The following is a 57,671-nucleotide window of genomic DNA, read 5'->3' on the forward strand; positions in this document are numbered from 1 at the left end:
CACGCAGCCGATCGCGGCTCGGTGGCGCGGGGGGCTTGACGGCCGTCGCGCCGATGCGGCCGCGCAACGTGATTTGGCGCCCAGCGCCGGCAAGGCGGCGCACGATCTCGACCAGCGTGCCGTCAGCCTGCCACTCATCGAAGCGCCGGCGACAGGTCGGCGGTGACGGATAACGACCGGGCAGCTTGGACCATCCTTCCCCGGTCGCTAAGACCCAGAGCACGGCATTGACCACGGCGCGCGGCTCGACGCGCGGCCGGCCGCGACGTTCGACGCGCGCTGGCTCCTCGCAGAACAGCGCCTCGACCAGCGCCCACTCGTGATCTTTTAAATCGTCGAACAGCATCATCGTTTCACCTCAACGAAGCAAACCCCGGTGTACCGCCCCGCACCGCGCACCTTGATCGCAACCCTGGCAGCGGGGCGCTGGTCCCCTTAAAAGCGGGCGTCGCTTGGTTCGCCGCCTTGGCTAGGCTGGTGCGCATGGCAAATGCAGAAACCGTGCCATTGGACCGGCATGCAGACGCTGCAGCGCCAGCCACGGTGGCCGGCCGCGACGGCAGCTGGAATGCATGTCCGGCTAGTTGTGTATCTCAATACGGAATGGCCTGATAAGGAATCGGGACAATCACCAATCACAGGCACGCGGCGCCACGTCGGTGCGCATCGACGTCCGATAGTGCACCGATGTACAGCGCGTGGCACAGCAGATTCGCTGCGCCGCCGTCATGGCGGCACAACTCGCGCAGCGCAGCGGCACGCAAGTTCGGCGTATGATTTGCATCATTGCGCGCATTTATGAATTCAATAAATGAATGTAACGCTCAGGCAACTCCGGGTCTTCATCGAAGTCGCGCGTCTGCAAAGTTTCAGCCGGGCAGGTGATGAAATCGGTTTGACGCAATCGGCCGTCAGCCGCTGCGTGCGCGAGTTGGAGATTGAACTGGGATTGAAGCTGGTCGATCGCACGACGCGCGAGGTACGCCCGACGGACGCGGGCGCGAATCTGCTGGGCGGCGTGTCGCGGCTGCTGTCCGACCTAGACCAAGTGCTGCAGGAGATACGGGAGATCAGCGAGCAGCGGCGCGGCCGGGTGATCGTGGCCGCAAGTCCGACCATTGCGTGCCGGCTGATGCCTCGCGTCGTTGCTCGCTGCCAACAACAATTCCCGTATATCCAGCTTGGCCTGCGTGACGATGTGCAAAGCGACGTGGTGCGCAAAGTGAAATCCGGCGAAGTGGACTTTGGGGTGATCGTCGGCGGTCTGGCGGCCGACGAACTGGTTGGCGAGCCGTTGATGACCGACTCGTTTTGCGTCGTCTGCCCAGCCAATCACCGGCTGGCCGCCGGCACGCAGGTGCAATGGGGCGCTTTGGCCGGCGAGTCGCTGGTGCTGCTCGGCCCAGAGTCGGGCAGCCGGCCGATCATCGACCGGGTGCTGCGCGAGCATGGCGTCGTCTCGCCGGTCGTGCAGGAGTTGGGACACTCGGCGACGGTGTTCGGATTGGTTAAGGCTGGCGTGGGCATCAGTGTGCTGCCGTGGCTGTCGCTGCCGTTGCCGGCCAATTCCGGGCTTGTCGCGCGTGCGTTGGTGCCGCGCGCGCAGCGCACGGTGGAACTCGTGCGCCGTCGCGATCGCTCACTATCGCCGGCCGCTCAGGCGGTATGGGAACTGGTGCGCACGCTGCCCGCCCGGGCCGAGGATCTGACATGAGTGTCCTCGCGATGCGCTGGGCGGGATGCACGACACCGGCACACGACGCATGGCACATGGCACATAGCGCGCGCCCTGATCTTTACGCTTTGTGTTTTTTTGCGTACTATAACGTTCAGTCACGCGGTTCCTTACGGAATTCCTCTGGCTTCCCGGCTCGGTATGGCCCGTGGTCATTCTGCCAACCTCCGGGCGTGCTCCCATCAATATGATCGACCAGAAGCGGGCGAGCGCGGTCTTTCATCATGCGCGTTGTTCAGGCGCTTTTGATCCGGTTCATTGACCAAACAGGTCTGGTCCAGCTGAATGAATACCCAAGAGGCGAAAATCGTCCTCGAGACTGCTTTGATTTGCGCGCAGGAGCCGCTCAGGGTCAGCGACATGCGCCGGCTGTTTGCCGACGCGATCTCGGCTGATACGATCCGGGCGCTGCTCGAAGAGCTGCGCACGGACTGGCGCGATCGGGGTGTCGAGTTGGTATCGGTGGCAACGGGAATGGCGATTCCAGAGCCGTCCGGCAATGCGCGCATTTCTGGATCGGCTCAATCCGGAGAAGCCGCCAAAGTATTCGCGTGCAGTGCTCGAGACGCTCGCGATCATTGCGTATCGTCAGCCGGTCACGCGTGGCGATATTGAGGAGATTCGCGGTGTCACGGTCAATACGCAGGTCATCAAGCAACTGGAGGACCGAGGATGGGTCGAGGTGATCGGGCATCGTGATGTGCCCGGGCGGCCGGCGCTGTACGCGACGACTAAGCAGTTCCTGGACGATCTCGGTATGGCCACGCTGGACGAGTTGCCGCCGCTGTCCGACCCGAGACCGCAGGGGCAGGCCGATCTGCTGGCGCAGCGCGCCATCGAGTTTGCCGAGGGCGACGCGGAACCGCGTCGCGCTGCGGTGATCGGTGAGGCAGCCGGGTTAGCGCGCGACGCCGCAGGCGATGATTCGGCGGCGTCGCCCCAGCCAGAGCCTGTGACGGGCGAGAGCGCCGAAGCGGCGCCCACCGTCGCGGAGCTCGCGACCCCGGTCCCGGCCGTGGGTGGCCACCGTGATGCTGCCCAGAGGTGCGCGGTTCCGCCCGTGCACGATCTGGTAGTTGACCCAGCAGCGCACAGCCATACCGACGGGGGTGACGAGCATGCCAGACACGCGCATCCAGTAGCGGCGACCGCACCTGGCAACGTCGAGAAGATTAACGAGCAGGCGCCGAGCGACCCGATATCGCGCGACGTTTGACGTGACATGTACACCGACCCCGGCGCAGCCAAATGGCGCATGCCGGCATTCTGACACTCAGAGGTTGTTTTGAACGAGAACCACGATCCCGATTCTCCCGAGTCCGGTCCTGCCCGCGTGGCGGCCGTGGACGATCGCGATGCGGGCCAGCGCGCCTTGCCGGTGCTGCCGGCCGCGGAAGGCGGCGAAGGCGAAGAGCGGCCACGGCGCGGTTTGCGCCGCGGACCGCGCAGCCTGATCGCTCGCCGTCGTGCGGTGGCCAAGTCGAAGGCGACCGATGCCATCGGTGCTGCGCCGGCCACAGTGACTGAGGCGCCGCCCGACGGCGAGGTGGTCGCGCATGTACGCATGCCCCGTAAGGACCCCGCCAACAAGCGTCAGGGCAAGGGCGCCAAGCGTGACCCTGAGGCGCGCCGCGATGCCGACGCGCCCCGTCGCGAGCCGCGCGCGAGGCGTGACGCCAGCGCGGCGCCGGCCGGCGGTTCCCCGAAAGCCGGAGGGCGTGACGACGACGTATTTGCCTACGTCACGTCGCCGGCGTTCGATGCCGACAACACCGGTGCGGGTAGTGTGCGCGCGCCAATGCTGCGGCGCGGCCGCAAGGGTGGCGTGCCCGCTGGCAAGCGCGCGTTGTCGGCCGACGACGATGCGCCGAAGCTGCACAAGGTGCTTGCCGAGGCCGGCATGGGCTCGCGTCGTGAAATGGAAGAATTGATTATTGCTGGGCGCGTGTCGGTCAATGGCGAGCCGGCGCACATCGGCCAGCGGATCATGCCAACCGACCAGGTGCGCATCAATGGCAAGCCGGTCAAGCGCAAGCTGCCGAACAAGCCGCCGCGCGTGCTGATCTATCACAAGCCGGCAGGCGAGATCGTCAGCCACGCGGATCCGGAAGGTCGCCCGTCGGTGTTCGACAAGCTGCCGCCGATGAAGACGGCGAAATGGCTGGCCGTCGGTCGGCTGGATTTCAATACCGAAGGCTTGTTGTTGCTGACCACGTCTGGTGACCTCGCAAACCGCTTCATGCATCCGCGCTACCAGGTTGAGCGCGAATATGCGGTGCGGGTCATCGGCGAATTGGCCGAGAGCGCGCGGCAAAAGCTGCTCAACGGCGTCGAGCTCGATGACGGTCCGGCGAGCTTCCTGCGCATTCAGGATGGGGGTGGCGAAGGCACCAATCGCTGGTACCACGTGGCGCTTGCAGAAGGGCGCAACCGCGAGGTGCGTCGCATGTTCGAAGCCGTGGGCCTGACCGTCAGCCGATTGATCCGCACGCGCCATGGCCCGATCGTGCTGCCGCGTGGCCTCAAGCGTGGCCGCTGGGAAGAACTCGAGGACAACCAGGTGCGCGCGTTGATGTCAGCCGTCGGGCTGAAAGGGCCGGGCGAGGACAAGGCGGAGCGCAGTAAGGCGACGCCGCGTCGCCAACCCGATCCGATGCAAACGGCGCTCGGCTATATTAGCTACGATGCGCCAGGTCCGCAGCGACGATTTGGCCGCGGTGCGCGCGGCGGCGCGAACTGGACTTCGTCCACGCCGCCGGTGCCTGGGTATACCGGCTTTGCCGCTGCGCACGGGCACGGCAATATGACGGGTGGCAAACACGATAACCGTGACGTCAACGGCAACCAGGCATCCGGCAAGGGCGGCAACCGTGCGCAAAAGGGCAAGCCGCGTGGCGGTCGCGGTGCGCAGACGGCGCTGCGGCAAGATGGCGTGCGTCAGGGCGGTGCACCGCGGGGGCGCCCGCGCGGTCGTTAAGCGTGCGCTTGCCGAAGGCGTCCCTCGTGCGCGGCATGGCGTGCCGACGCGCCGCGCGCGTGTCGTCGCGTGGCCACGTTTCGGTTTCGATATGCGGCGTAGATTGCGGGTCGCGGCGAAAAACGCTATAATTTCGCAGTCGCTGGGCACACGTCTTATTAGTTAAGGTGCGGCTCGAGGCGCGACCACCGGTAAAAAGAAGATGGGCGTGTTGGCGCCCATTTTTTTTTGCCGTTGCCGCAGTGCGTCGTTATCGTGGCGGGGATGGCCCGATGACGCTGCTTCGCAGTACTGCCGCTTGCGTGCGCCGCGTTGCACGAGCGTGCCCGGTACCGCGAAACAGGAAACCGGTACGCGCGTTGCGCGCGGTCCGTGCTGCATGAGGTCAAACAACGTGCAATTGTCGGAACTGATTGAAAATACCGTTACCGGGCTCGGATACGAGCTTGTCGATTTGGAGCGCTCCGGCCGCGGCATGCTGCGCGTGTTTATCGACCAGCCGGCGGGCATCGCGATAGACGATTGTGAGAAGGTGACGCGCCAGCTTCAGCACGTGCTGACCGTCGAGAATATCGACTATGAACGTCTCGAGGTTTCGTCGCCGGGGCTAGACCGGCCGCTGAAGAAACGGGCAGATTTCGAACGTTTCGCTGGCAGCGAAGTGATGGTGACGCTGAAGCAGCCGCTGGGCGGCCGAAAATCGTTCCGCGGCATCCTGCACGCGCCCAATGGCGACACGATAGGTTTGGAATTTGAAGGAAAAGACGGCCCGGCGAGGCTCGATTTTACGCTCGCCGACATGGACCGTGCTCGTCTTGTTCCGCAAGTCGATTTTAGGAGCCGCAAACAATGAGTCGCGAAGTGTTGATGCTGGTGGATGCGCTGGCGCGCGAGAAAAACGTCAACAAGGATGTGGTATTCGCCGCGCTCGAGGCCGCGCTCGCTTCCGCCACGAAGAAGCTTTTCGACGAGGATGTCGACATACGCGTGTCGATCGACCGCGAGTCTGGCGAGCATGAGACTTTTCGCCGCTGGCGCATCGTGCCGGACGAGGCGGGCTTGCAACAGCCGGACCAGGAAATTTTGCTGTTTGAGGCGCGCGAGCAGGATCCGGATGCGCAATTGGACGGTTATATCGAAGAGCCGATTCCGTCGATCGAATTCGGTCGCATTGGGGCGCAAGCGGCCAAGCAAGTGATTCTGCAGAAGGTGCGCGATGCGGAGCGGGAACAGATTCTGAATGATTTCCTCGAGCGCGGCGAGAAGATCATGACCGGCTCGGTAAAGCGGCTCGACAAGGGCAACCTAGTCGTCGAATCGGGGCGGGTTGAGGCGTTGCTGCGCCGCGACCAACTAATCCCGAAAGAGAATCTGCGCATCGGCGATCGCGTGCGTGCATATATCGCCAAGGTCGATCGCACGGCGCGGGGGCCGCAGATCGAGCTATCGCGCACCGCGCCCGAATTTCTGATGAAGCTGTTCGAATTCGAGGTACCGGAGATCGAGCAGGGCTTGCTCGAAATCAAGTCGGCAGCGCGTGACCCCGGCGTGCGGGCGAAGATCGCGGTGGTCGCCTATGACAAGCGCATCGACCCGATCGGCACGTGCGTCGGCATTCGCGGTTCGCGCGTGCAGGCAGTGCGCAACGAGTTGGGTGGCGAGAACGTCGATATCGTGCTATGGTCAGAAGATCCTGCCCAGTTCGTGATCGGCGCCCTTGCGCCGGCTGCCGTGCAATCAATCGTCGTTGACGAGGAAAAGCACGCGATGGATGTTGTCGTTGACGAGAACGAGCTGGCTGTCGCGATTGGCCGAAGTGGCCAGAACGTGCGGCTCGCCAGCGAGCTGACCGGCTGGCAGATCAATATCATGACGCCGGACGAGTCCGCCGAGAAACAGTCGCAAGAGCGCAAGGTGCTGCGCGACCTGTTCATGGAGCGGCTGGACGTCGATGAGGAGGTCGCTGACATCTTGATCGACGAAGGCTTCACGAGCCTCGAGGAGATCGCGTACGTGCCGCTCAACGAGATGCTCGAGATCGAGGCGTTCGACGAAGACACGGTGCACGAGTTGCGCAATCGCGCGCGCGATGCGCTGCTGACGATGGCGATTGCGAATGAGGAAAAGGTCGAAAACGCGTCGCTCGAGCTGAAGAGCCTCGAGGGGATGGATCGGGAGTTGCTTGCTAAGCTCGCCGAGCACGAGATACACACGCGTGATGATCTGGCCGAGTTGGCCGTCGACGAGTTGGTCGAGATGACCGGCATCGACGAGGAGGCCGCGAAGGCGCTGATCATGAAGGCGCGCGAGCACTGGTTCCAGTGACGGGCGCGAAGCGAGATTATGATGGCGCATTGAAATGACGCGGCCCGATAGGCCGCACCGGGATGTCAACTGCAAGGACCGCTGTCCTTGCCTCAAGAGGGATGAATGGCGAGCAACAACGTAGCCCAATTTGCCGCGGAACTGAAAATGCCTGCAGGCCTTCTGCTCGAACAGCTTCAAGCTGCGGGTGTGCAGAAAGCTAGCGCTGACGACGTGCTGTCCGAAGCGGACAAAGCGCGTTTGCTGGATCACTTGCGCAAGTCGCACGGCAGCGCTGACGGCGACAAGCGCAAGATCACGCTGACGCGCCGGCAGACGTCAGAAATTAAGCAGGCCGACGCAACCGGCAAGGCTCGCACGATCCAGGTCGAAGTCCGCAAGAAGCGGGTGTTCGTCAAGCGCGACGAGCCAGGTACCGAAGTGCCGAACGGCGAGGACCAGGACAGTGCAACTGCCGAGCTTGCGCGTCGCGAGGAGCAGGCGCGTCTCGAAGCCGAGGCACTGGCCCAGCAAGCGCGCGAATTGCGGGAGCGGCAGGAGCGCCTTGAGCGCGAGGAAGCGCAGCGGCGTGCCCGCGAAGAGGCGGCCCAGGCGGAACGGCGTCGCGCCGAGGAGGAAGCGGCGCGACGCGCGGCGCAGGCGGCCCAGGAGCAGGCCCAGGCGCAGGCGCAAGCGCAAGCGCGTGCGGCTGCCCAGCAAGTGGCCGAGCAACAGCGCAATCACGATGTGCCGCAACCGGCCGGCCAACAAGCTGCCGCTGACGACGCTCGTGCGGCGGCCGAGCGCGCCGCCGAGCGGGAGGCAGCGAAGAAGGCCGCCGACGATGCCCGCGCCGCCGCCGACAAGGCACGCCTGGAGCAGGAAGCCATCCGCAAGCGACGGGAAGCGGCGGAAGCCGAGGCGCGGGCGATCCGCGAAATGATGGCGACGCCGCGCAAGGCAATGGTCAAGGTGCCTGAACCGCCAAAGCCGGTTGAACCGGCCAAGACCGCTGAGGCAAAGGGCACGCTGCACAAGCCGGCCAGGCCGGCGGGCGCGGCAGCGCCGGCCCGACCGGCCGCCGGTGCGAAGAAACCGGTGTCGGCGCCGACGGCTGCGCCGTCCGGCGACAAGAAGAAAGTTCCGGGCAAGAGTGGTTGGCAAGACGATGCGGCGAAGCGGCGCGGCATCAAGACGCGCGGTGATTCAAGCGGTGGTGTGGACCGTGGCTGGCGGGGTGGTCCGCGCGGCCGTGGCAAGCATCAAGATGCGCAGACGAATTTCCAGGTGCCGACTGAGCCGATCGTGCGTGAAGTACACGTGCCGGAGACGATCACCGTGGCCGACCTCGCGCATAAGATGGCCGTCAAGGCCTCCGAGGTCATCAAGGTGATGATGAAACTCGGCCAGATGGTGACGATTAACCAGGTGCTGGACCAGGAAACCGCGATGATCGTCGTCGAGGAACTGGGTCATCATGCGCTCGCCGCGAAGCTTGACGACCCGGAAGCGTTGCTGATCGAAGGCGAGGTGGCCGATGCCGAGGCGCTACCGCGCCCGCCGGTCGTCACGGTGATGGGCCACGTCGACCATGGCAAGACGTCGCTGCTCGACTATATCCGTACCGCGAAGGTTGCTGCGGGCGAGGCGGGGGGCATCACGCAGCATATCGGCGCATACCACGTCGAGACGCCGCGTGGTGTGATTACGTTCCTCGATACACCGGGCCACGAGGCATTTACCGCGATGCGGGCGCGGGGCGCGAAATCGACCGACATCGTGATCCTGGTGGTTGCGGCCGATGATGGCGTGATGCCACAGACGAAGGAGGCGATTTCGCATGCAAAGGCAGGCGGTGTGCCGATCGTCGTGGCGATCAACAAGATCGACAAGCCCGACGCGAATCCGGATCGGGTGAAGCAGGAATTGGTCGCGGAAGGCGTGGTGCCGGAAGAGTACGGTGGTGACGCGCCGTTCATTGAGGTATCCGCAAAGACCGGACAAGGCATTGACGACCTGCTCGAGAACGTGTTGTTGCAGGCCGAGGTGCTCGAATTGAAGGCGCCCATTGAGGCGCCTGCCAAGGGTATCGTGATCGAGGCGAAGCTGGACAAGGGCAAGGGCCCGGTCGCAACGATCCTGGTGCAGTCCGGCACGCTGTCGCGTGGCGACGTCGTACTGGCGGGCTCCGCCTATGGCCGCGTGCGGGCGATGACCGATGAGTTCGGCAAGGCGGCGAAGTCGGCGGGGCCATCGATTCCGGTCGAGATCCAAGGGCTGTCCGAGGTGCCGAACGCCGGCGAGGAAGTCATCGTGCTGCCGGACGAGCGCAAGGCGCGTGAAATCGCGCTGTTCCGGCAAGGCAAGTTCCGCGACGTGAAGCTGGCGAAGCAGCAGGCCGCGAAGCTCGAAAGCATGCTGGAGCAGATGGGTGCTGGCGAAGTGCAGAACCTGCCGCTGATCGTGAAGGCCGATGTGCAAGGCTCGCAGGAAGCGTTGGTGCATGCGTTGCAGAAGCTGTCGACTGACGAGGTGCGCGTGCAAATCGTGCACAGCGCAGTGGGCGGCATCAGCGAAACGGACGTCAACCTGGCGACCGCGTCCAAGGCCGTTATCATTGGCTTCAACACGCGTGCCGACGCCCAGACGCGCAGGCTGGCCGAGTCGAACGGTGTCGACCTCCGATACTACAACATCATCTATGATGCGGTAGACGAAGTGAAGGCTGCGATGTCCGGCATGCTGGCGCCGGAAAAACGCGAGGCGGTGATCGGCACGGTTGAAGTACGACAGGTGTTCAAGGTGCCGAAGGTCGGTGCGGTCGCCGGCTGTATGGTGACCGACGGCGTTGTCAAGCGCAACGCATCAGTACGGGTGCTGCGCGACAACGTGGTGATCCATACCGGCGAGCTTGATTCGCTCAAGCGCTTCAAGGACGACGTGAAGGAAGTGAAGCAGGGCTTCGAGTGCGGCCTGTCGCTGAAGAACTTCAACGACATCCAGGAAGGTGATCAATTCGAGGTGTTCGAAGTCACCGAGGTGGCGCGCACGCTGTAATTCGATGCACCAGTGCTAGGGGCGGGGCCGTCGGGCTCCGCCTTTTTTGTTGGCAGGAATGGACTATGCGGAAAAAACGCAGCAGTGGCGATCGCAATGTGCGGATCGCTGACCAAATCCAGCGGGATTTGTCGGAGTTGATCGCGCGTGAAGTCAAGGATCCGCGGATTGGACTGGTGACGATTCAGGCGGTCGAGTTGACTCCGGATTACGCGCACGCGAAGGTTTTTTTCACGACGCTGACTGCAGACCCTCGGCAGACGCAAGAAGCACTGAATCACGCGGCTGGCCACTTGCACAACTTGTTATTCAAGCGCTTGCACATTCATACGGTGCCAACGTTGCACTTTATGTTCGATGAGTCGATCGAGAAGGCCGTACAGATGTCGCGACTGATCGACGAGGCGAACGCGACGCGTGCCAAGGACGACTGAGCGCCGGAACATGGCATCGATATGACGCAACGATTCGATCCGACGCGACCACGCATCGCCCGGCGTGCCGTGGACGGCGTGTTGCTGCTGGACAAGCCGGTCGGACTGTCCAGCAATGACGCGCTGATGCGCGCTAAGCTGCTTGTTTAACGCGAAGAAGGCAGGGCACACCGGAACGCTGGACCCGCTTGCGTCTGGGCTGTTGCCGCTGTGTTTTGGTGAGGCGACCAAGTTTTCGCAGGATCTGCTCGATGCGGACAAGACCTATGACGCGACGCTGAAGCTTGGTGTGCGCACGACGACTGGCGACGCCGAGGGTGAGGTGCTACAGACGCGGCCTGTTACGTGCGACCGGGCGGCGATTGACGCGGCGCTCACCGCGTTCCGGGGCCCAATCATGCAGGTGCCGCCCATGTACTCGGCACTTAAGCGCGACGGCAAGCCCCTTTACGAATACGCGCGGGCAGGCCAGACGCTCGAGCGTGAAGCGCGGGCGGTGACGATCCATGCGTTGGCGTGCATCACGTGCGCGCTGGACGCTGCGGCGTCCGTGACGATTCGGGTTACATGCAGCAAGGGCACCTATATTCGCGTGCTGGCCGAGGACATTGGTGAAGCGCTGGGTTGCGGTGCGCATTTGACGATGCTGCGCCGCACCGGTGTCGGAGCATTGACATTGAACGATGCCGTGACGCTGGACGAACTGTCTGATGCGGATGAGCCGCGACGTTTAGCCTGTCTGCAACCGGTCGACGCGTTATTGTCAACGTTTGAGCCAATTGAGCTGGATGCCGAGATGGCCCGGCGCTTCACGCACGGTCAGCGGTTGCGGTTGGTGCGTGCGTCGAACGTGGGTGACGACGTCAGGGTCAGGGTATATGACGCTGACGGGCGTCGGCTGCTTGGACTCGGTCGGTGCCAGCACGGTGTGCTATGTCCAGAACGCCTGATCGCCCCTCGCAGTTAGCGCCGGTTCGTTGTGCTATTTCGTTGAATTGACTCTCGAGCCACGCCGCAGTCCTTTGTCGCTGTTCGGCGGGCAGTATTTCCGAGATCGATTCGAGCAGCGAAAGCGCGTCATTGAACTGCTCGATCGTCATTTTGCCCGAGCGCCACAACGTGTGACTTAGTGCTAGCACTTGGTCCCATCGATTCTGCTGCTCTGCCGCCGACGGCGGCGCGGTGGCATCGGATCGTGCTGTGTCGGCATCGGTAGCGTGGTGCATCGCCGCGGTGGCGGTGATCAGCGGCTCGACCGCGTCCGCGTCGCTATACTGAGTTGCAATCGATATCAAGGTATCCAAACGGTCTTGCTGTTCGGTGCTTTCCAGCCATCGTAGGCATGGCACGAGATCCGCTATTGAAGTGGGCGAGACAGCTATCGCGGCATGCACCAATGCGTCGAAACTGGCTGCGCGTTCATCATCGGGCAAACGCTCCAACAGCGATACCATGACCTCAATGGCGTCCACTTTGTCCGGTCCATGCAACTGGCCGATTGCGTCGAGCCCTACATTGAATGCCGCTCGCTGCGCAGAGTGCTCCGGCACGATGGCATCGCGGGGGCTGTCGAAACGGTGACACACGTGATTAAAGATTTTGGGTAGCACGTTGATCAATGCGCGGTACGGGGTGGCATTTGCATGTGTCGGTTGCTTCGCAAGCTCGGACAGTGTCCACTGAATTGCGTCCAGGTGCCCGTCCTGCATCCACTCGATTTGTTCGATTACATATGCTTGAAGCTTCGCCTTACCCAGGGGCAACTGGCGAGCGGCGTTGAAGATGTCTTTGAACTCCTGCAGCGGTGCTTGCTGGTCATCGCTGCCCAGGTCCATCGCACGCGCGTGAACCTGCGCTGCTGGTATTTGCCGCTGCGAAGCGTGCCACGTTTGGCGCGACGCGGTCGCGAACGACCACAGGTGACGATAAGCGGTGGTTTGATTGATGTTTGTCGTAGGTTCAGCGACTCGACAGGCGATGATCTCCAGCACTTCTAGTGGCAGCTTCGTTAGCGTCCGCGTGCGCACTGGCTGTTTGATTGTGGGATGGCGCGTCGGCGGGACTTCCGAGGCCGCGCTGCGCGGCAGTGACGCTGACACGTCCAAACGATAGTCGCGTGACTTTACCGGCATTTGATTGGGCTCAGCCAATGCAGTGTCGGCGTCCGGGGACTCAGAGGCGCCACATGCGCCTGTCATGCAAGGTAAATAAGCGAACCAGTTTCTTGACATCACGTATTTTCATTTTTAAGCCGTTTAACCCAGGAGCTGGCGGGCACGCTTCCTACTACCAGCTAACGCTGTGTCGATCATGCCACTCAGCATTGGTCATGGCGCCCAATGCGACGGGCTGTATCGCATTGGGCAATGTTTCATGATCATGGTAAGTTGCCATGTGCTGCGCAGCATAGTCATGACGTCAGCGCTGGGGCTGGTAAGGTAGATGTCATCGACAGGAAAACGAAATTTTCCAGTGCTCGATGTAGCCTACATGGTGCCGGTACCTTTGGGTGCCTTTTGGTGCGGCCAGCGGATATCGTGGCACTGATGGATCAGTGCGTTACCGATTGTTCCTGCTCTGTGATGCTATCCGCAGGAGAATGCAATGCGTGCCAGACGCGACTGGGTGGGATCCGTGCACCGCTTGCTCCATTGTTCTATCCAAGGTTGCGAGGATGGCGAAAAATTGGCGGGTCTGCCTCGGAGTCGAAATGGGTCTTCAAGCGCAGTCTGCGCGTCGCGACTATTGTGTGGCGTGGCGCAATCTAGCATACGGGTCAGCATGTCGAAAACTTCGCGCTTTTTGTCATCTGGCGAACGGTGTATTTCCGTCACGAGGCAGGATAGCAGTTCAACACGTGAGCGTAATGCCGACCGTTCTAAAACCTGCTCTTGTGTTGGAAACTTGTTGACTTGACGAAGCAGCCATTCGTACATCGGCTGTTGCTCTGCCTGCGGAATGGCACTTAGTTTGCCAGCAACAGCGGCCAATATGACATTGGCGTCCCGATCCTTGGATGGGTTCAGCGATTGGTCTGCAAGGTGGCGAACTGCTGCACACGCCGCGCCAGCATCTTCGCCGGGAAGATAGACTGCGGCATTTAGCAAAGGCTGGATCATGCCTGCGATGCGGTGTTGTATTGCCACTTGCAGCAGCGCGTGCCAGCGTGCAGGCTGGTCGTTATCGGAAAGGACATAGAGTTGAGCCGCGAGCGTTGGCGCCGACGCACCGTCATGCTTCTGTACAATGGACAGTAAGTTATCGAACTTCGCAGCACGCTCTTCTGCTGGAAGTAGTAAAAGTGTTGGCAGTCGTGACGCAAGCACTGCCACCAGCTTGGGACTGATGGTGTGTGCTATGTTCACCAGCGCATCAAAACGGGGCACCAAGTCTTGCGCAGAGAGCATGGGCAGCACGGCCGCTAGCATAGCTTCAGTCGCTCTCTTCTTGGTGATTTTCTCGTTGGCACTATTCGAGTGCGGCGGCAGCTGGGACGCGGCGTCGACCAGTTGGAGCAGCAATGCGTTCAGGTTGGCACGAGTGTCCGGAGGGGATCGCCAGTCGCCAATGATGCGTGGTGTCGCCTTAACGACGCGCGGTATTTCTCTAGATAACGCAATATACTGTGCGTGGCACTCGTGGGGGGCGGACTGCTTGAGTTTGGCGGTGACGTGTTGTGCTGCAAGATACGCGTCGTATGTCGGCAGGCAGTGCATCTGACCAATGACATAGGCTTCCACCTGAGGGCGCCGAGGTTGCAATGCCATTGCGCGCGTAAAGATTTCCTTGAATTTGTCAACTCGCTCCGGTTCGTTGAGCTGCTTTAAATCGCTGGCCTGCTGCGCGAGCTTTGKYGCTCTCCAATTCCGGCTTTAGCCATTCGGACAAACCAGGTATCAMCCGACGAAAGCTGTTGCAGATTGTTGACGTAGGATGTGTACGGACTCGTCCAATCCGGTTCGATGCCGACCATCTTCGCGATGGTCATGTGAATTTCGTTGGGCAATCTCAGCAAGTGTGGCGTAGAGACCGTGGCATCTGTTTTAGGCGTACTGGCGCGAGAATCGCGCGACGCGTTGCTCTTACGCCATGGCGGTCGCCGAAGTGCCTTGAGCTTTGTCAATGCGTTGGCTCGATTCGATGTGGAACCGGCCGATCGTGACGGGCGTTGCGGTTCACAATCCATAACGTCGGGTTTGACGCAGGCCGCCAAATAATGAGAACAGTTTTTAAACCATGTGTTTGGCACGTTGCCCCCGTAGATCGATTCCGGACGCAAATGTTAAATCGTCCCCATTAATTTATAGTGCAAATTATCGAACTGGGCATTTGAATTACGAACGGCTTATATGTGGCCAGTATATGGCCGACACTGATGTTGCGAAAACGGGCCATTGCCGCGGACTGCGCACAACAAGCGCGTTTGCTGCAACCACGACTCGGCGTGGTCAGAGGGCGAAGTTGCCGAGGTGCTGGAACGGGGAGCGCGGCGGGCGGTCTGCATGCGGTTACCCGTCGCGCCGAACCCGGCGTTCAATGTGCGGCTGATGCCGCAGCCCCCGCATCGCTGCCGCTGCCGCGCTCAGGCTTAGTAATCCAGATCAACGCAATTAGTGCGATGAAGATCGCGGCGGATAGGTAGAACAGATCGTTGACCCCCAATTGCGCGGCCTGTTGCGTCATTAGATGGTTGACCATCCCATATGACTGGGCTTCACTCATGCCCAGCGCGCGCATCTGAGCGACCGATTGCCCGAATACCGGGCTGAATTGACCAGTTTGCTCCGCTAATTGCGCATGATGCAGGATGGTGCGATGGTCCCATGCGGTCTGGAAGATGGACGTGCCAATGCCGCCGCACATGATCCGCACGAAGTTGGACAGACCCGAGGCCGCGGCGATCCGATGCGGCGGCAAGCCGGACAGCGTGATCGACACTAGCGGGATGAAGAACCCGGCCATGCCGATGCCCTGGATAAACGTAGGCACCATCAGCGCGAACGTATCGACGCCGGTCGTGTACTGCGAGCGCAGGTAGAAACACAATGCGAACACGGTGAACGCCGCGGTCGCGATGTAGCGTGGATCGGTCTTGGGCATGTATTTGCCGGTTAGTGGCGACAACAAAATCGCGAAGATGCCGACCGGCGCCATGACCAGTCCCGCCTGTGTGGCGGTATAGCCGATATGCGTTTGCAGCCACAAGGGCAGCAGGACCAGGTTACCGAAGTACAATCCGTAGCCGACCGACAGCGCCACCGTGCCGCCGGTGAAATTGCGCCGCTGAAACAACGACAGATCGACGACCGGGTGCTTGTCGGTCAGCTCCCATACGACAAAGAACGCGAAGGTGACAATTGCAACCAGTGCCAGCACGATGATCGTTGTCGAGTTGAACCAATCGAGGTCCTTGCCCTTGTCGAGCATGATCTGTAACGAGCCGACCCACAGCACGAGTAGCATCAGCCCGACACCGTCGATCGGCGCGCGCTTGACCTCGGAGTCGCGTTTGCGGAAGATCACCCACGTCGCGATCGCGGCGATGATCCCAACCGGGATGTTCACGTAAAAGATCCACGGCCACGAATAGTTATCGGAGATCCACCCGCCCAGGATCGGGCCGAGCACGGGCGCGACGAGCGTGGTCATGCCCCATAGCGCGAGCGCCATCGAGGACTTGGAGCGCGGGTAGCTCGCCAGCAACAGCGTTTGCGACAGCGGGATCATGGGGCCGGCCACCGCGCCCTGGAGCACGCGCGACGCCAGTAGGAACGGCAGCGATGGCGCCAGCCCGCACAACCACGATGAGATGACGAACAGCACGATCGATGCGAGAAACAGCCGAACCTGGCCGATCCGCTCGGTCAGCCAGCCGGTCAGCGGCACGGAGATCGCGTTGGCGACGGCGAACGAGGTGATGACCCATGTGCCCTGATCCGACGATACGCCAAGGTCACCCGAGATAGTCGGGATCGCGACATTGGCAATCGACGTGTCCAACACGTTCATGAACACGGCGAGCGAGACCGCGATGGTCCCGACCACCAGTTGCATGCCCGACAGCGGTGGGTGAGGCGCTTGTGTCTGGCTCATGACGTGGCCCTATCGTGCGGCGTGCCGGGCTGTGGCCGGGGCCGGCTTGGCCGTGTCCGCCGCGGGGGCGGCAGTGCCGCCGCTGCCGTCGTTCTGGCGAATGATGCGTTCGATTTGCGCGTCGGCCTGCTTGCCGTACTCGTCGAACACGTCGGTCTGGTACACCGTGGTCGGTGCGTTGCCAAGCTCGCCGCCTTGCTCGTCCTTGATCGACACGTTGGCGGTCATTGACAGGCCGATGCGCAGCGGGTGTTGCTTCAACTCCTCGGGATCGAGTTGCACGCGCACCGGCAGGCGCTGCACGACCTTGATCCAGTTGCCGGTGGCGTTTTGCGCGGGCAATAGCGAAAAGGCCGAGCCGGTACCGGCTGAAAAGCCTTGGATCTTGCCGTGGTACACGACCGATGAGCCGTAGACGTCGGAGACGACCTTAACCGGTTGGCCGATGCGCATGTGCTTGAGCTGGACTTCCTTGAAGTTTGCGTCGACCCAGACCTCATTCAGCGGCACGATCGCCATTAGTGGCGTGCCGGGCGAGACGCGCTGGCCCACTTGCACGCTGCGCTTGGCGACATAACCGGTCACCGGTGCAGGTAGGGTGTTGCGCGCGTAGTTCAGGTAGGCATCCTTGACCTTGGCCGCGGCCGCCAGCACGTTCGGATGCTGTGCAATCGCGACGTTGGCGGTCAACGCGCGGTTGGACGCCAGCTGCTGCTGCGCGATGTCGAGAGCAGCCTGTGCAGCCTTGACCGCGTCACGCGCATGCGAGATTTCCTCCTGCGATACCGCGCCGGTCTGGGCGATCGTCAAACGGCGACGCAAGTCATTCTGCGCGCGCGATAGATCGGATTGGCGCTGCGCGACCGCGGCCTGATACTGGTTGTTGTTCACGTACAGCGTACGAACCTGGCGCACGGTCTGCGCCAGATCGGCTTCAGCCTGTTGCAGCGCGACGCGTGAATCAGCCGGATCAAGCAGTACCAGCGGCTGACCCTTCTGCACGACCTGAGTGTCGTCCGCCTTTACCGCGGTCACGGTGCCGGTGACCTGCGGCGTGATCTGCACGACATTGCCGTTGACGTATGCGTCGTCGGTTTCCTCATAAAACCGCGCGATCAGTAGGTAATACGCGCCGTAGGCGATCGCGGCAATGACGATCACAATGGTTATCAGCGCCATCAGGCGCCGGCGTTTGCCATTGCCTGCGTTTGCGTCGGGCGTGGCGCTTTGTTGTTGGGGGCTGCTCATCAATCGCTCCGTGTCCTCAAGTTTGATTCATTGGCATGGCCGGGCGGCCACATGTGCAGGTTGGCTCATCATTGGACCGGCTCGGTGGCGCCGAGCACGGTGCCGTTCGCGTCGAAACCGCCGCCTAGCGCCTTGATCAGGGCCAGTTGCAGGTCGCGTCGACGCATTGTCAAATTGACCATAGTCTGCTGCTGCGCCAGCTGCAGGCTGTCGGCGGAGAGCACCTGTAATTGCGGCGCCAGGCCGGCCTTATAGCGGATCACCGCCAACTCGTACGCGCGTTTGCTCGCGTCGTAGGCGGCTTGCGCGTCGACGCGTTGCTGGTCAACCGAGCGGATCGCAGCCACCTGGGTCGCGACATCGTTCAGTGCGCCGATCAGCGTCTGGTTGTAGTTCGCCACCGCGCTGTCGTAGTCGGCAAGCTTGCTTTTTAGGTTCGCGCGCAGCGTGCCGCCGTCGAAGATCGGCAAGTGGAGCGCCGGTCCAGCCTGGATCTGGCGGCTGCCGGACTGCAGGAACCGGCCCCAGCCGAAAGCATCGAAACCGAAACCGGCGCTCAGGTTGATGTCCGGGAAGAACTCGGCCTTGGCCACCTTGATATCGTGCATGGCGGCCTCCACCTGCCAACGTGCGGCGACGATGTCCGGGCGGCGCGACAACAGGTCCGCCGGCAGGTTCGCCGGCAGCGCGACGCTGCCACCCACGCCCAGCCGCGGCGTCGCGATACGCAACCCGCGGTCCGGACCTTTGCCGAGCAGTGCACCGAGTTGGTATCGCGTCGTGGTGATCTGTCCGTCCAGGTCAGTCAGCGAAGCCTTGCTTGTCGCTATGTTGCCCTCAGCGGTGCGGCGCTCAACTTCGGTATCCAAGCCTGCGGCGAGGCGCCCTCGCGTGATGGCGCCTACATCGGCGCGGTTCGAGATCTCGCGCTGCGCGATTTCACGCAGCGCGTACAGTTGCGCGAGCTGGTTGTAGGCACGTGCCACCGATGTTGCCAGCGTCAGCCGCGCCTGCTGCGCCTCGGCCGCGGCGACTTTCTCCTGGGAGATCGCCGAGCGCAGCGCTTCCCGATTTTTACCCCACAGAATCCAGTTCGTACGTCGCGCTGGCGAGCACATTGTTCTCGCTGTACCACGCGCCGCCATACGGCGGCGGGAAGAGCGCATTGCCCGAGTAAAGTTCGCGCGTCCAGGTGTATTTCGCGTCCGCCTTGGGCAGCGTGCTGGCGTTGGCGCCCTGCACATACGACGCGGCCTTGGCCAGCCGCGCCTGCGCCTGGGCAATGGTCGGACTGTCGGCTAGCGCCTCATCGATCAGTTGCGGCAATTGTGGATCGCCGAACTGAGCAGCCCAATCCAGCGTGGGCCAGGTACCGCCTTCAGTGGGCAGGCTTTGCGCGCTGTCGAAGCTGTCGGCCCGAGCCGGCTGCTTGTCGCTGCGCAGCCCGATATAGTTGGCGCAGCCGCCGAGCACCAGGGCGGCCGCCACCAGCGCGGTGGTGCACCGGGCCAGCCGCGCCGGCGGGGCGGAGCATGAAACGACTTTCATCAATCGGTCCTTCAAATGAGCCATATATTGGACATTGCAACCAATTTCTAACTATCAGCCAACAAAATTCTGACTATCAGCCAACAAAAACTTCACTAAAAGCTTGTCAATACAACTGATTGCACGTGACATGACCGGATCCGTCGGCGCGATCTGATCGCCGCCGGCTCGGGCAGCAGGTCCCTGGCGTTTAGCTAGGTGTTTCGTCGCAGTTAACCAGGATGCGGCGCAGCATACTTTTGAGGAAACCGACTTCTTCGGCAGTGAAGCCAGTCAGCAGCTTGTCCAGTACCCGGTTGTAGATCGCTGGCATCCGCGTGGCCAGCGCGGTCCCTTCGTCCGTCAGCCTGAGCCGCACGACACGACGGTCTTCCTCGCTGCGCACCCGGCAGAGCAGACCGCGTTTCTCGAGCCGGTCGATGAGCCGCGTCACCGCGCTCGCGTCGATGCCATATTCGCGTGCAAGCTCGGCCGCGGCCAGGCACCGGCCACTGCCGAGCATGAATAGGATGCTCGCCTGCGTGCTGGTGATGCCCAATTCGGCCATCGTTTGCTGCGACACCATATTCCAGATGTTCGAGCGGACCCGCGCGAGCAGATAGCCGACGCTCTCGCCGAATGGGTAATTTGCGATTTCGGGCGGCAGTCCGGCGTTCGGATTCGACATAAAGGTGTATCTGCAATGGTTGACTTGACATGTATTATAGGAATCGCCTTGTGACATCGCAACAGGGTTTTTCTCAAAACTGCTTAAAATCGTAGGATGGTGTGCCGTGTGTCCCGCGCGCGCATGTCGTGCACGCTGCGGCGTGGTAGAATCTTAGGTTTCCAATTTGGCGCCCGTGCCTGCATCGCCCGCCGCTGTGGCGCGACCCTCGGGCTGCGTGCAGCCGCTTTGCCTTGCGTCGGCCCGCTTCGCCACGCACCGCGTTAGAACGACTCCTCTATGACACGCCCGCTCCGCAATATCGCCATCATCGCGCACGTCGACCATGGCAAGACCACGCTCGTGGACCAGCTGCTCCGGCAGTCCGGCACGTTCCGTGAAAACCAGCAAGTCGTCGAGCGCGTGATGGACTCGAACGACATCGAGAAGGAGCGTGGCATCACGATCCTCGCGAAGAACTGTGCCGTCGAATACGAAGGCACGCATATCAACATCGTTGACACGCCGGGGCACGCCGACTTTGGCGGCGAAGTCGAGCGTGTGCTGTCAATGGTGGACTCGGTGCTGCTGCTGGTTGACGCGGTCGAAGGGCCGATGCCGCAAACGCGCTTTGTCACGAAGAAGGCGCTGGCGCTCGGGCTCAAGCCGATCGTGGTCGTCAACAAGATCGACCGTCCAGGCGCGCGGCCGGACTGGGTGATCAACCAGACATTCGACCTGTTCGACAAGCTCGGCGCAAACGACGAGCAACTCGATTTTCCGGTGGTTTATGCATCGGCGCTGAACGGCTATGCCAGCCTGGACGCGCAGGTGCGCGAAGGCGACATGCGCCCGTTGTTCGAAGCGGTACTGCAATACGTGCCGGTGCGCGCGGCCGATCCAGATGCGCCGCTGCAGTTGCAGATCACGTCGCTGGACTACTCAACCTATGTCGGCCGCATTGGCGTGGGCCGCATCACGCGCGGACGCATCAAGGCCGGCCAGCCGGTCGTGATGCGTTTCGGCCCGCAGGGCGAGCCGTTGAACCGCAAGATTAATCAGGTGCAGGTCTTCAAGGGGCTGGAGCGCGTGCAGGTGGACAGCGCCGAGGCCGGCGACATTGTGCTGATCAACGGCATCGACGATGTTGGCATCGGTGCGACGATCTGCGCACCGGACGTGCCGGACGCGCTGCCGATGATCACCGTCGATGAGCCGACGCTGACGATGAACTTCTGTGTGAACACGTCGCCGTTGGCGGGCAGGGAAGGCAAGTTCATCACCAGCCGTCAGATCCGCGAGCGGCTGAACCGGGAGCTAAATCATAATGTCGCGTTGCGGGTCAAGGATACCGGCGACGAGACGGTGTTCGAGGTGTCCGGCCGCGGCGAGCTGCATTTGACTATCTTGATTGAGAACATGCGTCGCGAGGGTTACGAACTCGCGGTGTCGCGTCCGCGTGTGGTAGTGCGTGAAATCGATGGTGTCAGGCATGAGCCGTACGAGTTGCTGACCGTGGATCTTGAGGACGGTCATCAGGGCGCGGTGATGGAGGAGCTTGGTCGCCGCAAGGGCGAGTTGCTTGATATGGCGTCCGACGGCCGCGGGCGTACGCGGCTGGAATACCGGATTCCGGCGCGTGGGTTGATCGGCTTTCAAAGCGAGTTTCTCACGCTGACGCGCGGCACCGGCCTGATGAGCCACATCTTCGATGCGTACCAGCCGATGCGGGATGGCACGATCGGCGAGCGGCGCAACGGCGTGCTGATCTCGCAGGATGACGGCGCCGCGGTCGCGTACGCGCTGTGGAAGCTGCAGGATCGTGGCCGCATGTTCGTGTCGCCGGGCGACGCGCTGTACGAAGGGATGATCATCGGCATCCACAGCCGTGACAATGACCTGGTGGTCAATCCGATCCGCGGCAAGCAGCTGACGAATGTGCGCGCCTCGGGGACCGACGAGGCGGTGCGCCTCGTTCCGCCAATCCAGCTGACGCTCGAGTACGCAGTCGAGTTCATCGACGACGACGAGCTTGTCGAGGTCACGCCGCAGTCGATCCGGTTGCGCAAGCGGCACCTGAAGGAGCATGAGCGCCGGCGCGCGAGCCGCGAGGCCGCAGCCGACTGACGTACGGGGCTGCGATACGGGGCTGCGATACGGGGCTGCGGCGATGCCGTCGGCCGGCGAAGCCCCGTCACGCCGCATCGGTGCCGTCGGCCGGCGAAGTCTCGTCGCGCCCGCATCGGTGCCGTGCCCGCATGGGCTGGTGCGGCGTTTTCGTCTCGGTGTGGTGCAGGCGACCCGTCCTCGGCCCGTTGCGTTCAGGCCCGGCATCGGCCCGCTTGCACACGAGGCAAATAGCCGCAATAGGCTAAACGTGATAAGCTTCGCCGGTGCATGTTTTAGGTCCTTCCCAGCAGACTTGATTCGCGCAATCCGCTACACGGTCAGGCCGTCGCGCGGAAGGTTTCGTAACCCGCTATTTCTCGAGAAACTCGAAGAAAGGTGAGCGTCAAAATGATGAAGCAATTCCAGCTGAACTCGTATTTGTTCGGCGGCAATGCTCCGTACGTGGAAGAATTGTACGAAGCATATCTCGATAATCCGGCGTCCGTGCCCGAGAACTGGCGCAGCTACTTCGATGCGTTGCAAAACGTCCCTGCGTCGGACGGCTCGAGTGCAAATGACGTGGCCCACGCGCCGATCGTCGAGTCCTTGCGCCCAACGGGCCAAAGCGAATGCATTCATTCCACGTGGCGGCAACAACGACCTGTCCACGGCGCGAAAGCAAGTCTACGTTCAATCGCTGATCGGCGCCTATCGCTTCCTCGGCTCGCAATGGGCCAACATCGATCCCCTGAAGCGCCGCGAACGTCCGCATATTCCCGAGCTTGAACCTGCGTTTTACGATTTCACCGAAGCCGACATGGATCAGACGTTCCATGCGACGAACCTGTATTTCGGCTTCGAGCAAGCATCGTTGCGCGACATCGTGAAGGCGCTGCGCGACACGTACTGCGGCACGATCGGCGCGGAATTCATGTACATCAGCGATCCTGAGCAGAAGCGCTGGTGGAAGGAGCGGCTGGAGTCCACGCGCTCGACGCCGAATTTCTCTGCCGACAAGAAAAAGCACATTCTCAAGCGATTGACCGCGGCCGAAGGTTTGGAGCGCTACCTGCACACGAAGTACGTCGGTCAGAAGCGTTTCTCGCTCGAAGGCGGCGAGAGCTTCATCGCGGCGATGGATGAGGTCGTGCACCACGCGGGCAACAAGGGCGTGCAAGAGATCGTGATCGGCATGGCCCACCGTGGGCGCCTGAACGTGCTCGTCAACACGCTCGGCAAGATGCCGGCGGACCTGTTCGCCGAATTCGAAGGCAAGCACGTCGACGACCTGCCGGCTGGCGACGTGAAGTACCACAAGGGCTTTTCGTCCGATGTCTCGACGGCGGGTGGCCCGGTGCATCTATCGCTTGCGTTCAACCCGTCGCACCTGGAAATTGTCAACCCGGTGGTCGAAGGCTCTGCGAAGGCGCGCATGGATCGTCGTGGTGACCTGAACGGTCAGCAGGTGCTGCCGGTGCAGATCCATGGCGATGCAGCCTTTGCCGGCCAGGGTGTCGTGATGGAGACGCTGAATCTAGCGCAAACGCGCGGCTACGGCACGCACGGCACGCTGCACATCGTGATTAACAATCAGATCGGCTTTACCACGTCCGATCCGCGCGATGCGCGCTCGACGCTGTATTGCACCGACGTCGTAAAGATGATCGAGGCGCCGGTGCTGCACGTGAACGGCGATGACCCGGAGGCGGTCGTATTCGCTACGCAACTGGCGATCGATTTTCGGATGCAGTTCCACAAGGATGTCGTGATCGACATCGTCTGCTTCCGCAAGCTCGGCCACAACGAGCAGGATACGCCGGCGGTCACGCAGCCGCTGATGTACAAGAAGATTGCGCAGCATGCCGGCACGCGCGCGCTGTACGCGGAGAAGCTGGTGACGCAGGGCGTGATTGGCGCCGACGAAGCCGATCAGTATGTGAAGGCGTACCGCAAGGCGATGGACGAGGGGCACCATACGATCGACCCGGTGCTGTCGAACTACAAGAGCAAGTACGCGGTCGACTGGGTGCCGTTCCTGAACCGTAAGTGGACCGATGCGGCGGATACTGCAGTGCCGCTGGCTGAGCTTAAGCGCCTGGCCGAGCGGATCACGACAATTCCAGAGAACTTCAAGCTGCACCCGCTGGTGGAGCGCGTGGTCAACGACCGTCGCAAAATGGGGGCCGGTGAACAGCCGCTCGACTGGGGCATGGGCGAGCACCTCGCGTTTGCCTCGCTGGTCGCCTCCGGCTACGCGGTGCGCTTGACCGGCCAGGACTCGGGCCGTGGCACGTTCACGCATCGCCACGCGGTGCTGCATGACCAAAATCGCGAGCGCTGGGACGACGGCACGTATATTCCGCTGCAGAACGTCGCGGACGGGCAGGCAAACTTCACCGTCATCGATTCGGTGCTGTCCGAGGAAGCGGTGCTCGGCTTCGAGTATGGATATTCGACCGCCGAACCCAATACGCTGGTGGCCTGGGAGGCTCAGTTCGGCGACTTCGCCAATGGCGCACAAGTCGTCGTCGACCAGTTTATCTCGTCCGGCGAGGTCAAGTGGGGCCGCGTGTCCGGGTTGACGATGCTGCTGCCGCACGGCTACGAAGGGCAGGGCCCGGAACACTCGTCGGCGCGCATCGAGCGGTACCTGCAATTGTGCGCGGAGCACAACATGCAGGTCGTGCAGCCGACGACGCCGGCACAAATGTTCCACTTGCTGCGCCGCCAAATGATCCGGCTGTTCCGAAAGCCGCTGATCGTGTTGACGCCGAAGTCATTGTTGCGCCACAAGGAAGCGGTGTCGGACCTGTCCGAGTTGGCGAGCGGTGCATTCCATCCGGTGCTTAGCGAGACCGATGCGTCGATCGACCCGAAAAAAGTCAAGCGTGTGCTCGTTTGCTCGGGCCGTGTCTACTACGATCTGATCGCGCATCGCCGCGAGGCAAAGAATGCCGACGTCGCGATCTTGCGTATCGAGCAGCTTTATCCGTTCGCGCACAAGCAGTTCGAAGCCGAACTGAAAAAGTACGACAACGCGACCGAGGTCGTCTGGGTGCAGGATGAACCCCAGAACCAAGGACCCTGGTTCTACATCGAGCACCACCTCGCCGAAGGGATGCGGGACGGCATGAAGCTCGCGTACAGCGGGCGTCCGGCGTCCGCGTCGCCGGCGGTCGGCTACTACGCGAAGCACTACGAGCAGCAGAAGGCGCTGGTCGAGGCCGCATTCGGCCGGCTCAAGGGCGCGACGCTGATCAAGTAATCACGCAAGGATGATACCGGGGGGGGCGGCGTATGCTCGCTCCCCCGGAGCCGTGCGCCGCGTCTTCAGGCGCCTGGTCGCACGATACGGCACGATACGTATTCAGGATAATGACGATGGCTATTGTTGAAGTTAAAGTTCCGCAGCTTTCGGAGTCGGTGTCCGAAGCCACGATGCTCCAGTGGAAGAAGCAACCGGGGGAAGCGGTTGCGCAAGATGAAATTCTGATCGAGATTGAGACCGATAAGGTCGTGCTCGAAGTGCCGGCGCCGGCTGCGGGCGTGCTCGCTCAAGTGATCAAGCACGATGGCGACACGGTCGTTGCCGATGAGGTGATCGCCAAGATCGATACCGAAGCGAAGGCTGGCACCGCAGCGGGCGCGACGGCGACGGAAACAGCCGCAGCCGCCGCCGGCGCCGAAGTGAAACCGGCGCCGCAAACTTCGCCGACTCCCGCGGCGCAACCGGTTGCGGCCGGCGGCGCCAGCGGCGCAATCGCGTCGCCGGCCGCCTCGAAGCTGCTCGCGGAGAAGAACCTGAGTGCCGGCCAACTGAGTGGCACCGGCCGCGACGGTCGGGTGACGAAGGGGGACGTGCTGGCAGCTGGCGCAGCGCCGGCCGCTAAGCCGGCCGCGCCGGCCAGCGTGACCGCGAAGGCGGCGCCGTCGCGCGCCGCGTTGCCGCAGGTCGCCGCGCCGGGTGCGGACACCTGGCTGACGGACCGTCCGGAACAGCGCGTGCCGATGTCACGGCTGCGCGCGCGAATCGCCGAGCGTCTGCTCGAGTCGCAACAAACCAACGCGATCCTGACCACGTTCAACGAAGTGAACATGGCGCCGGTCATGGATCTGCGCAGCAAGTACAAGGATCGCTTCGAGAAGGAACACGGCGTGAAGCTCGGCTTCATGTCGTTCTTCGTGAAGGCGGCCGTGCATGCGCTGAAGAAGTTCCCGCTCGTGAACGCGTCGATCGATGGCAACGACATCGTTTACCACGGCTACTTCGATATCGGCATCGCGGTCGGATCGCCGCGCGGTCTGGTCGTGCCGATCCTGCGTAATGCAGATCAAATGAGTCTTGCGGACATCGAGAAGAAGATCGCCGAGTTCGGTGCGAAAGCCCGAGACGGCAAGCTATCGATCGAGGAAATGACCGGCGGCACGTTCTCGATCTCGAACGGCGGCGTGTTTGGCTCGATGCTGTCGACGCCGATCATCAACCCGCCACAATCGGCGATTCTCGGCGTGCATGCGACGAAGGAGCGGCCAGTCGTCGAAAACGGCCAGATCGTGATCCGTCCGATTAACTACCTTGCACTGTCGTACGATCACCGGATCATCGACGGTCGCGAGGCTGTGCTGTCGCTCGTTGCAATGAAGGAAGCGCTGGAAGATCCGGCACGCTTGCTGCTCGACCTTTAAGCGAGGAATGTCTTCATGGCAAAAGAATTTGATGTCGTCGTGATCGGTGCGGGCCCCGGTGGTTACATTGCGGCAATCCGCGCCGCGCAGCTCGGCAAGAGCGTGGCTTGCATCGAGAAGTGGAAGAACCCGGCCGGCGAGCTCAAGCTCGGCGGCACCTGCCTGAATGTGGGTTGCATCCCGTCAAAGGCGTTGCTGGCCTCGTCCGAGGCGTTCGAGGATGCCTCGCATCACCTCGACGATCATGGCATTTCGGTATCGGACGTGAAAATCGATATCGCGAAAATGCATGCGCGCAAGGACGCGATCGTCAACAAGATGACCAAGGGCATCGAGTTCCTGTTCCGTAAGAACAAGATCACGTGGCTCAAGGGGCACGGCAAGTTCACCGGCAAGACGGACGCGGGCTATCAAATCGACGTGGCCGGTGATGGCGGCACGGAGTCGGTGATCGCGCGCAACGTAATCATTGCAACCGGCTCGAAGGCGCGCCACCTGCCGTTTGCGAAGGTGGACAACCGGATCGTCGCAGACAATGAAGGGGCGCTGGCATTCGACTCGGTGCCCAAGAAACTGGCGGTGATCGGCGCGGGCGTCATTGGGCTCGAACTGGGCTCGGTGTGGCGGCGCCTCGGTGCCGAGGTGACAGTGCTCGAGGCGCTGCCGTCATTCCTTGGTGCCGCCGACCAAGGGTTGGCAAAGGAAGCCGCGAAGCAGTTCGCGAAGCAGGGATTGAAGATTCACCTGGGCGTGCAGATCAGTGAGGTGAGTGCGACCGATAGCGGCGTGACGATCTCCTACGCGGACAAGGACGGTCACGCGCAGAAGCTCGAGGCCGATCGCCTGATCGTGTCCGTGGGCCGCGTGCCCAATACCGACGACCTCGGTCTTGACGCGATCGGGCTGACGGTTAACGAGCGCGGATTCATCGACGTCGACGACCATTGCCGTACCAAACTGCCCGGTGTCTATGCGATCGGCGACGTGGTGCGCGGTCCGATGCTCGCGCACAAGGCCGAGGACGAGGGTGTACTGGTTGCCGAGGTGATCGACGGGCAAAAGCCGCACATCGATTACAACTGCATCCCGTGGGTCATCTACACGGAGCCGGAGATTGCGTGGGTCGGCAAGACCGAAGAGCAATTGAAGGCGGAAGGCCGGCAGATCAAGACCGGACAATTCCCGTTCATGGCCAACGGACGTGCGTTGGGCATCAATCGCGCCGATGGTTTCGTGAAGATGATTGCCGACGCGAATACCGATGAACTGCTTGGCGTGCACATTATCTCGGCGAATGCATCCGACCTGATCGCCGAGGCGGTTGTCGCGATGGAGTTCAAGGCTGCATCGGAGGACATCGGGCGGATTTGTCATCCGCATCCGTCGCTTTCCGAAGTGATGCGGGAGGCGGCGCTCGCCGTCGACAAGCGCGCGTTGAACATGTAACGCGAAGCCGGCATCCGCCTCGCGCCGAGGTGGATACCGAGGCTGGCTGCCGGTCGGGCTGAGTGAGATCGCCATGCGACAGGCGGCGAAATAGGGCGGGCCATACCCGCCCATTTTTTTGCACCGATGAACGTCACCGAATACTACGAGAAGGAACTGGCTGAACGCGGCTATCAGGCCGATGCGGCGCAACAACGCGCGATCAGCTGCCTGCAGCGCTGCTACGACGACTGGGTGGCTTACAAGGCGCGGCGTTCCAACGTGCTCAGAAAGTGGATCGTTCGAGCGGAGCCACCACGCGGGGTCTACCTGTGGGGCGGCGTCGGGCGCGGCAAGAGCTTCCTGATGGATAGTTTCTATGCTGTCGTGCCGGTGCAACGCAAGACGCGGCTGCATTTTCACGAATTCATGCGCGAGGTGCACCGTGAGCTTGAGGCACTCAAGGGCCGTGCCGATCCGCTGGACGAACTTGCACGACGGGTCGCGAAGCGTTATCGATTGATTTGCTTCGACGAGTTTCATGTCTCGGACATCGCCGATGCGATGATCCTTTATCGGTTGTTGTTGAAGTTGTTCGACAACGGCGTGCAGTTCGTGATGACGTCCAATTACGAACCCAGTACGCTATACCCGGACGGGTTGCATCGCGACCGGGTGCTGCCCGCGATCGACTTGATCAACGAAAGGCTCGACGTGTTGAACGTGGATGCCGGCACTGACTACCGGCAGCGCACGCTGGCGCGGGTGCAGGCCTACCATACGCCACTGGGCGCCCATGCCGACGGGGCATTGCGTGAGGCGTTCGCGCGGTTAGCCGCGATACCCGATGAGAGCCCGGTGCTGCATATCGAAAAACGCGAGATCAAGGCGCTGCGCCGCGCCGATGGAGTCGTCTGGTTCGATTTTGCAACGCTATGTGGTGGGCCACGGTCGCAAAACGACTACCTGGAGTTGGCGACACGCTTTCACACGATCATCTTGTCGGACGTGCCGCAGATGACGCCGCGCATGGCGTCCGAAGCGCGTCGCTACACGTGGTTGATCGACGTACTGTACGATCATAAGGTCAAGCTGTTGATGTCGGCTGCCGTGCCGGCCGAGCAGCTGTACGTTGAAGGGCCGATGGCCAATGAATTCGCGCGGACCGTGTCGCGCATTGTCGAGATGCAATCGAAGGAGTATCTCGAAGCGCCGCGGCGCATCGTCGATACGTCATTGACGTGACGATGTGTGGCCCCGTGGCCGTGCGCGGCGCGGTGCGCTGTCGACGGGCCGCGGTCCGATGGACGCTTACAACGCGTGACTGCTAGCTGACGGGGACATACAACGCGTGACTGCTGATTGATGGGGCGTGCAACGCGTTACGGCTGGCGGTCCCACGTCTGTGAGCGGCCGATCAACGACACGCCGATATAACCGCGCACGACCAGCTTTTGGCCGTTGTCCTCGACGTGCATCTTGCATTTGTAGACCTTGCCGTTCTCCGGATCAAGGATATGTCCACCCTCCCAACTGTCTGCGTCCTGTTTCATGCCGTCGATGATCGTCATGCCGAGCATCAACTGGTCCTTGCGCGCGTCGGTGCATGCGGTGCAGCGGCGATTGGGTTGGTCGTTTGCGGCTAGCCCCTTGATGATTTTGCCTGACAGCGTGCCGTCGGCTTCCTGCGCGATCTGGACCAACGCCTTCGGTTCTCCTGTGTGGTCGTCGATCGTTTGCCAAACGCCAATTGGCGATGCGTTGCCGGCGGCGAAGGCGTTGGCAACGGACATGGCCAACGTCATCGCGACTAGCATGCCGCGGACCACGCGGAGATTGAACAGCGCTTGCATCATGTCTTCCTCCTGAAACGAGTCGTATCTTCACGGGCTATGGTGGACCCGGTGCGATGACGGTGTGACGCGTCGCATGATGCAGGGGCGCGAACCGATACATACGGCAGTGCGGTACGACACGGCGTCGCCGCGTCACCGATCGTGAAAAGCATACGGCAAAGCGGCGCTGCCGTTTGGTAGAGCGACTTCTAAGCGCACGCGCGGTCGCTGGCATTTGCCCGCTGCGCCCCCCGTGCCGGCGCGAGAACGCGTCCGAGGTGTTGGTCGATCGCAGTCAGCGGGATAGGGCGGAATGCTCGCGGATTATTGCGGCGTTGGAAGTCAATGGCTGGAAGCGGCACGGCACCACGTAGCATCTGGGCATGAGCCGCGCGGTATGATGAAAAAGATGCGCCAATACTCAATCTTCGACGAGGAACCCGAAACCCACGAATTTAAGTAATATTGACCCCACGAAAAAGCGCACACTCGGAAAACAAATGAATCAATTACCACGAGCAAGGGGTAGGGTGCTGACGGCGGTTGCCGCGGCCATTGTCAGTCAAGCAGCGGCCGCGCGGGCCGGTATGCCGCCACAGGAGCCGGCTAGTAGCGTCGCTATCTCGCAGGAGCCGGCTGCCAACGTCGCGTTGCCTGACGCGGTGGCGTCTAGCACGCCCACGGCTGATGAGGCGCGTCATTCAACCGGCGGCAATGTCGCCGAATTGCAACGGCTGATCCACGCTTCGGCGTTGACCGAATTCCGCACGTCGTATAACGGCAGCTACGGTGCAAGCCTGCTGTTCTATGACAAAGAAATGACCTATTACATTGCGTTGTTCCAGCAAAAAAACTTTTGGCGTGTGATCAAGACGCAGGACCCAGTCCGAGCCGAAGCCATCTATGCGGGTTTGGTGCGGCAGACTGTGCAACTGTCCGATATCGAAATTCGTCGTGCGCGGCTGGAGGCGCAGAAGGCATTTACCGACCGTATGATCGCGCTGTCGCGTGATCGGGCTGTGCGGCTGCAGGCAGATTTGAACGTGGCGCGCGCGCAGGAGGCGGAAGTGACGACTCGCCAGAAGCAGACCGCCGCGCAGGCGCAGGCACTGAACGAGCAGAAAACTGCTGCGCAAACGCAGCTGCGCGAGTTGCAGCGGCATATCCGTGACTTGCAGCGTCAGACCGAAGCCGGCCTGCCGCGTTCGAATCCCCGCTGAGCGGCGTACTCACGCATCGCTGGACAAGTCCCCGTGCCGCACCACTCGTGGTGTCCGACGCCGCCGCCGCGCGCCATTGCGCGGCGGCGCCAACACGTCATCGACAGAGGGGGACGGATGGGTCTCGTCGCGCGCGATGAGCACTGAAATGTCCCAGCACGCGATGAACAGCGCGGCAATCAATGGACCGATGACGAAGCCGTTGATGCCGAACGTGGCCATGCCGCCGACCGTGGAGATCAGTACGACCCAGTCAGGCAGCTTGGTGTCCTTGCCCACCAGAATCGGGCGCAGGATGTTGTCGACGCCGCCAATGACCAGCGAGCAGAATAGCCCCAGCACAACCGCTTTCCACAGCGGACCGGCCAGCAGGAAATAGATCGCTGCCGGCCCCCAGACCAGCGCCGAGCCAATCGCCGGCAGCAGTGACAGCAATGCCATCAGCGTGCCCCACAGCAGCGAGCCGCTGATCCCGAGGATGAAGAAGATTAGGCCGCCGAGCAGTCCCTGCACCGCGGCCACCGCGATATTGCCCTTGACCGTCGCGCGTACCACGGTGGTGAACTTGCCGAGCAGCTTTTGCTTGTGCGAGTCCGCGAGTGGCACCGCTTCACGGATACGCCGCGAAATGGCGCTGCCGTCACGCAGCAGGAAGAACACCATATAGAGCATGATGCCGAAGCCGACAGCGAACTGCAGCGTATTTTGACCGATCTCGACCGCCTGCGCGGCCACGAATTGGCTGATGCGGGCAGCCCCTTCGGTCAGTTTGGCCTGCAGGCTTTGCATGTCGGCCAGGCCGACGTCGTTGAGCCAGTGCTGCGCGAACGCGGGCAGTGCGCCGACCGCCTTCTGGAAATACAGTGTGACGTTCCATTGGCCGGTTTTGATTTGCTCGTAGGCGAACGAGACTTCCTGCACAAGTGTGCCGATCATCAGGCTGACGGGCAGGATCACGACTAGCACGCACAGACTCAGTGTGGCCAGTGCTGCGAGGTTCGCGCGGTTGCCCAAACGCGCGGTGAGCGTGCGCTGCAACGGCTGAAATAGGATCGCGAGGATTGCCCCCCAAAAAATTGCGCCGAAGAACGGCAGCAGAATCCAGACGAGGGCGAGCGATACTGCGTACAGTAGGACTTGAAAGCCTCTTTGATTCCGTGTGTTTCTGTCCATGAGTCCGGTCGGCACCGTCATGCGGTCCGCGCGTAGAAGGTGGAGGCGTTTGCTAGCGCCCGGGTAAGGCAATCTTGACATGGCGCGCCGCGCACGTCACGTCATAGCGTGAGCAGTACTGTCCAGGAACCGCGGGCGCGGGCCAACAGGCCAGCGGCAGCAACGCGCACGGGCGTCGCTGGTGGACAAGGGGCCGGCTTGGTCATCGGTATGTTGATGATGCTGGCAAATAGGTCGATCGAGCCAATCATTACCGTCTCTATGGCCCAGCGGGTGCCCGTCTCGCAGGTCACGATGGTGCCGGACTGGGTGATGTTCGCCGCCGCGCTCGGCCGCATCGTATCGGCGTCGTACCTAGGCAGGCTTGCCGAGCGCGTTACATCGCACAGGCGTCGGGCCGCTGCTTGGTGGCTTTTACGCAGGCCACCTCGGCATGGCGCCATGTTACATGTCGGCTTAATCGAGACGGCGCTTGTGCGCGGCATGGGCCGAGGCACGGTGTCTGCTACCTACGCATGCATACTTTGCATGGAGAGCATCATGAGTAGCACACTAGATCCCGACAACAATTTGTTGCAACCTCACGTGCCCGGCCACGATACCGAAGCGCTTGGCCCTGGCGATTCGTCCGACACTGGCAGTGACACGATTGGCGCGAAGCGGCACGATTTTGATCGTGACACGGCACTGGACAACCACGCGCTTGAAACGGGCATGGCGGAACAAGGCAGTGACACCGATCGTGCCGGCACGGGCGAGCGCGCTGCCGCCGATGGCGACGAGACGATAGAACTCGATGCAGACGTGATGCCGGATCGGATTGAACAGATACCTGCCCAGGATCGGGCCGATCGGCACGATTGAGTCGGCAAAGGCTGGCATACGCGATGCAATAAAACATCATTGCGGCACGGTGCTTGCTAAGGGTATTCATGAGTCACGGCGGGGCTACGGCCGTACTCGATCATGCCACTTTAATTGGAGAACTTATAATGAAGTTAACTACAGTCGTTTGCCTTGGTGCGCTGCTGCTTACCCCGGCTGTTCATGCTCAAACACAGGCTGCGTCAACGACGGCCGCGAACCCGCTGTCAAGTGCGGATCGTGACTTTATCCAAGCGGCCACGATGTCGTCATCGACTGAGATTGATGCGGGCAAGCTTGCGCACAAGAAGTCGAGTAACGCAGATGTCAGATCATTTGCGCGTCATATGATCGCCGACCATATGAGGTTGACGGTGCAGTTGAAAGCGGTGGCCCCTCATGGCGTGGAGGTGCCCAAGGACAATTCCGATATTGCACTGCTTGAATCACTCAAGTCCTTGACTGGCGCGAACTTCGATCACGCGTATGTGCGTAAGGTGGGCCTGGAGGCGCACCGGCAAGCTATCGCCGCATTCGAGAAAGAAGCGAAGGATGGAGAGCTTCCATCGTTGAAGGAGGCGGCGCTAAAGGCTCTGCCTACGCTTAGAGAGCATTACCAGATGTCGCAGAAACTCGCACAAAAGTTGGGGATTGTCGAGTAAGCTGCAATATAGTTTGGCCTGCGCCCGTTAATAACGGGCGTGGCCCGGCCACAGGCTACATGCTGATAGTCACGGTTGTCGTGGTGTTCCCGTCACCTACCGCAGGGTCAATGCGCGCTTGCCATGACGCGCATCGGTGGAGTGAATAAGACGGTGTTGTCAGAACTGGTAGTTAATCGACACGTCACAGACGCCGTTGAGCCGCGAGCGGGTAATTGGACTGTCTGCTGCGCTGCCAAGCATGCGCTTGAAGGCGCCGTCAGCGCTGACGAACCAATGTTTGTTCACGAAGTAGACCATTGTGATACCAAAACCCGCAGACTTCAGTCCGGCACGCGCGTCGTATCGACGGTATCCGGACTGCGCGGCTTGGTCCGGATTGACACCAAACCAGCTGTTCATGTACTTTGCGTCCGCGAAGGTCACTGACGGACCCGCGAACCAGTAGAACGTCTCCGAACTGCCGGGCAACGGCATATAGGTGCCTAGATCGAACCACCAGCCATTCGAGCCGCCGAAGCTGCGCGTGGCCACGCCGCGCAGCACCAGCGGAAATTGTTTCGATACCGCGTACTCCGCAGCGATTTTCATCTCCGGCGCCGGGCTGATGTTGCCCAGCCCATTGAGCCGCGAAGGGTCATCGTGGCCGCGCCGGCCCAGGTCGTACGCCGCGGCGACACTGATACGCCAGTTCGGCCCGCGCAGTACATTAACGCCGATACCTTCGCCGGTCGATAAGAACGCAAGGTCGCGATAACGCATATCCACGCTCGGGCCGACCAATGTGTGATATCGGTTCTCACCGTCATAGCGCGGCTTGAATGTCGTGCCGATGCCAAGCCTCGTCTCCCATTCTGGGGTAGACGACACGTACAGTTTTTGCAGTGCAATACCGGCCGAGTACTGCCATTCGCCTAGCGGCGACGGCGTCTGTGCCTGCGTCGGCGCGGTGTAAAGCGTCAATGCCATTGCGGCTGCGGCAAGCGGGGCGAGAGCCCGTCGTTGGCAGTCGCGAACGCGATGGGTGGAGCAGGATTGTTGCCCCGCCGTGCAGATGTCGAGCGCCATTGGGCCTCCGATTATCAAACGGACGAGCGAGGGTAGCACACACTATGCCAATCGGACGCGCTACCGCTCACGCCCTGTATTGCTTTGCAGCACGCTGTTGTACCGCCTGCACGGCCTGCCGCGAAAGCGAGATGCGGCAACGACAGCGTAGTGTAGTGAAAAATTTGCCGTCACGGGGCGCTGTCTCACGCCAGGCGTCAGGCCACTTGTCTGGCCCCTCATGCCGGAGGCGGTCGTTCGCGCGCCGCGGTGCTGCAAGGACGAGGCGAACGGATTGCGCTGCCGGTATCGCGTGCCATGCTGGCCAGCCGCGTCTTGTCGGGTATGACGGTTGCGCAAATCGATGCGCCGTGCATGTTGCGCGGCGTGCTATACGGTGCGGTACCGGCGAGGAAGACATGATGACAAGCCCACGCGAACATATGATTGATTGGCTGAAGGACGCCTATGCGATGGAGCAGCATGCCGAGTCGATGCTCAAGGCGCAAACTTCGAGACTGGAACATTACCCCAAGCTCAAGCAGCGCATCGAGCAGCACATTGACGAGACGATGTCCCAGCAAAGGCTGCTCGAGCAGTGCCTGGACCGATTGAACAGCAGCCCATCGACGATTAAGAACCTTGCCGCCCGGGCTGCCGCATTTGGGCAAGCGCTCGGCGGGATGACCGTCACCGATGAGGTGGTCAAGGGCGGCATGGCTGGCTATGTATTCGAGCATATCGAGATTGCCGCGTACACGGCATTGATCGCGGCCGCCCGTGCGGCCGGCGACGTCGAGACGCAACGTTGTTGCGAGCAGATTCTGCCCCAGGAGGTCGAGATGGCGCGTTGGCTGCACGACAACCTGCCAGAAGTCGTGACCGCCTTCTTGGCCCGTTCCGCGGGCGAGCGCGACGACGCGAAGCGTTGACGCCCCCACGCAAGCGGAACCTAGTCATGAGCCTGCCCGGCATCTCGCCGGGTCGGCGTGGCGGCGTTGGATGCTTGCCGATGGCGCATTTGTCGCCGTCGGCGCGCTGGCGACAGTGGCGGGCCGCACGCCCGACTCAGCGCTGCAAGATGTGCTGCACAGCTGGAGCCGGGCAGGCTTGCGCTTAGCGATATCCCGTCGCTTGCCGATGCGGCCGCAGCTGAATGTCTTCCGGTGCTGGGGCACTGGCGGCGTCGCGCACCGCCATGGTAGGTGTCACGGCCATAACGCCGGTGGTCATCACGTCGATTGCTTGATGGTCGTGTCCGCGCCACGCGTGCGGCGTGTGGTTTGATTTCAGTCAAGGGCCCGGGCGCGGATTGAGGCGATCATTGATACGTGGAGCAAATACGGGTGTTCGCGTCGTGTGCCCGGGTGGCCGGATACCGCGACGCTCATTGATTGGCGTCATGGCGTACCGGCGGGCGATACGCGGCGCTGCACTTATCGATGCCGGGGTTGTGTGCGACGGACATCCGGCGAGCCGGCCTGCCGGGCGGCAAACCAGTTCACGAGGCGTATGCCAGGGAGAAAAATGGGTTACCTGACGTGGATGATTGGTGTGGGTGCGGCGTTATGCGCGGGATTTGCCAGCGCGATCTGGTTCGAGAGGAATCGGGGCTCGGCGCGCGCCACTTGTCCCGTGCGCACTGCGCCGAGGGGGGATTCGGAAAGGAGAACAGGATCTTGAAGGAGGGCACGAGCGACGCCATGCCCAGCGGTGCGGACCCGTACGCGCTGCGCCGCTACGCGATCTATCCGGAGCGTGGGTGGTTCGTTGACGCGTTCGACGAAGCGGCGCTGGCGGCCTGTTACGCCAGCGCGTCGCCGATCAGCGGTGCTGGTTTGGGTGACGGGGCGGGTACGGACCCGGCGCATATCGCACTGTCGGTTGTCGTACCGGCGCTCGCACCGGGCAATGCCGCCTATCTAGCGTTTGCGCGCCGCATCGACGACGACATCGCGTTTCACCGGCAATGGGATCCGGCGCGATCCGACGTCGTGGAGTTGCACTGGAGCGGCGCGCTCGGCTTGCTCGGGGCAAGCGGCACCGCGCGGCTCGTCGCATTATTGCGGCAGCGGTTCGCGTTCGCGCGCGATGCCCGCTGGTCGGTTTCGCTCGATTGGCGTGCCGCACATGACGAGACATTGCTCCACACGCTGGCATTGAACGGCTTCGCGCATCTCGAACTGCGCGGCGGCGCAACGACGACGGCGCAGCCCGGCGGCATCGCCGAGGGCACGCGGTCATCGGCAGAACGCGCCGACGTGGGCGAGCAGGGCCCGACGGACGCCAAGCGGCGGCGTTTAGCCGAACTCGTCGCGTTGGCCCGAACGCATGGTTTTGCAACGGTGGGGGCGGTGCTCGAGTATGGTGCTGGGCCGCGCGGGCCTCGCGGCCCAGCACTGGGCGTGCAATCGCCGGGCACGCTGCACGCGCTCGATGCATTGATCGCCGAGGGTGTCACGCGGATCCGTTTGCAAACGCGTTGCACGCGCGCCGACGTGCTCGCCGAGCGGGTGGCACTGGTCGAGCGGTTACATGCGTGTGGCTACGTGCAATTGGGTATCGACGACTACGCGCGTCGCGATGATCCGTTGGTATTGGCGCAGCGGATTCGGTCGTCTCGTGTGCAAGCCGTTCGGTTTGTCCTCGCGTGCGACGCGCGCTGTCGTGCCGCTCGGGCCGGGGGCGATCGGCGCCACCGCCGACGCCTATTTCCAGCATCTGGAGGCAGTGCCGTCCGGACCCGTGCGTTCTATCACGGGGCGCAAGGTGCACGCGCCCGGCTTGCGCGGATGGCGCTTGTCGGCCGACGACGCGATCCGTCGCACGGTCATCCAGTCGCTGGCCACCAATTTCTTCATCGACCGGCAGGCGATCGAGTTGGCGCACAACATCGAGTTTTCCGACTACTTCGCCAACGAGATCCGCGTGCTGCGCCGCTGTGCGAATGCCGGCCTGCTGTCGCTGGAGGGCAACTTCATCGAGACGACCGATGCGGGGCGCGTGCGTTTGGGCAATCTGTGCGGCATCTTCGATCGTTATCGCCACATGCGCCATACGTGGCTGCGTTCATTGGCCGGCACGGCCTGCTCGCTCGAGCCGTTGCTTGCCGTGTGTTGAGTGCAGTGTCTGGTATCGGGCGCAACCGCCCTGCGCCGCCGCTAGCCTGCGTGGCGGTCCAGCACGGCGCGGGTATGCTGGGCGATCATCAAGTTTTCGTCGGTCAGCACGACCTAGACGTTGATGCGCGACGCCTCGCTGGAGATGCGCGGGCCATCCGCGCGGTTGACGTCGGCATCCAGCTCGACGCCAAGCATCCAGCTCGACGTCAAGGTAACGAAGTGCGTCGTGTACGCAGGCGTGCCCCGGTGCCGATGCCATCGATGCCGCCGTGCGCCCCAAGTTCTAGCGCGCGACTAGGACCGGTTTCGTACAGCGAGAACTTGATGCGCGACGAGCCTGCGTTCAGTATCAGGAATGGTACTTGTATGGCATTGGCAACGTGACAGATTTAAAGGCCGGCGGCAACCCGGCCGGCAAGCGCCACGCCTGCGCCGGCCAGTGACGCTGCCGTATATAGGGCGGAACGTGTACGACGGGTCACATGCTCAGGTGTCTCATGAGGTGCACGCGCGGTTAAGGCCAAGTGTACGCGGCGTGGGCCGACGGGTCACGAGACGACGTCCTCAAGAGGCCGGCGTCCGGGGTGTCGTGCCGGCGGTGCATAGCCGACGCGCAACAGCAACTGTGGGACCGCCGTCGTGCCGCACAGTTGTGCCAGTTGCGCACGCAGCGCGCCGACTTCAATGGGTTGATTCAGATATGATGCGGTGACGCCGTCGCGCGCCAGAGTCAGCAGCACGCGTTGCAGCGCTTGACCGGCCGCTAGCCACGCGTCGTGCGTATGCCGTCGGTGACTAGCAGTATGAGCCGTGGTGATCCGCGGACCAATTCGCGATGGGCGGCGGCTACGCCGTTGCCCACGTCGAAGGTCCGCACGATCGACGCCGAGACCGGCGTGGCCAGCGCTAGCATCGTGTCCGCGACGCTGGCATACAACGGCATGCCTTCGGCGTGGCGTGCCGGTCGCAACCATTGGGCCAGTTCGCGCCGGAATCTTGGGTCGCTGAACTGCAGTCGATCAGCCTCGGCGATCAGTTCGGCGATGCGCTCGCGCACCGTACACTTGCCGATGCACCGAGCCTGTGCGCCTTCGGTTGCCGCAGCCTGCGCAAGTTCCTGGCACAGTGCTTTGGGCACGGGCGTGTCGGCAAATCGCGTGTGCGTCGTCACACGCCGGGTGATCGCCGGCAACAGGGCGCGCAACGCCGGATCGGCAAAGCCAGAAGTCGTTATCCGGACTTTGGCCAGCACCAATGTACCGGCTAGCCGTGTCACATCATTTTTTAACGCGCTTGTTGACACAACGGTGGCAGATCAGCATAATAGCGTTCTTCGCTGATTACGCAGCAAAGCCGCCCAGGTGGCGGAATTGGTAGACGCACTAGTTTCAGGTACTAGCGGGTAACTCCGTGGAGGTTCGAGTCCTCTCCTGGGCACCAACGGTTGCGCTGTTGTGATGCGACGAAGTGGTACGATAAACCCTGTAAGATAAAGGTCTTACAGGGTTTTTTGTCTTTCAGCCAGCCGGCGGGCAAGCCGGTGGTTCATCCGTGTCAACGTGCGTGCTGTCCGCAACGCCGGCGCACCAAGCGCATCGACCCTGCATCGGCCAAACCCGGTGTTAGAATCATTTACCAGTGAGTTGGCCGGTGCCACCGTGCGTCGGCCGGGCAGTGACGATCCGTGACACGCCAACCCGCGCGTCGCGCGCATTCACGACAACCATTCATCGACAAGGCCTTGAGCAAATACCCCTATCCGATTCCTAGCCGCGAAGAAATTCTCGGCGTACTGCGCACGACCGAACAGCCGCTTGCCGGCAATGACATTGCCGAAGCACTCGCGATCAAGCGCCAGGAGCGCGAAGGGTTTTTCAAGCGCCTCGGCGCGATGGAGCGCGATGGCCAGATCAGGCTCGACAAGCGCGGTTATTACCAGCTCACGCATCCGTCGAACTTTGTCGCTGGCCGGGTTCAGGGCCATCGCGACGGCTACGGCTTCCTGATTCGCGACGATGCCGGTGTTGACCTATTCTTGTCCAATGCAGAGATGCAGAAGGTCATGCACAACGACCGAGTGCTCGCGCGCGTGACGGGTTATGACCGGCGCGGCCGTCCGGAGGCCCACATTGTTGAAGTCACCGAGCGGGCGAACAAGCGAATCATCGGCCGGTTGCTGAACGAGAACGGTGCATGGATCGTTGCGCCGGAGGACAAGCGGATCGGCCATGACATCCTTGTGACGCAGACGGGCAAGGTCAAGCCCAAGTCCGGCCAGGTCGTCTCGATCGAGTTAACAGACTTCCCGAGCCGTCATTCGCAGCCGGTCGGCAAGATCGTCGAGGTGCTGGGCGACATCGACGATCCTGGCATGGAAATCGAGATCGCCGTGCGCAAGTATGGCGTGCCGCACCAGTTCTCGGACGCGGCGCTCGCGCAGGCGGCCAAGCTGCCCGACGACGTGCGTGCGGCCGATCTACGTCAGCGCGTGGATTTGCGCGATGTGCCGCTCGTGACGATCGATGGCGAGGACGCTCGTGATTTTGACGACGCCGTGTATTGCGAGCCGGTCCGCGTCGGCAGGCAAAACGGCTTTCGGCTGCTCGTGGCGATCGCCGACGTGTCGCACTACGTGGCCGACGGTGACGCGCTTGATCATGACGCGCTCGAGCGCAGCACGTCGGTGTATTTCCCGCGCCGCGTGATTCCGATGCTGCCCGAGAAGCTGTCCAACGGGCTGTGCTCGCTGAATCCGCAGGTGGATCGCTGCACGCTCGTCTGCGACATGGTGATCAATGCGAGTGGCGACATCAAGGCATACCAGTTCTATCCGGCAGTGATGCACTCGGCGGCGCGGCTCACATACACCGAGGTGGCCGCGGTCTTATCGAACACGAAGGGTCCCGAGGCGGCGCGGCGCGGCGCGTTGCTGCCGCATCTGCAAAACCTGCATGCGGTGTTTAAGGCGTTGCTGCTGGCACGCGAAAAACGCGGCGCGATCGATTTTGACACGACCGAGACATACATCGCGTGCAATGCGCAAGGCAAGATTGAGCAGATTCTGCCGCGCCAGCGCAACGACGCACACAAGCTGATCGAGGAGTGTATGCTCGCGGCGAACGTGTGCGCGGCCGACTTCCTAAAACGCAACAAGCATCCCGCGTTGTATCGGGTACATGCGGGGCCGACCGACGAGAAACTGGCGAATCTGCGCGCGTTCCTGCGCGGTTTCGGGCTGACACTGGGCGGCGGCGACAAGCCGCACGCGAACGATTATGCGGCGCTGATGAAGCAGGTGCGAGACCGGTCCGACGCGATGATGCTGCAGACGATGCTGCTGCGCTCGATGCAGCAAGCCGTCTACAGTCCCGACAATATCGGACACTTCGGTCTCGCGTACGACGCGTATGCACACTTTACCAGTCCGATCCGACGTTATCCAGACTTGCTCACGCACCGTGCGATCCGCGCGATTCTGGCGGGCAAGCAGTACCAACCTCATGCCGCCGGCGACGTCAAGCTCAATACGTCGCTGGCGCCTCATGCGCGTGCCTTGCAGCGTGATGACGAACGCGCGCGTTCGCGCGACGCGATCTGGGAGGCGCTTGGCCTGCATTGCTCGGCCAATGAACGCCGTGCCGACGAGGCATCGCGCGACGTCGAGGCATGGCTGAAGTGCTACTTCATGCGCGACAAGCTTGGCGAAGAATACGGCGGAATGGTCAGCAGCGTGACACCATTCGGTATTTTCGTGCAGCTTGACTCACTGTTCATCGAGGGGTTGGTCCACGTCACCGAACTTGGCGCCGACTATTTCCAGTACGACGAGATCAAAAACGAATTGCGCGGCGAGCGTACCGGGATACGGTATCGCCTGTCCGAGCGCGTGCGTGTGCAAGTCAGTCGTGTCGACCTGGATGCGCGCAAGATCGATCTTCGCCTGGTGCGCGAAGTGTCGGCTAAGTCGCCGTTGCGCGCAGCCCCGCGCAACGTGGCCGCTGACGAGGCGAGCGGCTGTGCCCCGCGGGTGCAGCCACTTGCTTCAGTGGACAGCGGCCCGCGCGGTGAGACGGCGGCGTCTGCGCCGAGCGCGCCTATCAACGACGCACGCGGCGCGGCTAAGGCTGCCGCGAAGAAACGTCTGCCGGCCGGCGCTGGCGCAAATGGACGGGTGCGCGGCAAGAAACGGTAGATCGGTCGCGCCACACTTTTTTGAAAGCGGTTCCTATGGCACGTTTAAAAGTTCTTTATGGATTCCACGCGGTCACCGCGCGGCTACGTCACGACTCGTCCAGCATCGAGGAGGTGCTGTACGACGCGACGCGACGCGATCGCCGCATGCAGGATTTTCTGCAAGCGGCGCAATCATCCGGGGTCCGGCTGATTGCCGCCGACGATGCGCGGCTGCACGGGCTGGCCGGCACGCACCGGCACCAGGGTGTCGTCGCACGCGCGACGGATTTGCCGCTTGCGCAAAACCTGGCCGAGTTGCTCGACGCGCTGCCTGGACCCGCGCTGCTACTGGTGCTGGACGGAGTCACCGATCCGCACAACCTTGGCGCGTGCTTGCGCGTGGCCGACGCGGCCGGCGCGCATGCGGTGATTGCGCCACGCGATCGTGCGGTTGGCCTCAATTCGACTGCTGCGAAGGTAGCCAGTGGCGCGGCCGAGACCGTGCCCTACATCACGGTCACCAATCTTGCTCGTACACTGCGTGAATTGAAGGACGCCGGCGTCTGGGTGATCGGTACGGCTGGCGACGCTCAGCGCAGCCTGTACGATATCGCGCTTGATGGTCCGGTCGCGCTGGTCATGGGCGCCGAAGGGGAGGGCATGCGCAGGTTGACGCGTGAGACCTGTGACGACTTGATGCACATCCCGATGATGGGTAGTGTGGGCAGCCTAAATGTGTCGGTTGCCAGCGGCATCTGCCTGTTTGAGGCAGTTAGGCAGCGTACGGGCATTAAAAATTAATGATTTAAAATGCATGTTGCCGCTCTAAGAAGCGTTGTTGCCCATGCAGTATCCCCGCGATTGCCTTTAAAAAGGCAGCTTAATGCAAGGTGCTAGCCGACTGGGAGCGAGCACGTGCGTTCCGCGCCTTATCGAAGCAATCCTCGCTGCTGGCAGCAGCACGTTGAAGATGGCTTTCCACACTGATCGAAGCTATCGTCGCCTTGGTGCGACTTGGCTGTGCGCCTAAGCTAGTGCGCTGAGGCACGCTCCAATTCATCGGCAAGGGATTGGCAAACGCTGGTCCGCCGCGCGCGCAGCCACATCGTGGCAAGGCCGAATACGTCCTTATTCGCGTTATGAATGGTTCAGTGTGACAGGTAGCGGCGCTGCGCTGGCCTCTAATGAGCATAATGAGCGGCATGCCTTCGGCCCGGCCGGCAGTGGGGGGCAAGCCATGGCGATAGGAGCAGCTCAGCTGCCAACCCCGGCGGCGCGGCTACACTGCGCGCATGCTGGACTACGCTGTGCGCACGCACGACTATGCCGGGTTGGCCTGCCGCAGCGGCTTGAGGCGCACCGCGCGAAGGTATGCGCTTACGTTTAATTACGTGGCGCATGGTCCTATGCTGGCGCATGGTCCTATGCTGCTCAGCACTGAATTGTCCTTATTGTTAGTGGCAAATCTGCTTCATGTCGGCTTCGGACAAGCCCGTCATACGCTTGACCGTTTCGCGCTCCAAGCCGTTTGCTAGCAACGTGCGCGCGATCTTTAGCGCAGCTTCCTTGTGCCCTTCTTCACGGCCTTTTTCACGACCTTCTTCGCGTCCCAGCATCCGGCCGCGCTCCAGGCCTTTTTGCTCGAGCTTCTGTGCAATCGTCATCAAAACCTCCTCGTGTTGCGGGGAACGGAGCGCCAATTCTCGGATAAATCGCTCCGGATCCGTCGTGTCGCCCCACTGCAGCATATAATGCATCAGCGACACCAATTGCTCATGCGTAGTGTACCCTGCGAGCAACAGGCTTGCCAGTTGCTCTACCAGGGTCGCCAAATCGCGTTGCCGGATATGCTTTTGCAGCAATTCCAGCATCGCCATGCGTCGATGCGTGATGATTTCATCATCCGGAATCACCGTGACATCCACCAATGGAAAGCCTCCCGCATACAGCTGCGACGCCAACTCAGGCACCTCGAAGCTATCCAGCCACCGCATCGAGTACGGATACGGACTGACCTGCCCGTGATAAAACAGCAGCGGAATCACCAGCGGTAACTGGTCATGACCGGCCTCTAGATGGCGCTGCATGGCGGCTATCGCGTAACGTATTAGCCGAAACGCCATATGACGCTCCGGCCGACTTTGATGCTCGATCAGCGCATAGACATAGCCATCGCCCTGCCGGGTCTGCAGCGACCACAGCACGTCCGAATAGTAGGCACGTAGATCTTCTTCCACAAAGCTGCCCGACTCCAGACGCAACGTGTCCAGGTCGCACTGCGCCAACCACTGCGTGGGCAAATGCAGGCTTAAAAAATCCCGCGCGGTTTCCGGATGCGTGAGGAACTGCTTGAAGAGCGCATCGTGCGGCGTCATCGTCGAGGAGCGTTTCATGGCGAGCGTGGATCATGGGGGCGCTTACTTTACCACCGCCCGTTCGCAATGCCTCCACGGTAGTCCTCCGTCGCGATGACAAAAACGGATCTCTCGAACCGATTTTTGGTGCGCATTTTCTCTGTCCTTGCGTGCGCCGGATGGATTTGAGCCTGCGCGAGGTCGAGGCGAAGCGCCGCTGGTGCTGCCGTTTGCCTGCTGGGTAAAAGCGGCGCGGTGCTCAGTATGAGCTGGCAAACAAGAATCAGCATGATGCTCCACGAGCATCGTGCTAGGCTCCCGGTACAGCACCGACGGACACCGGCAAACGCTCTGCATTGAGTGACGTGGCAGCCGGTCAGGTAAACTATCACCATCCCACATTTTTCTGCAGTACTTTCCAGATGACTCAAGCAGAACTCAAGCAGCTCGTTGGCCACGCGGCGGCCGATTATGTGAACACTCACGTACCAGAAGGGGCGGTAATCGGTGTCGGGACCGGCTCAACCGCGAATTGCTTCATCGATGCGCTTGCTAGCAGCCGGGACCGGTATCGCGGGGCAGTATCGAGTTCCGTTGCGACGACGAACCGGCTGCTGTCGCATGGGTTTCGCGTATTCGAGTTAGGCGATGTCGAATCGTTGCCCGTCTACGTGGACGGTGCGGACGAGATCGATCCGCATGGCGCGATGATCAAGGGCGGTGGTGGGGCATTGACGCGCGAGAAGATCGTCGCATCGGTCGCCGACGTATTCGTGTGTATCGCGGATGGCAGCAAACTAGTGCCAACGCTCGGCACATTCCCGTTACCGGTCGAAGTCGTGCCAATGGCACGCGTGGCGGTGGCACGTCGCATCGCCCAGTTGACCGCTGGCACGCCGGTGTTGAGGCTCACGCACGACGGTGCACCATTCATGACCGACAACGGCAATGAAATTCTCGACGTCAAGGCACTGGCCATCGACGATCCCGTTGCGCTGGAGCGCGACATGAATCAATGGCCGGGCGTGGTGACCGTCGGGCTGTTCGCTGCGCGCGGTGCCGACCTGTGCCTGGTCGGCACCGAGCACGGCGTGCAGCGCATCGATTACGCGCGGCGCTAATCCCTCTCGCCTTCAGCCGATTTGCTCGAGTGCTTCGCTTAGTTCCAGCCACTCGGCTTCGAGCGCGGCGATCTTATCGCAGACTTCGGCCTGACGCCTCAGTGCGTCGGTCAGACTCGTCTTGTGCGCTGGCTCATGGCTCGACGGCGCCGCGATGAACGCTTCCAGCGAGGCTTTTTCGGTGTTCAATGCGTCCATCTGCTGCTCGATCTTACCGATCTGGTTCTGTAAAGGCTTGCGCAACTGCGCGGTCTTTTGCCGGGCCTGTGCATCGGCGCGGCGTTGTGCCTTGCGGTTGATCGCCGGGTCGGCACGGGTCATGTCTGAAGCATCGCCGCGACTTGCCGTGCCGGCACCCGGTGCTGGCGCGTCGGCCTGCGGGCCGGTCCGTTTTGCCGCTTCGCGCTGCTCGGCTGCATGTTGCAGCAGCCAGTCGCGGTAGTCGTCCAGGTCGCCGTCAAATGGCGCGATTCGGTGCTTCGCGACCAGCATAAACTGATCGGTCGTCGCGCGCAGCAAGTGCCGGTCGTGAGACACGAGAATCAGCGTTCCTTCGAACTGGGCCAGTGCCATCGTCAACGCATGGCGCGTTTCGAGATCGAGGTGATTGGTCGGCTCGTCGAGCAGCAATAAATTGGGGCGTTGCCAGACAATCAATGCAAGGGCGAGGCGGGCTTTTTCGCCGCCCGAGAACGGGCGGATCGGCGTGGTGGCCATTTCGCCGCTGAAGTTGAAGCTACCCAGGAAGTCGCGCAATTCCTGCTCGCGCGTGTCCGGGGCAAGCCGTGCCAGATGTTGCAGGGGCGTGTCGTCCTCTCGCAACGTCTCGAGTTGGTGCTGCGCGAAATATCCGATCGTCAATCCTTTTGCGTTGCGTACGACACCTCCAATCGGCGCTAAGGTGCCAGCCAGCGTCTTGATCAACGTCGACTTGCCTTGGCCATTTGCACCGAGCAAACCAATGCGCTGGCCACTCTGAATCGATACGTTGACGTCGTCGACGATCACGGCCGGCGCGCCGCCGCTGTCCGACGGATAGCCGCAGCGAACCTGCTCCATCACGAGCATCGGGTTCGGGGCACATGCGGGTTCACGAAACTCGAAGGTGAGCGGTGACGACGCGTGCGCCGGCGCGATGCGCTCCATTTTTTCGAGTGCCTTCATCCGGCTTTGCGCTTGTCGCGCTTTCGTGGCCTTGGCCTTGAATCGGTCGATGAAGCTGTGTAGGTGTGCGATCGTACGCTGCTGCTTTTCGTATGCGCTTTGTTGTAATGCGAGCTGTTGTGCTCGCTGGACCTCGAATTGGCTATAGTTACCACCGTAACGCTTGATCTGGCGTTGTTCTAGGTGCAGCGTGACATTGCATACTGAGTCGAGAAATTCCCGGTCATGCGAAATGACGATCAGTGTACCCGCGTAGCGATGCAGCCAGTCTTCAAGCCACACGATGGCGTCCAAATCTAGGTGGTTCGTGGGCTCGTCTAGCAAGAGCAGGTCGGAGCGCGACATCAGCGCTTGCGCGAGGTTTAGCCGCATGCGCCAACCACCGGAAAAACTGGCGACCGGCGCCAGCGTCTGCTCGAGCGTGAAGCCTAGGCCGAGCAACAGCGCTTGCGCGCGCGCTGGGGCCGAATAGCCGTCGACATCCGCCAGTGCTGCATGCGCGAGCGCTTGCTCGGCGCCGTCGTCGGCGGCGCACGCCGCGGCGATACGTGCCTCGATGTTGCGCAATTCCGTGTCACCGTCCAGCGTGTAGTCGAGCGCGCTGCGCTCGACCGCGGGCGTTTCCTGTGCCACATGCGCGATGCGCCATGATGGCGGCAGCGCGAGTTCGCCGGCATCCGGCTGCAGTTGACCTCGTAAAAGGGCGAACAGCGTCGACTTGCCAGCGCCATTCGCGCCGATCAGGCCGGCTTTTTCGCCCGGGTTCAGCGTGAAGGTGGCTCCTTCGAAAAGCGACTTCGTGCCGCGCGACAGACTAAGTTGGTTGAAGCGGATCACGGCAGAGGACCATCATGGAGATGCGTGGAAAGACATTATTGTAGATCGGCCCGGCATCGGACAGTGGTGCGTCCGGCCGATGCCGAGCAGCCCGGAGTTGCTCTACACTGCACGTATTACCTCGTGTTCGTACAAGGAGTCCAGATGAGCCAGCTTTATTCATTCTCTGCGCGCTCGCTGCAGGGCGACGACATTTCGCTGGAGCGTTACCGCGGCAAGGTCCTGCTAATCGTCAATACCGCCAGTGAATGCGGGTTCACGCCGCAATATGCGGGGTTGCAGGCTTTGTATGAGCGATATGCGGCGCGCGGCCTGGAGATATTGGGCTTTCCGTGCAACCAGTTTGGCAAACAGGAACCGGGCGACGCGCAGCAGATCGGCGCATTTTGCGCGAAAAACTACCAGGTCACGTTCCCGATGTTTGACAAGATCGATGTCAACGGCGCCCATGCGCACCCGCTGTATCGCTATTTGACCGGGGAAGCGCCCGGCGTGCTCGGGACCGAGGCGATCAAGTGGAACTTCACCAAGTTTTTGATCGATCGGGAAGGCAGGCCGGTCAAGCGCTATGCGCCTGTCACCAAGCCCGACGCGATCGAGCCGGATATCGAAAAGTTGCTTTGAAGCGGCTGAACTTGTCGGCATACGTGCTGGTGCGTCTTCTTGTATTGGTTGGCCGACGCACGTGATGGGAGCGTGTCCTCGACGCAGGGCCCTTGCCCATCGACTAGCGGATGGCGAGACCATCGGTGGACCATGAACGCAGCTTCTTAGTGCAGCTTTCTGTGTGGCTGCGTGTCCACGCGGACACGCAGCCAGGTGTGCGCTGCTGCTGCCATGAACGAGCAGCTGTTAGCGCTTCGATCAAGACCGCGACAACTTAGAACCGGTGCACGATCCCTGCAGCGGCGGCAAATTGACTCTGCGATGACGAGGGCGCACTGTTCATCACATCGCCGATCGACGCAGTGGCCTTGACCACGCCCGTGGTGCCGTCCGGTGCCACAGTAAACGTATTGCCGCTTGCGCGCTGGTAAGCCTGCACCATGTAGATGCCGGTACGCTTGGACAGGCTATAGTACTGCGACAGATTGAACTGATTATACCGTGCTGCGTGCTCGATTCCGTTGGCCTTACTTGCGCGCGCATGGTTGTAGCCGGCAGCGAGGTCCCACACTGGGCTCGGTTTCCAGTGCAGCACGACACCCGCCGCATTGAACACGGCCTGATTACGAAAGCGCGACAGCATGCCTGGCACGTACTGTGTGTTCGTATAAGAGAGCGAAATATCGAATTCGGGCGCGAATTGCCACCCGCCTGTCACGCCGACGCGTTGTTGTGCCTGCGCGGTTTGGTACCCATAGTTGATCGCCGACACAGGGGGCTTGCCGTTGGAGGTGGTCGCCGATTGCACATCCCATTCGCCGCCACCGACGGCGGCGTTATTGATGCGTTGAAATCCCGCAGCGATACCGAGTGGTCCGTTGATATATTGCACGCCCGCACTCCACGTCGAACCACGGTACGCACTGCCGGGCACGCCCGCGAATGCATATGATCCTCCGAACTTCAGTCCATTGAGGTTGGGGGACATATAGACAATCGAACTGTTCGTACGGTACGCCAGATTAAGGGAGCTGATGTCGCCTGGGTGCGAGCCGTACGCCGTGAGCCACGTTGTCGGACTATATGGCGCGAGCAATGTGTAATAGGCTGTATATTGGCGGCCCGCCGTCACGGTCCCGAACTCAGGATGCGCCATACCCACGAATGCCTGCCGACCAAACTGAGCGTTTTTCTCGAATAGGGCTTCGCCATTTGCGCCGTTGAAACCGGCTTCCAGCGTGAATAGGGCCTTCAGCCCGCCGCCAAGATCTTCGTCGCCCTTGAAGCCGATGCGGTTACCTAACCAGACGCCGTGAGCCATCTTGATGGCCGAGCGTCCGCCATTGACCGAGCCCGGCGTTGTCTGGCTAGTTTGATAGCCAATCCCGTTGTCCACGGCTCCATATAACGTGACGTTGCTCTGTGCCCAAGCGGCATTCGCGGCAAGGCCACTAAAGGCCACAATGGTCATCGCTCGCTTCTTCATTGGTTCTCCTTTCCTGTGCAGCTGACGCTGGTCGCGCGCTGCGTGTGGCGGTTCGGTTTGGACGGATTGAAGCCGTCAAAACGCAAGCTCGGCGGCAGCCTGTCTCGGACCTATCCCCCGGCAGGACTGCACGCTACTTTGTGTCCGGCCATCCGACGGACCGTACAATCTTAATGGTAAGTGGCAAAAAGTACGGCGTTTCGCGCGGATGGCTTGTTTAGAGCGGAATCTGGCGGCCAACGCATAGCTATCAGGAAAAGATTGCGGTTCGACGAACACTTTGCGGCGTGACACTAAAGTCATCCGGGACCACGCCGTCAAAGGACGGTAACGTCGGCATTTCGAAGATCGATCCGATGGGTCGATTTGTATTAGCAATGCAATCAAACGCGTAGGCATTGCTATGAATTTTAGAGAAGAGGGCATGATGAAGCTGCATTGAAATTGTCATTGGCCGCCACGCTTCTACTGTTGACGCAGGCGGCACCCGCTTATCGCATTGAGCCCGCGCCGCTATAGAATCGGCGCGAACAGCCGCGCGACGTGCATCACCATGCGCCGCCACGCCGGTGTGCGCGCGTATTCGCTGGCTTGGACCGGATCAGACAATGCGAAATCGGCCTCGAGCATGGCCGCGACCTCTGCGGCAAACGTGGAATCGACAGTCAATAGCATGATCTCGAAATTCAGGCGAAATGACCGATTATCGAGGTTCGCACTGCCGATTGCGGCGGCGACACAATCGATTAACACGACCTTCTGGTGAAGGAAGCCGGGCCGATAGCGGAAGACTGGGACGCCCGCATGCGCCATGTCATGGGCGTACAGTCGGGAGGCTTCAAAAACGACGATATGATCGCGACGCGACGGAATCAGCACGCGCACGTCGACGCCGCGCATCACGGCGAGCCTGAGGGCGGCGAATACGGCCTCATCGGGTATCAAGTAAGGGCTGGTGATCCAGATGCGCTCGCGTGCCGCATGAATCGCTGCAACGAAGAACAACGAGCAGGTTTCCTGGCGGTCGGCCGGACCGCTGGCGATGACCTGGCAATGCATGTTGCCACCGCACGGGCGGATGGGCGGCGTGGTACGGGGCAGCCGCTGCGTGGCCCAGAACCAATCCTCGACGAACACGAATTCGATTTGCTTCACCACGGGCCCGCGCACTTCTATGTGCGTATCACGCCACGGCGATAATGGTGGTTTGCCACCCAAATATTCAATACCGACGTTGTGGCCGCCGATGAATGCGCGTTCGCCATCGACGACGATGATTTTGCGGTGATTGCGGAAATTAAGTTGGAAGCGGTTGACGAAGCGGCGGTTGGTGGCGAACGCATGCACCTGCACGCCGCCGGCACGCAGCGCGCTGACGTAGGCCGCTGGCAGGTCAATACTGCCGATGCTGTCATACAGCAAATGCACTTGCACCCCTTGTGCCGCCTTGGCCAGCAGTGCATCGCGCAGCATGTCGCCGACTGTGTCGGCCCGAATGATGAAGAACTGGATGAGCACGTAGTGACGTGCGGTGTCGATTGCGTCGAAGATCGCCGCAAACGTTGCCTCGCCGTTGACCAGCGTGCGCACGTGGTTGCCGGCCAAAAACGGCATGTGCGCGAGTGACGACAGTGCGGTGATCGTCTGTACGCCCAGCCGATTAACTGGCGCGCTGTCCAGCGCGTCGGATTGCGTGCCGATGTCGCCGACCAGATCCAAACGCCGCTCCCGGATCGCCTCGTACTCGACGCGTCGCGCGTCGACATAACCCTCGAAACGGCTACGCCCCAGGAAAAGGTACGGAACCAGCGTCAAGTAGGGCATCGCGACGAGCGAAACCGCCCACGCGATCGCCCCTTGCGACGTACGCGTGTGGAGAATCGCATGGCAGGCGGCGATGACGCCGAGCCCATGCGCACAAGCGACCAATGTACCGAGATGGAGCCAATCCAGTTGCATGCGGGAAAGCGGGCCAATGACAGCTCGCGCGGTGCGGCATGTCTTGCATCTTACCCGTCGTGGCGCTTTTTCGGCAGCGCCGATGTGGCGTGCATGCCGCAACGGCGCATACACTGGGGCGATGTGGCGCCGCAGCGTGCGGTTGTGTCTTCTTGTTCAGCGATGCTATACCACGACAGGGCTGCCGTGCATCATGATTGGCGACGTGGCAGGTCCGACGCGCGCAGTAGAAATACGCTGTCGTCGCCGGCGTGGGTTGGCAGCCACGTCAACGGCAGGCCCCCGAATGCAGCCTCGACGTGGGGCCGTTCGTTGCCGATTTCAATGACGAGCACCCCGTCATCGGTCAACCAGTCGCGTGCGGCGCCGATGATCCGGCGCACGATATCCATGCCGTCTGAGCCTCCCGCCAGCGCCATGGCCGGTTCGTGGCGATACTCGGCGGGCAATGCCTGCATCGACGCCTCGTTGACGTAAGGCGGATTGGCCAGAATCAAATCGTACTGGCGCTGCGGCAGCGGCTCGAACAGATCGCCTTCGAACAGTGTGACCCGCTCATTCAAGTCATAGTCGTCGACGTTGCGCTGCGCCACCTGCAGCGCGTGCGCCGACAGGTCGACCGCGTCGATCTCGGCGCCTGGGAACGCGTCGGCCGCCATGATCGCAAGGCAGCCGGAGCCGGTGCACAACTCGAGCACCGCGCCCAGTTCGTCGGGCGCGTCAATCCATGGCGACAGCCGCTCGAGCAGCAACTCGCCGATGAGCGAACGTGGCACGATCACGCGCTCATCGACATGGAAGCGATAGCCGTGTAACCAAGCTTCGTGGGTCAGATAGGCGGCCGGCAAACCGCTGCGTGACGCGCCGTTCAATGATGTCGAGTACCGCGCCGACTTCCTCGTCCAGCAGACGGGCATCGAGGAAAGGGTCCAGCGTGTCGAGCGGTAGGTGCAGCGTATGGAGCACCAGATACGCGGCTTCGTCATAAGCGTTTGCACTGCCGTGGCCGAATGCCAATTGAGCTTGGTTGAAGCGGGTGACCGCGTAGCGCAGCAAGTCGCGGACGGTCGAAAATGGATGATTCATGGTAAGCGACGGCATGAGGGCCGGGTTGAGCGTTGGCGGGTAGGAAGGGGCACGGCGGCATGAGGCACCAGCGACGTATTGAGCTTGACGTCGCCGGCGGCCGGGCCGGGCTGCGTCTGGCATCGCCACGGCGGCGCCAACCGTTCCGTACGTCACACGACGAGACGCTCCAGTACGCCCCGATAAACGTTTTTCAGTGGCTCAATGTGGGCCAACTCGATATGTTCATCGACCTTGTGGATCGACGCGTTACACGGGCCAAACTCGATGACCTGCTTGCAGATTCGCGCAATAAAGCGGCCATCGGAGGTGCCGCCGGTGGTCGAGAGCACGGGGCGTATGCCGGTCTCGGCCTCGATCGCCTGCTCGAGCGCGTTGGACAGCTCGCCGCGCGGTGTGAGGAACGGCATGCCGCTCAGGTTCCACGTCAATGTGTAGTCCAGTCCGTGGGCGTCGAGGATCGCGTGCACGCGCGCTTTCAACTCGTCGGGCGTCGTCGCGGTCGAGAAGCGGAAGTTGAAGTCGATACTCGCGCTGCCCGGGATGATATTGGTCGCGCCAGTTCCGGCATGCAGGTTCGATATCTGCCACGTGGTCGGTGGGAAGTATTCGTTGCCCTGGTCCCATGCTACGCGCACGAGCTCAGCCAGCGCGGGCGCGAGCAGGTGCACCGGATTCTTGGCTAAGTGCGGGTACGCGATATGACCCTGTATGCCACGCACGGTTAACGTGCCAGACAGCGAGCCGCGTCGCCCGTTCTTCACCGTGTCGCCGAAGCGCTCGCTGGAGGTCGGCTCGCCGACCACGCAGTAGTCCAGGCGTTCGCCGCGCGCTTCAAGCCGCTCGACTACCTTGACCGTGCCATAGCGCGCCGGTCCCTCCTCATCGCTGGTGATCAGCAGGCCGATCGAGCCGCGGTGCTGCGGATGGGCGGCGACGAATTCCTCGGCGGCGACGACAAAGGCGGCCAGCGACGCCTTCATGTCAGCTGCGCCGCGTCCGTATAGTCGGCCGTCGCGTCGCACCGGGACGAATGGATCGCTGCGCCATTGCTCGAGCGGCCCGGTCGGCACCACGTCGGTGTGGCCGGCGAACGCCAGCAGCTTGCCCGCCGGGCCGTCAGCGCCGCGCTTGAGCGCCCACAGGTTGGTGACACCGCCCTCGGCAATGGTTTCGCAGGTGAAGCCGAGCGCCACGAGGCGCTCAGCCATCAATGCCTGGCAGCCGGCGTCCTCGGGCGTGACGGACGCTCGGCCGATTAGGGCCTCGGTCAGGGCAAGCGTGCGGCTCATGGGCAGAAAAGGTCAGAACAGCGTTTGATACTGGTCGGCCGAGAAGCCGACCGCCTTGATGCCGTCGTCGGCCACGAGCACGGGACGCTTGATCACCGACGGCTTGTCGATCATTAATGCGATGGCGCCGTCGGTTGTGCCGGCTGCCGCCTTTTGCTCGTCGCTGAGCGCGCGCCACGTGGTGCCGCGCCGGTTCACGAGCGTGTCCAGCGGCACCTGGGCGAGCCAGTCGCGCAGCAATGCGGCGTTGACGCCGGCCTTCTTGACGTCGTGGAATGCGTACGCGACACCGTGCGCGTCAAGCCAGTCGCGCGCCTTTTTCACGGTGTCGCAGTTCGGGATCCCGTAGATGGTCAGCGCGTTGCCGCGCGACTTGCTGGTGGCCATTCAGTCGCCCCGCAGCAGTTCGTTGATGCCGACCTTCGAACGGGTCTTGGCATCGACTTTCTTGACGATCACCGCGCAGTACAGGCTGTATTTGCCGTCGGCCGACGGCAGGTTGCCGGCCACGACGACGGAACCCGGCGGCACGCGGCCGTACATGACTTCGCCGGTCTCGCGATCATAGATCTTCGTGCTCTGGCCGAGATAGACGCCCATCGAGATCACCGAGTTCTCCCCGACGATCACACCTTCGACGACTTCAGAGCGCGCGCCGATAAAGCAGTTGTCTTCGATGATCACCGGATTGGCCTGCAGCGGCTCGAGCACGCCGCCGATGCCGACCCCTCCGGACAGGTGAACGTTTTTGCCAATCTGCGCGCATGAGCCAACGGTGGCCCACGTATCGACCATCGTGCCTTCGTCGACGTATGCGCCGATGTTGGTGTACGACGGCATCAGCACGACGTTCTTCGCGATATACGAGCCGCGGCGCGCGATCGCCGGCGGCACGACACGAAAGCCGCCGGCGGCGAAGTCCTCTGGCGTGTAGTTCGCGAACTTGGACGGCACCTTGTCGTAGAACTGCGAGTAGCCGCCGGCAGCCATCGGCACGTTGTCCTCAAGCCGGAACGACAGCAGTACTGCCTTTTTCAGCCATTGGTTGACGACCCAGTCGCCGTCCTTCTTTTCGGCCACGCGAAGCGTGCCGCGGTCCAGCTCGCCGATCACGTGTGCGACAGCCTCGCGGATGTCGGCGGGGGCGGACTTCGGTGACAGCTCGGCGCGGTTTTCCCACGCGGTGTCGATGATCTGCTGCAAGGGTTGCGACATGGCTTGATGACTCGAGTGTGGTTGATATCGATGCAATGCGTGCGCGCCGCGCGGCAGGCGTCGGTGCGCTACAGGCTGTGACAGAATTGGACGATGCGTCGCGCGCCTTCGACGCATTCGGCGGTGTCTGCGACCAGCGCGATGCGCACGTAGTTGCGTCCCGGGTTGGCGCCGTGCGCGGTACGCGCGAGATAGGAGCCCGGTAGGACGGTGACATTATAGTCGGCGTACAAGCGCCGCGCGAATGCGCAATCGTCCAAGCCGGTGCGCGACACCTGCGCCCACAGGTAGAACCCCGCGTCGGGCATCGTGACATCCAGCACGTCGGCCAGCATCGGGGTGACGATGCCGAATTTCTCAACGTACTCCCGGCGGTTGTCGCGCACGTGCTGCTCGTCGCCCCACGCGGCGATGCTCGCGGCCTGGTAGACGGGGCTCAACGCCGAACCGTGATAAGTGCGGAACAATAGGAAGCGTTTCAGGATCGATGCGTCGCCTGCCACGAATCCGGAGCGCATTCCCGGCACGTTCGAGCGCTTGGACAGGCTGGAGAACATCACGATGCGCTCGAAGCCACGACCCAGTGCGTGGGCGGCCTGCAGTGCACCAAGCGGCGGGTTGCGCTCGTCGAAGTAGATCTCAGAGTAGCACTCGTCGGACGCGATAGTGAAACCGAAGCGCTCGGATAGGGCGAAAATCTCCCGCCAATCGTCCAGGCCCAACACGGCCCCGGTCGGATTGCCCGGGGAGCACACGTACAGCAGCTGCGTGCGTGCCCAGACATCATGCGGCACCGTGCCGTAATCGCATGCGTAGTGGCGGGCCGGATCGCTGTTTACATAGTACGGCTGCGCACCGGCGAGCAGCGCCGCCCCTTCGTAGATTTGATAAAACGGATTCGGGCACAGCACGACCGGCGGCTGACTCGCATCGCTTGTGCGACTGGGATCGATGACCGTTTGGGCGAACGCGAACAGCGCCTCGCGTGAGCCGACCACTGGCAGCACGTCGGTGGCCGGGTCCACCGCCGGCAATCCATAGCGGCGTTGCAGCCACGCTGCGATCGCGTGCCGCAACGGCGGCGTGCCGGCGGTCGCAGGGTACGACGCCAATCCCTCGAGCGACGCGCGGACGGCCTCGTGAACCAGCGCCGGCGTCGGATGCTTCGGCTCACCGATACCAAAACTGATCGGCGCATGGGCTGGCGAAGGGGGCACGCCGTCGAATAGCGCGCGCAGCTTTTCAAATGGATACGGTTGCAACAGGTTAAGACGCGGATTCACTAGCAGGCCTTTGTGGCGGCGTCGGGCACGGCGTCGGGCTGCCATATCGGCAGCGAGGACAGGCGCCGCCGCGTCGATGCACGCGGCCGCCGCATTGAAAGCGGGTTGATTCGCAAAGCTATAATTATAGCGTGCCTGCGCGGGCGTGCCGCCGGCACGACACGCTGCGTGACGAACGGCCCGAGCCGGTTTGGGCCGCCAATCGGCAATGGTATGATTGGGCCCGAACGTCCGGGCGCCGCATGGGTGCCGCGCGGACTCCATGCAATCTCTTTAAAACAGCGAATATCGCCGTGCGTCTGACCTCGATCAAGCTCGCTGGCTTCAAGTCCTTCGTCGATCTGACTCATTTCCAGGTGCCGGGCCAGCTCGTTGGCGTCGTCGGCCCCAATGGCTGTGGCAAGTCGAACATCATCGACGCGGTGCGCTGGGTGCTCGGCGAATCACGCGCGTCCGAGTTGCGCGGCGAATCGATGCAGGACGTGATCTTCAACGGCTCGACCGCGCGCAAGCCGGCCAGTCGCGCCAGCGTCGAGTTGGTGTTCGACAATGGCGACGGGCGGGCGGCGGGCCAATGGAGCCAATACGCAGAAATCGCGGTCAAGCGCGTGCTCACGCGTGACGGCACGTCCAGCTACTATATCAACAACCTGCCGGCGCGTCGGCGCGACATCCAGGACATCTTTCTGGGCACAGGCCTGGGCCCGCGCGCGTACGCGATCATTGGCCAAGGGATGATCGCGCGGATCATCGAGGCCAAGCCCGAGGAGTTGCGCGTCTTCCTGGAGGAGGCGGCCGGTGTGTCCAAGTATAAGGAGCGGCGCCGGGAGACGGCGAACCGCCTGAATGACACGCGCGACAACCTGACTCGCGTCGAGGATATCGTGCGCGAACTTGGCACGAACCTGGA

General features: G+C 62.1%; 41 protein-coding genes, 1 tRNA gene and 5 pseudogenes (2 of these 47 cut by a window edge). 24 read left to right on the top strand and 23 right to left on the bottom strand.

The features are described 5' to 3' along the window. Positions 1-349, bottom strand: partial view of a transposase gene (locus tag RBRH_RS06170; protein WP_013435183.1) — the 5' portion only. 53 nt of this gene lie to the left of the window's left edge; only the first 349 of its 402 coding nucleotides appear in the window; its start codon is at positions 347-349; its stop codon lies off the left edge, out of view. Between the two features lie 286 nt (positions 350-635). Further along, positions 636-764, bottom strand: a complete 129-nt coding sequence (locus tag RBRH_RS20900; RefSeq protein WP_269764291.1) for a hypothetical protein — start codon at positions 762-764, stop codon at positions 636-638. 47 nt (positions 765-811) lie between these two features. Between RBRH_RS20900 and RBRH_RS06175 the strand changes: the two genes are divergently transcribed. The 8 genes and pseudogenes from RBRH_RS06175 to truB all read left to right on the top strand — a co-directional run bounded on the left by RBRH_RS06175 (position 812) and on the right by truB (position 11,474). Further along, positions 812-1,714, top strand: a complete 903-nt coding sequence (locus tag RBRH_RS06175) for a LysR family transcriptional regulator (protein WP_013435187.1) — start codon at positions 812-814, stop codon at positions 1,712-1,714. Between the two features lie 306 nt (positions 1,715-2,020). Continuing rightward, positions 2,021-2,951 (top strand): annotated as a pseudogene (gene scpB, locus RBRH_RS20155) (SMC-Scp complex subunit ScpB). Positions 2,952-3,020: 69 nt separating this feature from the next. Then, a complete protein-coding gene (rluB, locus tag RBRH_RS06185) occupies positions 3,021-4,712 on the top strand; it encodes a 23S rRNA pseudouridine(2605) synthase RluB (RefSeq protein ID WP_013435191.1) in 1,692 nt (563 codons plus the stop codon). 394 nt (positions 4,713-5,106) lie between these two features. Next, positions 5,107-5,565 carry a ribosome maturation factor RimP gene (gene rimP / locus RBRH_RS06195; RefSeq protein ID WP_041754243.1) on the top strand — a complete coding sequence of 153 codons (459 nt, stop codon included), beginning with the start codon at positions 5,107-5,109 and terminating at the stop codon, positions 5,563-5,565. Continuing rightward, entirely contained in the window at positions 5,562-7,037 is a 1,476-nt protein-coding gene (gene nusA / locus RBRH_RS06200; RefSeq protein ID WP_013435193.1) for a transcription termination factor NusA, read from the top strand. The genes rimP and nusA overlap by 4 nt, the downstream gene beginning before the upstream one ends. A gap of 105 nt (positions 7,038-7,142) precedes the next feature. Next, on the top strand, positions 7,143-10,073 hold the full coding sequence (infB, locus tag RBRH_RS06205; RefSeq protein WP_013435194.1) for a translation initiation factor IF-2: 2,931 nt from the start codon (positions 7,143-7,145) through the stop codon (positions 10,071-10,073). A 65-nt stretch (positions 10,074-10,138) separates the two neighbouring features. Beyond that, positions 10,139-10,507 (top strand): 30S ribosome-binding factor RbfA, encoded by a 369-nt coding sequence (gene rbfA, locus RBRH_RS06210; RefSeq protein WP_013435195.1) that lies wholly within the window; start codon positions 10,139-10,141, stop codon positions 10,505-10,507. Between the two features lie 21 nt (positions 10,508-10,528). Further along, positions 10,529-11,474: pseudogene (gene truB / locus RBRH_RS06215) on the top strand (tRNA pseudouridine(55) synthase TruB). On the opposite strand, the gene RBRH_RS06220 reads toward truB, so the two are convergent. The 6 genes and pseudogenes from RBRH_RS06220 to RBRH_RS06245 all read right to left on the bottom strand — a co-directional run bounded on the left by RBRH_RS06220 (position 11,377) and on the right by RBRH_RS06245 (position 20,063). Next, complete coding sequence (locus tag RBRH_RS06220; protein WP_041753453.1) at positions 11,377-12,639, bottom strand: hypothetical protein; 1,263 nt, start codon at positions 12,637-12,639, stop codon at positions 11,377-11,379. The pseudogene truB and the gene RBRH_RS06220 sit on opposite strands and share 98 nt — an antisense overlap. A gap of 453 nt (positions 12,640-13,092) precedes the next feature. Further along, complete coding sequence (locus RBRH_RS06225) at positions 13,093-14,247, bottom strand: hypothetical protein (protein ID WP_041753455.1); 1,155 nt, start codon at positions 14,245-14,247, stop codon at positions 13,093-13,095. A gap of 793 nt (positions 14,248-15,040) precedes the next feature. Beyond that, positions 15,041-16,600 carry a DHA2 family efflux MFS transporter permease subunit gene (locus RBRH_RS06230; RefSeq protein WP_013435200.1) on the bottom strand — a complete coding sequence of 520 codons (1,560 nt, stop codon included), beginning with the start codon at positions 16,598-16,600 and terminating at the stop codon, positions 15,041-15,043. Positions 16,601-16,609: 9 nt separating this feature from the next. Beyond that, the gene (locus RBRH_RS06235; protein ID WP_041753457.1) at positions 16,610-17,848 is read right to left on the bottom strand and encodes an HlyD family secretion protein; all 1,239 of its coding nucleotides are present in this window, start codon (positions 17,846-17,848) and stop codon (positions 16,610-16,612) included. 68 nt (positions 17,849-17,916) lie between these two features. After that, positions 17,917-19,396 (bottom strand): annotated as a pseudogene (locus tag RBRH_RS06240) (efflux transporter outer membrane subunit). A gap of 190 nt (positions 19,397-19,586) precedes the next feature. After that, on the bottom strand, positions 19,587-20,063 hold the full coding sequence (locus RBRH_RS06245; protein ID WP_041753459.1) for a MarR family winged helix-turn-helix transcriptional regulator: 477 nt from the start codon (positions 20,061-20,063) through the stop codon (positions 19,587-19,589). A 279-nt stretch (positions 20,064-20,342) separates the two neighbouring features. Here RBRH_RS06245 and typA point away from each other — a divergent pair, with 279 nt between their 5' ends. The 5 genes and pseudogenes from typA to zapE all read left to right on the top strand — a co-directional run bounded on the left by typA (position 20,343) and on the right by zapE (position 29,507). Continuing rightward, positions 20,343-22,169: a translational GTPase TypA gene (gene typA / locus RBRH_RS06250; protein WP_013435204.1), complete on the top strand. Its 1,827-nt coding sequence runs from the start codon at positions 20,343-20,345 to the stop codon at positions 22,167-22,169. A gap of 390 nt (positions 22,170-22,559) precedes the next feature. Further along, positions 22,560-25,416 (top strand): annotated as a pseudogene (locus tag RBRH_RS06255) (2-oxoglutarate dehydrogenase E1 component). Between the two features lie 116 nt (positions 25,417-25,532). Beyond that, positions 25,533-26,837 (top strand): 2-oxoglutarate dehydrogenase complex dihydrolipoyllysine-residue succinyltransferase, encoded by a 1,305-nt coding sequence (gene odhB, locus RBRH_RS06260; protein ID WP_041754244.1) that lies wholly within the window; start codon positions 25,533-25,535, stop codon positions 26,835-26,837. 15 nt (positions 26,838-26,852) lie between these two features. Beyond that, positions 26,853-28,283, top strand: a complete 1,431-nt coding sequence (lpdA, locus tag RBRH_RS06265) for a dihydrolipoyl dehydrogenase (RefSeq protein WP_013435209.1) — start codon at positions 26,853-26,855, stop codon at positions 28,281-28,283. Between the two features lie 126 nt (positions 28,284-28,409). Continuing rightward, positions 28,410-29,507: a cell division protein ZapE gene (gene zapE, locus RBRH_RS06270; RefSeq protein WP_013435210.1), complete on the top strand. Its 1,098-nt coding sequence runs from the start codon at positions 28,410-28,412 to the stop codon at positions 29,505-29,507. Between the two features lie 137 nt (positions 29,508-29,644). Here the strand turns inward: zapE and RBRH_RS06275 are convergent, their stop codons facing one another. Next, on the bottom strand, positions 29,645-30,067 hold the full coding sequence (locus tag RBRH_RS06275) for a DUF2147 domain-containing protein (protein WP_370645077.1): 423 nt from the start codon (positions 30,065-30,067) through the stop codon (positions 29,645-29,647). A gap of 530 nt (positions 30,068-30,597) precedes the next feature. Here RBRH_RS06275 and RBRH_RS06280 point away from each other — a divergent pair. Continuing rightward, the gene (locus RBRH_RS06280; protein WP_013435213.1) at positions 30,598-31,317 is read left to right on the top strand and encodes a DUF2968 domain-containing protein; all 720 of its coding nucleotides are present in this window, start codon (positions 30,598-30,600) and stop codon (positions 31,315-31,317) included. A 9-nt stretch (positions 31,318-31,326) separates the two neighbouring features. Here the strand turns inward: RBRH_RS06280 and RBRH_RS06285 are convergent, their stop codons facing one another. Together RBRH_RS06285 and RBRH_RS18760 are read right to left on the bottom strand one after the other, a co-directional pair. Next, positions 31,327-32,490: an AI-2E family transporter gene (locus RBRH_RS06285; RefSeq protein WP_083813505.1), complete on the bottom strand. Its 1,164-nt coding sequence runs from the start codon at positions 32,488-32,490 to the stop codon at positions 31,327-31,329. A 101-nt stretch (positions 32,491-32,591) separates the two neighbouring features. Beyond that, entirely contained in the window at positions 32,592-32,828 is a 237-nt protein-coding gene (locus RBRH_RS18760; protein ID WP_157864362.1) for a hypothetical protein, read from the bottom strand. 202 nt (positions 32,829-33,030) lie between these two features. Here RBRH_RS18760 and RBRH_RS06290 point away from each other — a divergent pair, with 202 nt between their 5' ends. Together RBRH_RS06290 and RBRH_RS06295 are read left to right on the top strand one after the other, a co-directional pair. Continuing rightward, positions 33,031-33,354: a hypothetical protein gene (locus tag RBRH_RS06290; protein ID WP_041754246.1), complete on the top strand. Its 324-nt coding sequence runs from the start codon at positions 33,031-33,033 to the stop codon at positions 33,352-33,354. A 128-nt stretch (positions 33,355-33,482) separates the two neighbouring features. Then, positions 33,483-34,016 (top strand): DUF4142 domain-containing protein, encoded by a 534-nt coding sequence (locus tag RBRH_RS06295; RefSeq protein WP_041754247.1) that lies wholly within the window; start codon positions 33,483-33,485, stop codon positions 34,014-34,016. A gap of 159 nt (positions 34,017-34,175) precedes the next feature. On the opposite strand, the gene RBRH_RS06300 is transcribed toward RBRH_RS06295, so the two are convergent. Next, on the bottom strand, positions 34,176-34,985 hold the full coding sequence (locus RBRH_RS06300; RefSeq protein ID WP_041753461.1) for a MipA/OmpV family protein: 810 nt from the start codon (positions 34,983-34,985) through the stop codon (positions 34,176-34,178). Between the two features lie 500 nt (positions 34,986-35,485). Here RBRH_RS06300 and RBRH_RS06305 point away from each other — a divergent pair, with 500 nt between their 5' ends. Both RBRH_RS06305 and RBRH_RS21275 read left to right on the top strand, forming a co-directional pair. Further along, positions 35,486-35,995 carry a ferritin-like domain-containing protein gene (locus RBRH_RS06305; protein WP_041754248.1) on the top strand — a complete coding sequence of 170 codons (510 nt, stop codon included), beginning with the start codon at positions 35,486-35,488 and terminating at the stop codon, positions 35,993-35,995. A 1,651-nt stretch (positions 35,996-37,646) separates the two neighbouring features. Further along, positions 37,647-38,183, top strand: a complete 537-nt coding sequence (locus RBRH_RS21275) for a hypothetical protein (protein ID WP_415878036.1) — start codon at positions 37,647-37,649, stop codon at positions 38,181-38,183. Positions 38,184-38,733: 550 nt separating this feature from the next. Here the strand turns inward: RBRH_RS21275 and RBRH_RS16195 are convergent. Both RBRH_RS16195 and RBRH_RS06320 read right to left on the bottom strand, forming a co-directional pair. Further along, positions 38,734-38,925 carry a hypothetical protein gene (locus tag RBRH_RS16195; protein ID WP_049786376.1) on the bottom strand — a complete coding sequence of 64 codons (192 nt, stop codon included), beginning with the start codon at positions 38,923-38,925 and terminating at the stop codon, positions 38,734-38,736. A gap of 23 nt (positions 38,926-38,948) precedes the next feature. Beyond that, on the bottom strand, positions 38,949-39,488 hold the full coding sequence (locus tag RBRH_RS06320; RefSeq protein ID WP_013435224.1) for a hypothetical protein: 540 nt from the start codon (positions 39,486-39,488) through the stop codon (positions 38,949-38,951). Positions 39,489-39,540: 52 nt separating this feature from the next. Between RBRH_RS06320 and RBRH_RS06325 the strand changes: the two genes are divergently transcribed. The 3 genes from RBRH_RS06325 (at position 39,541) to rlmB (ending at position 43,159) form a co-directional block, all read left to right on the top strand. Continuing rightward, positions 39,541-39,625 (top strand) — tRNA-Leu (locus RBRH_RS06325). A gap of 301 nt (positions 39,626-39,926) precedes the next feature. Next, positions 39,927-42,377 carry a ribonuclease R gene (gene rnr / locus RBRH_RS06330; RefSeq protein ID WP_041754249.1) on the top strand — a complete coding sequence of 817 codons (2,451 nt, stop codon included), beginning with the start codon at positions 39,927-39,929 and terminating at the stop codon, positions 42,375-42,377. 35 nt (positions 42,378-42,412) lie between these two features. Continuing rightward, on the top strand, positions 42,413-43,159 hold the full coding sequence (gene rlmB / locus RBRH_RS06335; RefSeq protein WP_041753465.1) for a 23S rRNA (guanosine(2251)-2'-O)-methyltransferase RlmB: 747 nt from the start codon (positions 42,413-42,415) through the stop codon (positions 43,157-43,159). Between the two features lie 653 nt (positions 43,160-43,812). Here rlmB and RBRH_RS06340 read toward each other — a convergent pair. Next, on the bottom strand, positions 43,813-44,751 hold the full coding sequence (locus tag RBRH_RS06340) for an Rpn family recombination-promoting nuclease/putative transposase (RefSeq protein ID WP_013435231.1): 939 nt from the start codon (positions 44,749-44,751) through the stop codon (positions 43,813-43,815). Between the two features lie 383 nt (positions 44,752-45,134). Here RBRH_RS06340 and rpiA point away from each other — a divergent pair, with 383 nt between their 5' ends. Continuing rightward, complete coding sequence (gene rpiA, locus RBRH_RS06350; protein WP_041753469.1) at positions 45,135-45,833, top strand: ribose-5-phosphate isomerase RpiA; 699 nt, start codon at positions 45,135-45,137, stop codon at positions 45,831-45,833. 12 nt (positions 45,834-45,845) lie between these two features. Here the strand turns inward: rpiA and RBRH_RS06355 are convergent, their stop codons facing one another. Continuing rightward, positions 45,846-47,834 carry an ATP-binding cassette domain-containing protein gene (locus RBRH_RS06355; RefSeq protein ID WP_013435233.1) on the bottom strand — a complete coding sequence of 663 codons (1,989 nt, stop codon included), beginning with the start codon at positions 47,832-47,834 and terminating at the stop codon, positions 45,846-45,848. 144 nt (positions 47,835-47,978) lie between these two features. Between RBRH_RS06355 and RBRH_RS06360 the strand changes: the two genes are divergently transcribed. Beyond that, positions 47,979-48,458 carry a glutathione peroxidase gene (locus tag RBRH_RS06360; RefSeq protein WP_041753471.1) on the top strand — a complete coding sequence of 160 codons (480 nt, stop codon included), beginning with the start codon at positions 47,979-47,981 and terminating at the stop codon, positions 48,456-48,458. A 256-nt stretch (positions 48,459-48,714) separates the two neighbouring features. Here the strand turns inward: RBRH_RS06360 and RBRH_RS06365 are convergent, their stop codons facing one another. The 7 genes and pseudogenes from RBRH_RS06365 to dapC form a co-directional block, all read right to left on the bottom strand. Continuing rightward, positions 48,715-49,926, bottom strand: a complete 1,212-nt coding sequence (locus RBRH_RS06365; protein ID WP_013435235.1) for a porin — start codon at positions 49,924-49,926, stop codon at positions 48,715-48,717. Positions 49,927-50,439: 513 nt separating this feature from the next. Then, on the bottom strand, positions 50,440-51,885 hold the full coding sequence (gene cls / locus RBRH_RS06370) for a cardiolipin synthase (protein ID WP_041753473.1): 1,446 nt from the start codon (positions 51,883-51,885) through the stop codon (positions 50,440-50,442). A 191-nt stretch (positions 51,886-52,076) separates the two neighbouring features. Beyond that, a pseudogene (gene prmB, locus RBRH_RS06375) lies at positions 52,077-52,971 on the bottom strand (50S ribosomal protein L3 N(5)-glutamine methyltransferase). Between the two features lie 152 nt (positions 52,972-53,123). Continuing rightward, a complete protein-coding gene (dapE, locus tag RBRH_RS06380; RefSeq protein ID WP_013435239.1) occupies positions 53,124-54,263 on the bottom strand; it encodes a succinyl-diaminopimelate desuccinylase in 1,140 nt (379 codons plus the stop codon). A gap of 12 nt (positions 54,264-54,275) precedes the next feature. Next, positions 54,276-54,650: an ArsC family reductase gene (locus tag RBRH_RS06385; protein ID WP_013435240.1), complete on the bottom strand. Its 375-nt coding sequence runs from the start codon at positions 54,648-54,650 to the stop codon at positions 54,276-54,278. After that, positions 54,651-55,478, bottom strand: a complete 828-nt coding sequence (gene dapD / locus RBRH_RS06390; protein WP_041753475.1) for a 2,3,4,5-tetrahydropyridine-2,6-dicarboxylate N-succinyltransferase — start codon at positions 55,476-55,478, stop codon at positions 54,651-54,653. A gap of 68 nt (positions 55,479-55,546) precedes the next feature. After that, on the bottom strand, positions 55,547-56,806 hold the full coding sequence (gene dapC, locus RBRH_RS06395; protein ID WP_157864364.1) for a succinyldiaminopimelate transaminase: 1,260 nt from the start codon (positions 56,804-56,806) through the stop codon (positions 55,547-55,549). Positions 56,807-57,054: 248 nt separating this feature from the next. On the opposite strand from dapC, the gene smc reads away from it, so the two are divergent. After that, a protein-coding gene (smc, locus tag RBRH_RS06400) for a chromosome segregation protein SMC (protein WP_041753478.1) crosses the window boundary here: on the top strand, positions 57,055-57,671 show its 5' portion. It continues 2,902 nt past the right edge of the window; only the first 617 of its 3,519 coding nucleotides appear in the window; the start codon lies at positions 57,055-57,057; its stop codon lies beyond the right edge, outside the window.

Source organism: Mycetohabitans rhizoxinica HKI 454, assembly GCF_000198775.1.
Taxonomy (GTDB): Bacteria; Pseudomonadota; Gammaproteobacteria; order Burkholderiales; family Burkholderiaceae; genus Mycetohabitans; species Mycetohabitans rhizoxinica.

Bases quoted from the DNA above. Each gene is read 5' to 3' on its own strand.
- RBRH_RS06385 (WP_013435240.1), bottom strand. From the start codon at position 54,650: ATGGCCACCAGCAAGTCGCGCGGCAACGCGCTGACCATCTACGGGATC.
- RBRH_RS06235 (WP_041753457.1), bottom strand. From the start codon at position 17,848: ATGAGCAGCCCCCAACAACAAAGCGCCACGCCCGACGCAAACGCAGGC.
- RBRH_RS06300 (WP_041753461.1), bottom strand. From the start codon at position 34,985: ATGGCATTGACGCTTTACACCGCGCCGACGCAGGCACAGACGCCGTCG.
- RBRH_RS06175 (WP_013435187.1), top strand. From the start codon at position 812: ATGAATGTAACGCTCAGGCAACTCCGGGTCTTCATCGAAGTCGCGCGT.
- RBRH_RS06280 (WP_013435213.1), top strand. From the start codon at position 30,598: ATGAATCAATTACCACGAGCAAGGGGTAGGGTGCTGACGGCGGTTGCC.
- RBRH_RS06305 (WP_041754248.1), top strand. From the start codon at position 35,486: ATGACAAGCCCACGCGAACATATGATTGATTGGCTGAAGGACGCCTAT.
- dapE (WP_013435239.1), bottom strand. From the start codon at position 54,263: ATGAGCCGCACGCTTGCCCTGACCGAGGCCCTAATCGGCCGAGCGTCC.
- nusA (WP_013435193.1), top strand. From the start codon at position 5,562: ATGAGTCGCGAAGTGTTGATGCTGGTGGATGCGCTGGCGCGCGAGAAA.
- rlmB (WP_041753465.1), top strand. From the start codon at position 42,413: ATGGCACGTTTAAAAGTTCTTTATGGATTCCACGCGGTCACCGCGCGG.
- RBRH_RS06275 (WP_370645077.1), bottom strand. From the start codon at position 30,067: ATGACGTTGGCCATGTCCGTTGCCAACGCCTTCGCCGCCGGCAACGCA.
- lpdA (WP_013435209.1), top strand. From the start codon at position 26,853: ATGGCAAAAGAATTTGATGTCGTCGTGATCGGTGCGGGCCCCGGTGGT.
- RBRH_RS21275 (WP_415878036.1), top strand. From the start codon at position 37,647: ATGATCCGTTGGTATTGGCGCAGCGGATTCGGTCGTCTCGTGTGCAAG.
- RBRH_RS06285 (WP_083813505.1), bottom strand. From the start codon at position 32,490: ATGGACAGAAACACACGGAATCAAAGAGGCTTTCAAGTCCTACTGTAC.
- rpiA (WP_041753469.1), top strand. From the start codon at position 45,135: ATGACTCAAGCAGAACTCAAGCAGCTCGTTGGCCACGCGGCGGCCGAT.
- dapC (WP_157864364.1), bottom strand. From the start codon at position 56,806: ATGGCAGCCCGACGCCGTGCCCGACGCCGCCACAAAGGCCTGCTAGTG.
- RBRH_RS06220 (WP_041753453.1), bottom strand. From the start codon at position 12,639: ATGCCGGTAAAGTCACGCGACTATCGTTTGGACGTGTCAGCGTCACTG.
- RBRH_RS06295 (WP_041754247.1), top strand. From the start codon at position 33,483: ATGAAGTTAACTACAGTCGTTTGCCTTGGTGCGCTGCTGCTTACCCCG.
- cls (WP_041753473.1), bottom strand. From the start codon at position 51,885: ATGCAACTGGATTGGCTCCATCTCGGTACATTGGTCGCTTGTGCGCAT.
- dapD (WP_041753475.1), bottom strand. From the start codon at position 55,478: ATGTCGCAACCCTTGCAGCAGATCATCGACACCGCGTGGGAAAACCGC.
- infB (WP_013435194.1), top strand. From the start codon at position 7,143: ATGGCGAGCAACAACGTAGCCCAATTTGCCGCGGAACTGAAAATGCCT.
- RBRH_RS06245 (WP_041753459.1), bottom strand. From the start codon at position 20,063: ATGTCGAATCCGAACGCCGGACTGCCGCCCGAAATCGCAAATTACCCA.
- typA (WP_013435204.1), top strand. From the start codon at position 20,343: ATGACACGCCCGCTCCGCAATATCGCCATCATCGCGCACGTCGACCAT.
- RBRH_RS06290 (WP_041754246.1), top strand. From the start codon at position 33,031: ATGAGTAGCACACTAGATCCCGACAACAATTTGTTGCAACCTCACGTG.
- RBRH_RS06365 (WP_013435235.1), bottom strand. From the start codon at position 49,926: ATGAAGAAGCGAGCGATGACCATTGTGGCCTTTAGTGGCCTTGCCGCG.
- RBRH_RS18760 (WP_157864362.1), bottom strand. From the start codon at position 32,828: ATGCGGCCGAGCGCGGCGGCGAACATCACCCAGTCCGGCACCATCGTG.
- RBRH_RS06360 (WP_041753471.1), top strand. From the start codon at position 47,979: ATGAGCCAGCTTTATTCATTCTCTGCGCGCTCGCTGCAGGGCGACGAC.
- RBRH_RS06340 (WP_013435231.1), bottom strand. From the start codon at position 44,751: ATGAAACGCTCCTCGACGATGACGCCGCACGATGCGCTCTTCAAGCAG.
- rbfA (WP_013435195.1), top strand. From the start codon at position 10,139: ATGCGGAAAAAACGCAGCAGTGGCGATCGCAATGTGCGGATCGCTGAC.
- odhB (WP_041754244.1), top strand. From the start codon at position 25,533: ATGGCTATTGTTGAAGTTAAAGTTCCGCAGCTTTCGGAGTCGGTGTCC.
- RBRH_RS06230 (WP_013435200.1), bottom strand. From the start codon at position 16,600: ATGAGCCAGACACAAGCGCCTCACCCACCGCTGTCGGGCATGCAACTG.
- zapE (WP_013435210.1), top strand. From the start codon at position 28,410: ATGAACGTCACCGAATACTACGAGAAGGAACTGGCTGAACGCGGCTAT.